This window comes from Amycolatopsis sp. NPDC005961, from assembly GCF_040629235.1.
In the GTDB taxonomy this organism is placed as follows: domain Bacteria; phylum Actinomycetota; class Actinomycetes; order Mycobacteriales; family Pseudonocardiaceae; genus Amycolatopsis; species Amycolatopsis camponoti.
Genome location: NZ_JBEXVF010000064.1, coordinates 1 through 56,231, shown reverse-complemented (window position 1 = coordinate 56,231; position 56,231 = coordinate 1). Strand labels below are relative to the sequence as shown.

52 protein-coding genes, 2 tRNA genes, 1 rRNA gene and 1 other RNA gene are annotated in these 56,231 nt (G+C 70.9%); 37 read left to right on the top strand and 19 right to left on the bottom strand.

Annotated elements, in window-relative coordinates; all coding sequences use genetic code 11:
- Positions 1-91: ribosomal RNA gene (rrf, locus tag ABZ342_RS38570) — 5S ribosomal RNA — on the top strand; the annotation flags it as partial.
- Positions 92-349: 258 nt separating this feature from the next.
- On the opposite strand, the gene ABZ342_RS38565 is transcribed toward rrf, so the two are convergent.
- Entirely contained in the window at positions 350-799 is a 450-nt protein-coding gene (locus ABZ342_RS38565; protein WP_360483960.1) for an Lrp/AsnC family transcriptional regulator, read from the bottom strand.
- 111 nt (positions 800-910) lie between these two features.
- Between ABZ342_RS38565 and ABZ342_RS38560 the strand changes: the two genes are divergently transcribed.
- The 6 genes from ABZ342_RS38560 (at position 911) to ABZ342_RS38535 (ending at position 7,338) form a co-directional block, all read left to right on the top strand.
- Entirely contained in the window at positions 911-1,360 is a 450-nt protein-coding gene (locus ABZ342_RS38560; RefSeq protein ID WP_360483957.1) for a rhodanese-like domain-containing protein, read from the top strand.
- Positions 1,361-1,379: 19 nt separating this feature from the next.
- A complete protein-coding gene (locus ABZ342_RS38555) occupies positions 1,380-2,129 on the top strand; it encodes a type 1 glutamine amidotransferase (RefSeq protein WP_360483954.1) in 750 nt (249 codons plus the stop codon).
- 95 nt (positions 2,130-2,224) lie between these two features.
- Positions 2,225-3,358 carry an inorganic phosphate transporter gene (locus ABZ342_RS38550; protein ID WP_360483951.1) on the top strand — a complete coding sequence of 378 codons (1,134 nt, stop codon included), beginning with the start codon at positions 2,225-2,227 and terminating at the stop codon, positions 3,356-3,358.
- Between the two features lie 30 nt (positions 3,359-3,388).
- On the top strand, positions 3,389-6,364 hold the full coding sequence (locus ABZ342_RS38545; protein WP_360483948.1) for a bifunctional [glutamine synthetase] adenylyltransferase/[glutamine synthetase]-adenylyl-L-tyrosine phosphorylase: 2,976 nt from the start codon (positions 3,389-3,391) through the stop codon (positions 6,362-6,364).
- Between the two features lie 29 nt (positions 6,365-6,393).
- Entirely contained in the window at positions 6,394-6,819 is a 426-nt protein-coding gene (locus ABZ342_RS38540; protein ID WP_155544566.1) for an acyl-CoA thioesterase, read from the top strand.
- Between the two features lie 156 nt (positions 6,820-6,975).
- Positions 6,976-7,338 carry a hypothetical protein gene (locus ABZ342_RS38535; RefSeq protein WP_360483945.1) on the top strand — a complete coding sequence of 121 codons (363 nt, stop codon included), beginning with the start codon at positions 6,976-6,978 and terminating at the stop codon, positions 7,336-7,338.
- 150 nt (positions 7,339-7,488) lie between these two features.
- On the opposite strand, the gene glnA is transcribed toward ABZ342_RS38535, so the two are convergent.
- Entirely contained in the window at positions 7,489-8,913 is a 1,425-nt protein-coding gene (gene glnA / locus ABZ342_RS38530) for a type I glutamate--ammonia ligase (protein WP_155544568.1), read from the bottom strand.
- Positions 8,914-9,182: 269 nt separating this feature from the next.
- Here glnA and ABZ342_RS38525 point away from each other — a divergent pair, with 269 nt between their 5' ends.
- Positions 9,183-9,572, top strand: a complete 390-nt coding sequence (locus ABZ342_RS38525; RefSeq protein ID WP_360483963.1) for an RDD family protein — start codon at positions 9,183-9,185, stop codon at positions 9,570-9,572.
- 59 nt (positions 9,573-9,631) lie between these two features.
- Here the strand turns inward: ABZ342_RS38525 and ABZ342_RS38520 are convergent, their stop codons facing one another.
- Entirely contained in the window at positions 9,632-10,360 is a 729-nt protein-coding gene (locus tag ABZ342_RS38520; protein WP_155544569.1) for a DUF4191 domain-containing protein, read from the bottom strand.
- 56 nt (positions 10,361-10,416) lie between these two features.
- On the opposite strand from ABZ342_RS38520, the gene ABZ342_RS38515 reads away from it, so the two are divergent.
- From ABZ342_RS38515 to ABZ342_RS38490, 6 genes are all read left to right on the top strand, one after another.
- Positions 10,417-12,507 (top strand): ATP-dependent DNA helicase UvrD2, encoded by a 2,091-nt coding sequence (locus ABZ342_RS38515; RefSeq protein WP_360483941.1) that lies wholly within the window; start codon positions 10,417-10,419, stop codon positions 12,505-12,507.
- 394 nt (positions 12,508-12,901) lie between these two features.
- Complete coding sequence (locus tag ABZ342_RS38510) at positions 12,902-13,159, top strand: hypothetical protein (RefSeq protein ID WP_155544571.1); 258 nt, start codon at positions 12,902-12,904, stop codon at positions 13,157-13,159.
- Positions 13,160-13,310: 151 nt separating this feature from the next.
- Positions 13,311-13,667 carry a WhiB family transcriptional regulator gene (locus tag ABZ342_RS38505; RefSeq protein ID WP_155544572.1) on the top strand — a complete coding sequence of 119 codons (357 nt, stop codon included), beginning with the start codon at positions 13,311-13,313 and terminating at the stop codon, positions 13,665-13,667.
- Positions 13,664-13,921: a hypothetical protein gene (locus ABZ342_RS38500; protein WP_155544573.1), complete on the top strand. Its 258-nt coding sequence runs from the start codon at positions 13,664-13,666 to the stop codon at positions 13,919-13,921. Before ABZ342_RS38505 ends, ABZ342_RS38500 begins: the two co-directional genes overlap by 4 nt.
- A gap of 256 nt (positions 13,922-14,177) precedes the next feature.
- Complete coding sequence (locus ABZ342_RS38495; RefSeq protein ID WP_360483937.1) at positions 14,178-15,050, top strand: class I SAM-dependent methyltransferase; 873 nt, start codon at positions 14,178-14,180, stop codon at positions 15,048-15,050.
- Positions 15,047-15,232, top strand: a complete 186-nt coding sequence (locus tag ABZ342_RS38490) for a hypothetical protein (protein WP_360483934.1) — start codon at positions 15,047-15,049, stop codon at positions 15,230-15,232. The genes ABZ342_RS38495 and ABZ342_RS38490 overlap by 4 nt, the downstream gene beginning before the upstream one ends.
- Positions 15,233-15,382: 150 nt before the next feature.
- Here ABZ342_RS38490 and ABZ342_RS38485 read toward each other — a convergent pair whose 3' ends face one another.
- The 3 genes from ABZ342_RS38485 to ABZ342_RS38475 all read right to left on the bottom strand — a co-directional run bounded on the left by ABZ342_RS38485 (position 15,383) and on the right by ABZ342_RS38475 (position 18,877).
- Positions 15,383-16,267: a hypothetical protein gene (locus tag ABZ342_RS38485; RefSeq protein WP_360483931.1), complete on the bottom strand. Its 885-nt coding sequence runs from the start codon at positions 16,265-16,267 to the stop codon at positions 15,383-15,385.
- Between the two features lie 162 nt (positions 16,268-16,429).
- Positions 16,430-17,770 (bottom strand): AarF/ABC1/UbiB kinase family protein, encoded by a 1,341-nt coding sequence (locus ABZ342_RS38480; protein ID WP_360483928.1) that lies wholly within the window; start codon positions 17,768-17,770, stop codon positions 16,430-16,432.
- A 60-nt stretch (positions 17,771-17,830) separates the two neighbouring features.
- Positions 17,831-18,877, bottom strand: coding sequence for a hypothetical protein (locus tag ABZ342_RS38475; protein ID WP_360483926.1), 1,047 nt, complete (start codon positions 18,875-18,877; stop codon positions 17,831-17,833).
- Positions 18,878-19,107: 230 nt separating this feature from the next.
- On the opposite strand from ABZ342_RS38475, the gene ABZ342_RS38470 reads away from it, so the two are divergent.
- Complete coding sequence (locus ABZ342_RS38470) at positions 19,108-19,617, top strand: M48 family metallopeptidase (protein WP_155544578.1); 510 nt, start codon at positions 19,108-19,110, stop codon at positions 19,615-19,617.
- 296 nt (positions 19,618-19,913) lie between these two features.
- On the opposite strand, the gene ABZ342_RS38465 is transcribed toward ABZ342_RS38470, so the two are convergent.
- Positions 19,914-21,296, bottom strand: a complete 1,383-nt coding sequence (locus ABZ342_RS38465) for a zinc-dependent metalloprotease (protein ID WP_360483922.1) — start codon at positions 21,294-21,296, stop codon at positions 19,914-19,916.
- A gap of 91 nt (positions 21,297-21,387) precedes the next feature.
- Here ABZ342_RS38465 and ABZ342_RS38460 point away from each other — a divergent pair, with 91 nt between their 5' ends.
- Positions 21,388-22,494: a S16 family serine protease gene (locus tag ABZ342_RS38460; protein ID WP_155544580.1), complete on the top strand. Its 1,107-nt coding sequence runs from the start codon at positions 21,388-21,390 to the stop codon at positions 22,492-22,494.
- On the opposite strand, the gene ABZ342_RS38455 is transcribed toward ABZ342_RS38460, so the two are convergent.
- Positions 22,491-23,036, bottom strand: coding sequence for a PPA1309 family protein (locus ABZ342_RS38455; RefSeq protein ID WP_360483918.1), 546 nt, complete (start codon positions 23,034-23,036; stop codon positions 22,491-22,493). The two genes, ABZ342_RS38460 and ABZ342_RS38455, sit on opposite strands and share 4 nt — an antisense overlap.
- Positions 23,037-23,279: 243 nt before the next feature.
- On the opposite strand from ABZ342_RS38455, the gene ABZ342_RS38450 reads away from it, so the two are divergent.
- Together ABZ342_RS38450 and ABZ342_RS38445 are read left to right on the top strand one after the other, a co-directional pair.
- Positions 23,280-26,285, top strand: a complete 3,006-nt coding sequence (locus ABZ342_RS38450; RefSeq protein ID WP_360483916.1) for a UPF0182 family protein — start codon at positions 23,280-23,282, stop codon at positions 26,283-26,285.
- Positions 26,286-26,352: 67 nt separating this feature from the next.
- Positions 26,353-26,426, top strand: a tRNA-Met gene (locus ABZ342_RS38445).
- A gap of 127 nt (positions 26,427-26,553) precedes the next feature.
- Here ABZ342_RS38445 and ABZ342_RS38440 read toward each other — a convergent pair.
- Positions 26,554-27,975: an FAD-dependent monooxygenase gene (locus ABZ342_RS38440; RefSeq protein ID WP_360483913.1), complete on the bottom strand. Its 1,422-nt coding sequence runs from the start codon at positions 27,973-27,975 to the stop codon at positions 26,554-26,556.
- 94 nt (positions 27,976-28,069) lie between these two features.
- On the opposite strand from ABZ342_RS38440, the gene ABZ342_RS38435 reads away from it, so the two are divergent.
- From ABZ342_RS38435 to ABZ342_RS38400, 8 genes are all read left to right on the top strand, one after another.
- Complete coding sequence (locus tag ABZ342_RS38435; protein WP_360483910.1) at positions 28,070-28,654, top strand: TetR/AcrR family transcriptional regulator C-terminal domain-containing protein; 585 nt, start codon at positions 28,070-28,072, stop codon at positions 28,652-28,654.
- 77 nt (positions 28,655-28,731) lie between these two features.
- Positions 28,732-28,805 (top strand) — tRNA-Met (locus tag ABZ342_RS38430).
- Positions 28,806-29,220: 415 nt separating this feature from the next.
- Positions 29,221-29,721, top strand: a complete 501-nt coding sequence (locus ABZ342_RS38425; RefSeq protein ID WP_155544585.1) for a helix-turn-helix transcriptional regulator — start codon at positions 29,221-29,223, stop codon at positions 29,719-29,721.
- A gap of 63 nt (positions 29,722-29,784) precedes the next feature.
- Complete coding sequence (gene prfB / locus ABZ342_RS38420) at positions 29,785-30,888, top strand: peptide chain release factor 2 (protein WP_155544586.1); 1,104 nt, start codon at positions 29,785-29,787, stop codon at positions 30,886-30,888.
- Between the two features lie 112 nt (positions 30,889-31,000).
- The gene (ftsE, locus tag ABZ342_RS38415) at positions 31,001-31,690 is read left to right on the top strand and encodes a cell division ATP-binding protein FtsE (protein WP_155544587.1); all 690 of its coding nucleotides are present in this window, start codon (positions 31,001-31,003) and stop codon (positions 31,688-31,690) included.
- 54 nt (positions 31,691-31,744) lie between these two features.
- A complete protein-coding gene (gene ftsX / locus ABZ342_RS38410) occupies positions 31,745-32,638 on the top strand; it encodes a permease-like cell division protein FtsX (RefSeq protein ID WP_360483905.1) in 894 nt (297 codons plus the stop codon).
- 48 nt (positions 32,639-32,686) lie between these two features.
- Complete coding sequence (smpB, locus tag ABZ342_RS38405; RefSeq protein WP_155544589.1) at positions 32,687-33,169, top strand: SsrA-binding protein SmpB; 483 nt, start codon at positions 32,687-32,689, stop codon at positions 33,167-33,169.
- Positions 33,166-34,062 carry an amidohydrolase family protein gene (locus tag ABZ342_RS38400; RefSeq protein WP_360483901.1) on the top strand — a complete coding sequence of 299 codons (897 nt, stop codon included), beginning with the start codon at positions 33,166-33,168 and terminating at the stop codon, positions 34,060-34,062. Before smpB ends, ABZ342_RS38400 begins: the two co-directional genes overlap by 4 nt.
- 21 nt (positions 34,063-34,083) lie before the next feature.
- Here ABZ342_RS38400 and ABZ342_RS38395 read toward each other — a convergent pair whose 3' ends face one another.
- The 5 genes from ABZ342_RS38395 to ABZ342_RS38375 form a co-directional block, all read right to left on the bottom strand.
- Entirely contained in the window at positions 34,084-35,406 is a 1,323-nt protein-coding gene (locus ABZ342_RS38395; protein WP_360483898.1) for an acyltransferase, read from the bottom strand.
- A 93-nt stretch (positions 35,407-35,499) separates the two neighbouring features.
- Positions 35,500-35,724, bottom strand: coding sequence for a hypothetical protein (locus ABZ342_RS38390; protein WP_155544592.1), 225 nt, complete (start codon positions 35,722-35,724; stop codon positions 35,500-35,502).
- A gap of 119 nt (positions 35,725-35,843) precedes the next feature.
- Entirely contained in the window at positions 35,844-36,485 is a 642-nt protein-coding gene (locus ABZ342_RS38385) for a response regulator transcription factor (protein ID WP_155544593.1), read from the bottom strand.
- A 39-nt stretch (positions 36,486-36,524) separates the two neighbouring features.
- Entirely contained in the window at positions 36,525-37,655 is a 1,131-nt protein-coding gene (locus ABZ342_RS38380) for a sensor histidine kinase (protein WP_360483893.1), read from the bottom strand.
- On the bottom strand, positions 37,652-38,326 hold the full coding sequence (locus ABZ342_RS38375; protein WP_360483890.1) for a sensor domain-containing protein: 675 nt from the start codon (positions 38,324-38,326) through the stop codon (positions 37,652-37,654). The genes ABZ342_RS38380 and ABZ342_RS38375 overlap by 4 nt, the downstream gene beginning before the upstream one ends.
- A 153-nt stretch (positions 38,327-38,479) precedes the next feature.
- On the opposite strand from ABZ342_RS38375, the gene ssrA reads away from it, so the two are divergent.
- Positions 38,480-38,848: a transfer-messenger RNA gene (ssrA, locus tag ABZ342_RS38370) on the top strand.
- 992 nt (positions 38,849-39,840) lie between these two features.
- Positions 39,841-40,050, top strand: a complete 210-nt coding sequence (locus ABZ342_RS38365) for a hypothetical protein (protein WP_155544596.1) — start codon at positions 39,841-39,843, stop codon at positions 40,048-40,050.
- Here the strand turns inward: ABZ342_RS38365 and ABZ342_RS38360 are convergent, their stop codons facing one another.
- The gene (locus tag ABZ342_RS38360) at positions 40,051-41,349 is read right to left on the bottom strand and encodes a GGDEF domain-containing protein (RefSeq protein ID WP_360483887.1); all 1,299 of its coding nucleotides are present in this window, start codon (positions 41,347-41,349) and stop codon (positions 40,051-40,053) included.
- 79 nt (positions 41,350-41,428) lie between these two features.
- Complete coding sequence (locus ABZ342_RS38355; protein WP_360483884.1) at positions 41,429-42,646, bottom strand: MFS transporter; 1,218 nt, start codon at positions 42,644-42,646, stop codon at positions 41,429-41,431.
- A 379-nt stretch (positions 42,647-43,025) separates the two neighbouring features.
- Here ABZ342_RS38355 and ABZ342_RS38350 point away from each other — a divergent pair, with 379 nt between their 5' ends.
- Positions 43,026-43,214 carry a hypothetical protein gene (locus tag ABZ342_RS38350; RefSeq protein WP_360483881.1) on the top strand — a complete coding sequence of 63 codons (189 nt, stop codon included), beginning with the start codon at positions 43,026-43,028 and terminating at the stop codon, positions 43,212-43,214.
- A gap of 3 nt (positions 43,215-43,217) precedes the next feature.
- Here ABZ342_RS38350 and ABZ342_RS38345 read toward each other — a convergent pair whose 3' ends face one another.
- Positions 43,218-44,000 (bottom strand): IclR family transcriptional regulator, encoded by a 783-nt coding sequence (locus ABZ342_RS38345; RefSeq protein WP_360483878.1) that lies wholly within the window; start codon positions 43,998-44,000, stop codon positions 43,218-43,220.
- Positions 44,001-44,084: 84 nt separating this feature from the next.
- Here ABZ342_RS38345 and hutH point away from each other — a divergent pair, with 84 nt between their 5' ends.
- The 6 genes from hutH (at position 44,085) to ABZ342_RS38315 (ending at position 52,157) form a co-directional block, all read left to right on the top strand.
- Positions 44,085-45,611, top strand: coding sequence for a histidine ammonia-lyase (hutH, locus tag ABZ342_RS38340; protein WP_360483875.1), 1,527 nt, complete (start codon positions 44,085-44,087; stop codon positions 45,609-45,611).
- 2 nt (positions 45,612-45,613) lie between these two features.
- Entirely contained in the window at positions 45,614-47,266 is a 1,653-nt protein-coding gene (hutU, locus tag ABZ342_RS38335) for a urocanate hydratase (protein ID WP_360483872.1), read from the top strand.
- Positions 47,263-48,459: an allantoate amidohydrolase gene (locus ABZ342_RS38330; protein WP_360483869.1), complete on the top strand. Its 1,197-nt coding sequence runs from the start codon at positions 47,263-47,265 to the stop codon at positions 48,457-48,459. Before hutU ends, ABZ342_RS38330 begins: the two co-directional genes overlap by 4 nt.
- Positions 48,456-49,745, top strand: coding sequence for a formimidoylglutamate deiminase (locus tag ABZ342_RS38325; RefSeq protein ID WP_360483866.1), 1,290 nt, complete (start codon positions 48,456-48,458; stop codon positions 49,743-49,745). Before ABZ342_RS38330 ends, ABZ342_RS38325 begins: the two co-directional genes overlap by 4 nt.
- Positions 49,733-50,878, top strand: a complete 1,146-nt coding sequence (hutI, locus tag ABZ342_RS38320; protein WP_360483863.1) for an imidazolonepropionase — start codon at positions 49,733-49,735, stop codon at positions 50,876-50,878. The genes ABZ342_RS38325 and hutI overlap by 13 nt, the downstream gene beginning before the upstream one ends.
- A gap of 121 nt (positions 50,879-50,999) precedes the next feature.
- Positions 51,000-52,157: an NAD(P)/FAD-dependent oxidoreductase gene (locus tag ABZ342_RS38315; protein WP_360483860.1), complete on the top strand. Its 1,158-nt coding sequence runs from the start codon at positions 51,000-51,002 to the stop codon at positions 52,155-52,157.
- Here the strand turns inward: ABZ342_RS38315 and ABZ342_RS38310 are convergent.
- Both ABZ342_RS38310 and ABZ342_RS38305 read right to left on the bottom strand, forming a co-directional pair.
- Positions 52,141-53,007, bottom strand: coding sequence for a lipase (locus ABZ342_RS38310; RefSeq protein ID WP_360483857.1), 867 nt, complete (start codon positions 53,005-53,007; stop codon positions 52,141-52,143). The two genes, ABZ342_RS38315 and ABZ342_RS38310, sit on opposite strands and share 17 nt — an antisense overlap.
- A gap of 81 nt (positions 53,008-53,088) precedes the next feature.
- On the bottom strand, positions 53,089-54,507 hold the full coding sequence (locus ABZ342_RS38305; RefSeq protein ID WP_360483854.1) for an acyltransferase: 1,419 nt from the start codon (positions 54,505-54,507) through the stop codon (positions 53,089-53,091).
- A 232-nt stretch (positions 54,508-54,739) separates the two neighbouring features.
- Here ABZ342_RS38305 and ABZ342_RS38300 point away from each other — a divergent pair, with 232 nt between their 5' ends.
- Entirely contained in the window at positions 54,740-55,864 is a 1,125-nt protein-coding gene (locus ABZ342_RS38300) for an inorganic phosphate transporter (RefSeq protein ID WP_155544606.1), read from the top strand.
- An 8-nt stretch (positions 55,865-55,872) separates the two neighbouring features.
- Positions 55,873-56,094 carry a hypothetical protein gene (locus tag ABZ342_RS38295; protein WP_086676319.1) on the top strand — a complete coding sequence of 74 codons (222 nt, stop codon included), beginning with the start codon at positions 55,873-55,875 and terminating at the stop codon, positions 56,092-56,094.
- Positions 56,095-56,231 lie beyond the last annotated feature (137 nt).

Here is a 56,231-nt window from a genome sequence, read left to right as displayed (position 1 = left end):
GCCCGGTCCCATTCCGAACCCGGAAGCTAAGCCTGATAGCGCCGATGGTACTGCAACCGAAGGGTTGTGGGAGAGTAGGACACCGCCGAACTTACGTTGGGAGAGGGCCTGGGCCCGGTTGAGAACTTCGGTTCTCCCGGTCCAGGCCCTTTTTCATGCCCAGGGCATGACCGTGTCGTCCGCCCAGGCACGCGTGTCGTCTGGCTGGGTACGCGTGTCGTCCGTCCAATCACGCGAGTCGGCTCCCCAATCACGCGAGTTGACCCTCCAGACACGCGAGTCACGCGTCGGCCGCTGCGCTGATGCCCGCCCAATCACGCGTGATGCCTCCCCAATCACGCCCGATGCCTCAAACCGAGTGCGGACGAGGCGCCGGCCGGCTCCGCAGGGGACTCGACAACACCAACGACGTCGTCGTCTCCCCGTACCGCTGGACCGTCTCGACCACTGCCTCCAGCTCCGCGGTGTCCCGGCACAGCACCCGCAGGATCCAGCACTCCTCACCGGTGACGTGATCCGCGGAAACGACCTGCGGCAGCGGCAACACCGCCGTCCGGAAGCGCGGCGTGTCCAGGCTCCGCACCCGGGCCCGCACCAACGCCTCGATCGGCAGCCCCAGCTTCGACGTGTCGACGCGAGCCGCGTAGCCGGTGATCACCCCGCGTTCCTCGAGACGGCGCACTCGCTCCGTCACCGCCGAGCCCGACAGCGACACCCGGCGGCCGAGCTCCGAGAAGCTGAGCCGGCCGTCCTCCTGAAGGAGCTCCAGCAGGTGCCAGTCGACGTCGTCGAGGTCCACCGTGATTCTCCAAGCCGCGCGGGGACAGAACCCGGAAATCCCCGGCCGTCCCGGGCTTCCACGCCGATTCTGCCCTGTGTCCGGACTCCCGCGACGAGCAGGATTCAAGGCATGACGACCGCACGCACGCTCACCGTCCCGGCCCCCGCGCCCGAAGCCGCCATGACCTACTTCGGCGCCGAACTCGCCTTCGAAGTCGACCCCGACGATCTCGTCCGGGACCTCGAAGCCGGCCACACCGACGGTTACGTGATCGTCGAGACGCGCGCCGAAGAGGCCTTCGCTTCCGCTCGCATCCCCGGAGCGGTCAACCTCCCCTACCGCGACATGACCGACGAGACCACCGCTCACCTCGACAAGCAGCTCGTCTACGTCTGCTACTGCGAGAGCGTCAACTGCAACGCCGCCACGAAGGGCGCCCTCAAGCTCGCCGAGCTCGGGTTCAAGGTGAAACGGCTCTCCGGCGGCATCACCGCCTGGATCGCCGCCGGCTACCCCGTCGAAGGCGAAACCACCGCAGGCGAAGCGACCGCACCAGCCGGGATCCGCTGCGCCTGCTGAGCCACCTACCCTGAAAAGCGTGACACGACTGCTCATCATCCAGCCGGACGCGTCGGACCCGCTCGGCGCGCTCGGCGACTGGCTCACCGGCGCCGGCGCGGTGCTCGACGTCCGGCTGCTGCCGAAGGACGACCTGCCCGACGACCTCGACGGCTACCGGGGCGTCGTCTGCCTCGGCGGCGGCATGGCCGCGGAAGACGACGCGGAGCACCCGTGGCTCGCCGGTGTGCGGCGCCTGCTCGCGAAAGCGGCGACGAAGCGGATCCCGACCCTGGGCATCTGCCTCGGCGCCCAGCTGCTGGCCGTCGCGACTGGCGGCCGCGTCGAGGTCGGGCGGGACGGGCCCGAGGTCGGTCCGCACCTCGTCGCGAAGAAGGACGCGGCGTGGACCGACCCGCTCTTCGCCGAGCTGCCGCTCATGCAGGACGTCCTGCAGTTCCACAACGACGCGATCACCCGGCTCCCGCCCGGCGCCGAGCTGCTCGCTTCCGCGCCGCTCTACCAGAACCAGGCTTTCCGGTTCAACCGTTGTGTCTACGGTGTCCAGTTCCACATCGAGACGACGCCCGCCGTCGTCGAGAGCTGGGCCGCCGACGAGCCCGGAATGGCGGAATTCGCCCGTCCGGGCTCACTCGAGCACGACGCGTTGATCGCCGTGCACGCGGACATCGAGGAAACCTGGCGCCCGTTCGCGCAGCGGTTCGTCCGGTTGGCCGCCGGGGAGCTCGAACCCGCCGCCGACAGTCAACGCTCGTTACCACTGGCTTAACGGCAAGGGTCACAGTAAGCAACAGCCTGTTAACGCCAGGCGTCACCCTTCAGGTACCTTGCGGAAGGAGTCCCCACAAGGGTTCGGAGGTCGGGGTGGAGCCCTCGTTGCTGGTCGTGCTCGTCGTCGTCACGGCCTTGGTTTTCGATTTCACGAACGGGTTCCACGACACCGCGAACTCGATGGCGACGTCGATCGCCACCGGGGCGCTCAAGCCCCGCGTGGCCGTCGCGATCTCGGCGGTGCTGAACCTGGTCGGCGCGTTCCTGTCGGTGGAGGTCGCCAAGACGATCTCCAGCGGCCTGGTGGACGACACGAAGATCGGCCCGTCGATCGTGTTCGGCGGGCTGATCGGCGCGATCGTCTGGAACCTCGTGACGTGGTTCGTCGGCCTGCCGTCGAGCTCGTCGCACGCTCTGTTCGGCGGCCTGATCGGCGCCACCTGGGTTTCGGCGGGCAGCGACTCGGTCCACTTCGGAAAGATCGTCGAGAAGGTCCTGGTCCCGGCCGCCGCGAGCCCGGTGATCGCCGGGCTCGTCGCGATGATCGCGACCTACCTCGTCTACCGCTTCCTCGTCCGCGGCCGCCCGGCCACGCGCGGGTTCAAGGTCGGCCAGGTCGTCTCGGCGTCGCTCGTCTCGCTCGCGCACGGCACCAACGACGCGCAGAAGACCATGGGCGTCATCACGCTCACGCTCGTCAGCGCCGGCAGCCTGCCGGCGGGCGCGGCACCACCCGTCTGGGTGATCATCAGCGCCGCCTGCGCCCTCGCGCTCGGCACCTACCTCGGCGGCTGGCGCATCACGCACACCCTCGGCAAGGGCCTCACGGACATCGAGGGCCCGCAGGGCTTCGCCGCCCAGACGAGCTCGGCGCTGGTCATCCTGATCTCGTCCCGGCTGGGTTTCCCGCTGTCGACGACGCACGTGTGCTCCGGCGGGATCGTCGGCTCCGGCGTCGGCCGCCGTGAGGCGCCGGTGCGCTGGCGGATGGCGGGCCGGATGGTCGTCGCGTGGCTGTTCACGCTGCCCGCCGCCGCGATCGTCGGCGCGGTGTCCGGCAAGATCGCCTCGCTCGGCGCCGCGGGCACCATCGCCGTCGGCGTCGTCGGCATCGCCGTGGGCGTCGGGATCTGGCTGCTTTCCCGTCGTCACCCCGTCACCGCGCACAGCTTCCAGGTCCCCGAGCCGACACCCGCCGGAACCGAACCGGGCCGGCTCGCCGCCTGAGCGCACCCTCCCGGGATACGGTGGTCCGTGATGGCAGACCGCGCGCGATCGACCGCTTCGGCGGCGAGGTACGGCTTCACCGATCCCCGTGCCGAGGGTCAGTTGCGCGCGGCCGGCTGGTGGGACGACGCCGGCCCGGTCGAAGCCGCCGCCGACGTGCTCGCGGCGTTGTCCCGCACCGCGGACCCGGACCTCGCGCTGCGGGGGATCGACTGGATCCGCGAGGCCGACGAGGGCGGGTGGCCGCGGCTCGACGAACAGCTGCGCGCCCACCGGACCTTCCGCGGCCGTCTCCTCAGTGTGCTCGGGACGTCGAGCGCGCTCGCCGACTTCATCGCCGCGAACCCGGGGCAGTGGCAGACCCTCATCGGCGACAAGTGCACCGACTCCGAGTGCTACCGCGAAAACCTGCGCACGTCGCTCGTGCGCGACGACGGTTCGGTGCTCACCGGGCTCGAAGCCGAGCAGGCCCTCAAGGTCGCCTACCGCGGTCAGCTGCTCGGCATCGCCGCCGCGGACCTGGGCCACCTCGTCGAGGCCGGGCTCGAGCACCCGAACTACGCCGAGGTCGCGGCGCAGCTGACCGAGCTGGCCGAAGCCGCGCTCGCCGCCGGGCTCGTCGTCGCCGAAGCCGAGGTCGGCGCGCCCGCCGAGGGCAACCTGTCGATCATCGCCATGGGCAAGTGCGGCGGCCGGGAGCTCAACTACGTCAGCGATGTCGACGTCATCTTCGTCGGCGCCGACGACCTCGGCGTCGCCACGCGGCTGGCCAGCACGACGATGCGCGTCGTCGGCAAGGCCTGCTTCGAGGTCGACGCCGCGCTGCGCCCCGAAGGCAAGGCCGGCGCGCTCGTCCGCACGCTCGAGAGTCACCAGGGCTACTACCAGAAGTGGGCCAAGACCTGGGAGTTCCAGGCGCTGCTCAAGGCGCGTCCGGTGGCGGGCGACGCCGAGCTCGGCCGGCAGTACGCCGAGATGGTCGCGCCGCTGGTGTGGTCGGCGGCCGACCGCGAGAACTTCGTCGGCGAGGTGCAGCAGATGCGCCGCCGCGTCGAGGGGCACGTGCCGTCCGAGCACGCCGAACGCGAGCTCAAGCTGGGCCGCGGCGGGCTGCGGGACGTCGAGTTCGCGGTGCAGCTGTTGCAGCTGGTGCACGGCCGCGTCGACGCCGACCTGCGCTCACCGTCCACGATGGACGCGCTCGCCGCGCTCGGCGAAGGCGGCTACGTGGGTCGCCAGGACGCGGCCGAGCTGGGGGCGTCGTACGAGTTCCTGCGGATGATCGAGCACCGGCTGCAGCTGCGGCGGCTGCGCCGGACGCACCTGTTCCCGGCGACGTCGGACACCGTCGAGCTGCGGATCCTGGCGCGGGCCAGCGGGATCAAGGCGAGTGGTGGCAAGAGCCAGGGCGAGACGCTGCTGGCGGAGTTCCGGAAGCACGCGAAGGGCATCCGGCGGCTGCACGAGAAGATCTTCTACCGGCCGCTGCTGCAGTCCGTCGCGAACGTGCCGACCGAGGCGCTGCGCCTGACCACCGAACAGGCCGCGAGCCGGCTGGCCGCGCTCGGTTACACCGCCCCTGACGGCGCGCTCCAGCACATCAAGGCCCTCACCTCCGGCGTCTCGCGGCGCGCCGCGATCCAGCAGGCGCTGCTGCCGGTGCTGCTCGACCTCCTGGCCGACACACCCGACCCCGACGGTGGCCTGCTGTCGTACCGGAAGGTGTCCGAGGCACTCGAAGACACCCCGTGGTACCTGCGGGTCCTGCGTGACGAGGGCACGGTCGTCGAGAACCTGGCCGCCCTGCTCGGCACGTCCCGGCTGGTCCCGGACCTGCTCGTGCGCGCGCCGGAAGTACTGCGGCTGCTGGGCGATCCGGCCCGGCTGCTGGGCCGCACGCCCGCCGAGGTGGCGAAGTCGCTGCGGGCCGCCGTCCGGCGTCAGCCAGGGTTGAACGCCGCCGTCGCCGCCGCGCGTTCGCTGCGGCGGCACGAACTGCTGCGGATCGCGTGCGCCGACCTGCTCGGACTGCTCGACGTGCCCGCGGTGTGCGAAGCGCTGTCCAGCGTCTGGGTCGCGGTGCTGCAGGGCGCGCTGGCCGCGGCGTTCCGCCAGCGCCAGGCGGAGCTGGGACGCACGCCGGCGCGCATCGCGGTGATCGGGATGGGCCGGCTCGGCGGCGCCGAACTCGGCTACGGCTCCGACGCCGACGTCCTCTTCGTGTGCGAGCCGTCCGAAGGGGTCTCGGACGCCGACGCGGTGAAGTTCGCTTCGTCGGTCGCGGAGACGGTCCGGAAGATGCTGGGCGCGCCGAGCTCGGACCCGGCCCTGGAAGTCGACACCGACCTGCGGCCGGAGGGGCGGAGCGGGCCGCTGGTGCGGACGCTGGAGTCGTACCGCGCGTACTACGCGCGCTGGGGCGAGGTGTGGGAGGCGCAGGCGCTGCTGCGCGCCCGGTTCGTCGCGGGCGACGACGACCTCGGCGAGCGCTTCATCGCGATGATCGACCCGATCCGCTACCCCGAGGGCGGCCTGGACGCGACGAAAGCGCGCGAGATCCGCCGCATCAAGGCACGCGTGGAGACCGAGCGGATGCCCCGCGGCGCCGACCCGACGCGCCACACGAAACTCGGCCGCGGCGGTCTCGCCGACGTCGAGTGGACGGTCCAGCTGCTGCAGCTCCAGCACGCGGGTTCGGTCCCGGGGCTGCGGACGACGTCGACCCTGGACGCGCTGGCCCGCCTGCCGGAAGCGGGCCTGGCCACGCAGTCCGAAGCGGACTCGCTGCGCGAGGCGTGGCTGCTGGCGACCCGGGTGCGCAACGCGGGGATGCTGGTGCGCGGCAAGGCGGTCGACGAGGTCCCGGGGTCGGGCCGCGACCTGGTGGCGGTGGCCCGGGTCCTGGGCCAGACGGCCGCCGACGACCCGGGCGAGTTCCTGGACACGTACCGCCGCATCACCCGCCGGGCGCACACCGTGGTGGAGCACCTGTTCTACGAGGCCTGACCTACAGTGCCTGACCTACAGTGGGGCTCGTGACTGAACGCGAGCCGTTCCGGACCAGGATCAAGGTCCGGCACTACGAACTGGACACCCTGGGCCACCTCAACCACGCCGTCTACCACTCGTACGGCGAGGTTTCGAGACTGGAGCTGCTCGAGCGGGCGGGCGCGATGAAGGGGCTGGGCAACGTCGCGTCGGTGCTGCTCGAGACGCACGTGGTGTTCCGCCGCGAGTTGCGCGCCGGCGACGAGGTCGACGTGACGTGCGACGTCAAGTTCGGCAGCGGCAAGACGTTCTCGATGGACTCGAACATCTACAAGGCCGACGGGACGCTGGCCGCGGAGATCACCTGCACGCTGGGATTGATGGACCTCGAGATCCGCAAGCTGGTGGCGGACCCGCGGGGGCGCTTCGAAGCCGCAGGAGCGGATATGAAGCTGCTGTCCACGGCAGAATAAGGCCAATTTCGGCCATGCGCTTCCGTTGCCGCCCGCGCCGGGCGTATGGTTTTTTGCGGATCGCACGGGGCGGTCCTTCCGGGGGAGATCATTTTATCGGGTCGTCGTGTGACGTTTATTTCGCGCGCCCCCGGAAAATGAGGGAGGGACGATTTCATGAAGATGGGGAAGATCGCGGCCACCGGTGCCGTCGCGGCCGGTTTCGCGGTGCTCGGGTTCGCCGCGCCCGCGCAGGCCGCCGAACCGGCCGCGGCCGTGGTGGCCGCGGACAACCCGGCGTACCTGCTGCTGGCGCCCGCACCGAGCTGCGTCGGCCTGGCGCAGGGCCGCAACGGCAGCACGGCATGGGCGGAGGCGACCAACAACAATTGCGGTTACACCGTGCGAGTGCGCATGATCTGGGCGTGGGCCGGCGACGGTCCGTGCGTGTCACTGCCGAACAATTATTACTACCGGGAGACGCGCGGAGCGGCGAACATCCCGCCGCGTCCCTACGTGAGTGAACTGCGCTCCTGCTGATCGAAAAAGGAAAGGCCGGTTCCGTCCGCGGCGGAACCGGCCTTTTCGCAGCCGAACAAGGAACGGGACGGCGGTCGGGGTTTCCCCTCGACCGCCGTCCCGTGTCTGGTGGGGACTCCGACCAGCGACCTGGTCAAAGCCCCGCGTCGATCACACGTCGTAGTACAGGGCGAACTCGTACGGGTGCGGGCGCAGGCGCAGCGGGTCGATCTCGTTCTCGCGCTTGTACGACACCCACGTCTCGATCACGTCCGGCGTGAACACGCCGCCCTCGAGGAGGTAGTCGTGGTCGGCTTCGAGGGTGTCCAGCACCGTGCCCAGGTCGCCCGGGACGAGCTTGACGTTCTTGGCCTCCTCCGGCGGGAGCTCGTAGAGGTCCTTGTCGATCGGTTCGGCCGGCTCGATCTTGTTCTTGATGCCGTCGAGGCCGGCCATCATCATCGCCGAGAACGCCAGGTACGGGTTGCCCGACGAGTCCGGGCAGCGGAACTCGGCGCGCTTGGCCTTCGGGTTGTTGCCCGTGATCGGGATGCGGACGCAGGCCGAGCGGTTGCGCTGCGAGTAGACCAGCGAAACCGGCGCCTCGAAGCCCGGCACCAGGCGGTGGTAGGAGTTCACCGTCGGGTTCGTGAAGGCCAGCAGGCTCGGCGCGTGCTTGAGCAGCCCGCCGATGTAGTGGCGCGCGGTGTCCGAGAGACCGGCGTAGCCCGACTCGTCGTGGAACAGCGGCTGGCCGTCCTTCCACAGCGACTGGTGGCAGTGCATGCCCGAGCCGTTGTCGCCGGCGAGCGGCTTCGGCATGAACGTCGCCGTCTTGCCCGCGCCGAACACCGTGTTCTTCACGATGTACTTGAACAGCTGCAGGTCGTCGGCCGCGTGCAGCAGCGTGTTGAACTTGTAGTTGATCTCGGTCTGGCCGGCGGTGCCCACCTCGTGGTGCGCGCGCTCGATCTCGAAACCGGTGTTCGTCAGGTTGCGGACGATCTCGTCGCGCAGGTCGGCGAAGTGGTCGACCGGCGGGACGGGGAAGTAGCCGCCCTTGAACTTCGTCTTGTAGCCCTGGTTGCCGCCGACCTCGTCGGCGCCGGTGTTCCACCAGCCCTCGATCGAGTCGATCTCGTGGAACGAGGCGTGCTCGGCGGAGTCGAAGCGGACCGAGTCGAAGATGTAGAACTCGGCCTCGGGGCCGAAGTACACGTTGTCGGCGACGCCGTACTCGGAGATGTACTGCTCGGCCTTGCGCGCGATGTTGCGCGGGTCGCGGCTGTACGCCTCACGCGTGAACGGGTCGTGCACGAAGAAGTTGAGCGCCAGCGTCTTCGCCTTGCGGAACGGGTCGATCCGCGCGGTCTCCGGGTCCGGCAGCAGCAGCATGTCGGACTCGTGAATGGACTGGAAGCCGCGTACCGAGGAGCCGTCGAACGCGAGACCCTCTTCGTAGGCCTCTTCGGTGAAGGCCTTCGCGGGGACCGTGAAGTGCTGCATCACGCCGGGCAGGTCGCAGAACTGGACGTCGATGACTTCGACGTCCTCGTCGGCGATGAGGCGCTGGATGTCGTCTGGAGTAGTGGGCACCCTCGGTGACTCCTTCTCGTTCGAGCTCGTACGGCAGTGCTCTCTTCGGCTCACGCTAAAAGTGCGGTGTTGCCCGACCGTCACCCGTATGTTTCGCCGGTGTTAACGGGTGGTCGATATCGGGTATCCGACCAGGTCGGATGTGTTCCACGCCACCGGCATACCCTAGACGGGTGGCGAGATGGACCGGTGAATGGCTCCCCGGCACCGGCGAGGGCCGGCAGGACGTTGATCAGCACGAGTCGCGCTGGCCGGGCGAGAAGTTCGGTTTGCCCGAATCGGGCGTGGGCTCGGCGGCGAGCGGGGGTGCACGGCTGCTCGCGCTGGTCGTCGACCTCGTCGTCGCCGCCCTGGTCACGGCGATCTTCCTGCACCCCAGCCTGCAGGACCCGGTCGCGATGCAGAACTTCAACCTCTGGTCCGGCGGGGTGTGGGCGGTCATCTCCGTCGTGTCCGCCGGCTTCTTCGGGTTCACGCCCGGGATGGCCGCCGTCGGCGTCCGCGTCGCCCGGCTCGACGGCGCCGCGCTGGTCGGCCCGCCGCGCGCGCTGGTCCGGGCGGTCCTGACGTTCGTGATCATCCCGGCGGCGGTCCGCAACGCCGACGGCCGCAGCTGGCTCGACCGGCTGACCGGCACCGTCGTCGTCCGGATGCGCTGACCCGTCCACGAGAAAGGCCCCGTCCGGTTCGGACGGGGCCTTCGTCGTCGGTACGGGGGTCAGCGACGGCGGATCGTGCGCTGGACGTTGCGCATCTTCGCGCCGGCCGGCATCGGGCCCTTCGGCATCGCCGCGCCGCGGTTGCCGAGCGCCGCGAGCTTCGCTTCCAGCGCGTCGACCTGGGCCGGCTTGAGGTTGCGCGGCAGCTTCATGAGGAAGCCCTGGAGCTTCTTCAGCGGGATCTGGCCCTCTTCGTGGCCGATCGTCACGTCGTAGATCGGGGTGTCACCGACCAGGCGGGACACGCGCTTCTTCTCCTGCGCGAGCAGCGTCTTGACGCGATGCTGCGCGCCCTCGGCGACGAGCACCACGCCCGGGCCGCCCAGCACGCGGTGCACGGCGTCGAGCTGGGTCGTCGCCGCGACGGTCGGCGTCACCTTCCACTTGCCGCGGAGGTTCTCCAGCGCCCACGCCGCGGCGCCGGGCTGGCCGTCGGCCTTCGAGTAGACCGTCTTCTGGACGCGCCGGCCGAAGATGATCATGGCGAGCAGACCGCCGAGGATCAGCCCCAAGGGCAGCAGCACCCACTGCGAGCCGAAGAAGGACCCGATGCCGAACGCCACGCCGGCGACGACGACGATCGACCCGACCATCCACGGGATGAGCCACGGGTCTTCCTTGCGCTGCATCTTGAAGGCCTCGAAGAGCTGGCCACGGCGGGCCTTGCTCGCCGCGCGCTTCTCCTTCTTGGCCTGCTTGGCCGCTTCCTTGTCCTGCTGTCCCGCCATCTGACCAGGATACGGCCGCGTGCCCCTGCCCCGATTCCCCGTCCCCCTCTGCGAGGATGCCGGACGTGACCGGCGTACTTTCCCCCAAGAGCCAGAACCGTCTGCTCGATGGTCTCGACCCTGAGCAGCGCGCCGCCGCCGGTGCCCCGCGAGGGCCGGTCTGCGTGCTCGCCGGGGCCGGCACGGGCAAGACCCGCACGATCACCCACCGGATCGCCCACCTCGTCCGATCCGGACATGTTTCCGCTGGTCAGGTGCTCGCCGTGACGTTCACGACGCGAGCCGCGGGGGAGATGCGGACCCGGTTGCGGGGCCTCGGCGTCGAGGCTGCGCAGGCCTTGACGTTCCACGCCGCCGCCCGCCGTCAGCTGCGGTACTTCTGGCCGCGCGTGGTCGGCGACCGGCCCTGGGACCTGCTGGAGAACAAGTTCCGCTACGTCGGCCAGGCCGCGACCCGGGCCAAGCTCGGTACCGAAACCGAGATCCTGCGCGACCTGTCGAGCGAGATCGAGTGGGCGAAGGCGTCGCTGATCGGCCCGGACGACTACCCGGCCGTCGCGGCGCGCACCCAGCGCGACATCCCGGCGCCGGCGGCGCAGATCGCCCAGGTCTACCGCATGTACGAAGAGCTGAAGAACGCCGCGCAGGTGCTCGACTTCGACGACCTCCTGCTGCACACGACGGCGGTGCTCGAGGAGCACGGCGTCGTCGCCGAGGAGTTCCGCGACCGCTACCGGTGCTTCGTCGTCGACGAGTACCAGGACGTCACGCCGCTGCAGCAGCGCCTGCTCGACGCGTGGCTCGGCGGCCGCGACGACCTGACCGTCGTCGGCGACGCCAACCAGACCATCTACTCCTTCGGCGGCGCGTCGCCGAAGTCGCTGCTGGAGTTCACGCGGCGCTACCCGGACGCGACGGTCGTCCGGCTCGAGCGCGACTACCGGTCGACCCCCGAGGTCGTCTCGCTGGCGAACCGGGTCATCGGCGCCGCGCGCGGGCGGCCGGCGGGGTCGCGGCTGAAGCTGATCGGCCAGCGGCCGTCGGGTCCGGAGCCGCGCTTCGCCGAGTTCGACGACGAGGCGGTCGAGGCCGAGGCCGTCGCCGGTCGGGTGCGCGAGCTGCTGGACGGCGGCGTCGCGGCGAGCGAGATCGCGGTGCTGTACCGCGTGAACGCGCAGTCGGAGGCGTACGAGTCGGCACTGACCGCGGCCGGCATCCCGTACCTCGTCCGCGGTGGCGAGCGGTTCTTCAACCGGACCGAGGTCCGGCAGGCGATGTCGGCGCTGCGGGCCGCGAGCGGCGACGGCAGCTCCGACCTGGTCACGACGGTGCGGTCGGTGCTCGCCCGCGTCGGGCTGACCGAGTCGCCGCCGGCGGGTGGCGCGGCCAAGGAGCGCTGGGACGCGCTCCTGGCGATCGTCGAGCTGGCCGAAGAGCTGGCCTCGACGGTCGAGGACGCCGACCTGCCGCGCTTCAACACCGAACTGGAGCAGCGCGCCGCGGCCCAGCACCCGCCGACGGTGGAGGGCGTGACGCTGGCGTCGCTGCACGCGGCGAAGGGCCTGGAGTGGGACGCGGTGTTCCTCGTCGGCCTGGCCGAGGGCACGATGCCGATCCTGCACGCCGGCGACGACGAGGCGGCGATCGAGGAAGAGCGGCGGCTGTTCTACGTCGGCGTGACGCGCGCCCGCGAGCACCTGTGGCTGTCGTGGGCGCTGGCCCGCACGCCGGGAGGGCGGCGCAACCGCCGTCGCAGCCGGTTCCTGTACGGCCTGATCCCGGAGGATCACCCGGCCGCCCGCGCGGCCCGCACCCAGCAGAAGCCGGCGACGCCGATCAAGACGCGCTGCCGCGTCTGCGGCGGGCCGCTGCTGGAGACCCTCGAGGTCAAGCTGGGCCGCTGCGGCAAGTGCCCGTCGACGGTGGACGAGGGACTGCTGGAGCGCCTGAAGTCCTGGCGCGCCGACCGGGCCCGCGAGCTGAAGGTGCCGGCGTTCGTGGTGTTCACCGACGCGACGCTGATGGCCATCGCCGAGCAACGCCCGATCGACGAGGCGGCGCTGGTGTCGATCTCGGGAATCGGCGCGACCAAGCTGGAGCGGTTCGGCACGGAGATCCTCGGCGTGGTCCGGGCATCGGCGGAGTAGCGACGGGTCGGGGGCGCCGGGGCCGTCTCGTCGCGTTCGAGGCGGTGTTGGTCCGGTCGGCTTCGGCACGCGGCCGGGGCGCGCGGCTCGCGCGGACCGGCCTTCGAGGCCGTCCCGACCGAGGGCCGGACCGGTGTGGTCGCGCCCGGTTCACTCGGGCGGCGGTATCGCGGCGATGGGGTGTTGACCGCGTCCGGGCCATGATCGACGCGGCGAACCCGCTGCTCAGGGGCGATCTTCGTAACTTCGAGGATTTTCCCGTTAATTGAGTTGCCTCGGTGTGGTGGGGCACAATAACCTGCCAGTACCGAGCCCGAAGGGCTCGGCTGGGGATCCACGTGACAGCGCCGCTCGGCGGCCGTGTGTGCAGAGTACAGAAGGAGGTGCCGGTGAAATGATCAACACCATGACGCTCACGAATCCGGGCACCCGTCTGTCCTGCGCCGCGGAAGTTGCGGCTGCTCAGCGCCCGGGCACCGGTGTGTCCGTGAGCGCGCACGAGATTCAGGTCATGCGTCGCGTCGAGCGGCGCTGGGCCACCGGTGATGTCGTGTTCGGGACGCAGGGCGTTCTCGCCGCGTACCCGCAGGCTGATCTGTCGACCATCAAGCAGTTCCGTGTTCCGTTGTCGTTACGGGAGCGAAGTTCCTGACCTAGTCAGGACTAGAGGCTCACGAAGGCCGCGGAACCGGAAAACCCGGATCCGCGGCCTTCGTGTTTTTGGCTGCACAACCCCAAGAGGACCAGCATTGCCCAGCTCCATCTCCCAACCGAAAACCCGTACGACACAAGGAGGAACTGCCATGTCTTCGGCCATCGCCTACACCTCGGGTGAGGCAATATTCGCCGACCTGCTCGACCCCATCGCGGTACCGGACGCGGCTCTGCCCTGCCGTTCGGGCGACGCGGACCTCTGGTTCGCCGAGTCCCCGGCCGAGCTCGAGCGCGCGAAGGCGCAGTGCGCCGACTGCCCGGTGCGCGAGGCCTGCCTGGCGGGCGCACTGGCTCGCCGCGAGCCGTGGGGCGTCTGGGGCGGCGAGATCTTCGAGCGCGGCGTCGTGATCGCGCGCAAGCGGCCCCGTGGCCGTCCGCGCAAGAACGCTGCCGTCGAGCCCGCCGCGGCCAAGGCCGTCGGCGCTCACCGGAGCGCCGCCGCATGAGCGTCGAACCGGTCACCACGAAAGACCACGAAGCGCGGATGTGCCGTCCGCAACTGCAGTTGACGAAGACCGAGATCGAGGAGATCAGCGAGATGTTGCTTTACGAAGAACTGTCCAGGGCCCGAATACGGGATCTGGAAGAGGGGGTCCGCGCCCAGCGGGCCCGAGGTAGCGCGCGTGCCGTACGCCGCTGGACGCGAGTAGCCCGATGGGCGTCTCGCCGCGCGGAGCGGTACGAGCTGGACCAGAACTGAGCGCAGGCCCCTGCCGCCCCCGGGCGGCGGGGGCCGTCGTGCTCCCCGAAAGGTTGCGGGCCTGCGGGGATGCTGGGCTGGTTCGCTCGGTGGCGAGCCCGGTCGGATGTGGTTACCCCGCGGCTGCGGCTTGGGCGGCGCTGGATGCCGCGGCGCCTCAGTGTTGGCGCGGCTGGGTAAGTCCTGCGGGGGGCTTGCGGGTCGGGGGGCACCTTCGGGTGGTGTTCGGGCGGTTGCGCTGGTGTTGAATGGGGTGATGGCCGGACACAGCCACGACGACATCGACTGGGCCGATCGGCTCGCTCAGCTGCGCATGGCCGACTCGCTCGATGCCGGGGCGCTCGCGCCCGTTGCGCGGCGGTTGCTTGGCCGGCTGTCCGGGCGGCCCACCCTGCTCGACGTCGGGTGTGGGGCCGGTGGGATGAGCGTGCTCTTCGCGCGGGAGCTCGCTCGTGGGGGTGGGGGCACCGTCGTGCTCCTTGATGCCACGCCCGCGCTGCTGGCCGAGGCGCGGCGGGCCGTCACCGACGCCGCCGGTGGGGATGTCGAGGTTGTCGGTGTGCACGGGGATCTCGCCGATCCGCGGTTGGGCGAGCGGGTGCCCGCCGCCGATCTCGTGTGGGCCTCCGGTGTGGTGCACCACGTCGGCGACCAGCAGGCCGCTTTGCGCTCCCTCGCCCGGCTGGTGCGGCCCGGTGGGGTGCTCGCCATCAGCGAGGGCGGGCTCGAGATGCGGTGCCTCCCTTGGGATGTCGGGGTGGGCCGGCCCGGGCTGGAGCAGCGGCTGCTCGCCGCGCGGGGCGAGTGGTTCGCCGGAATGCGGGCCGGGCTTCCGGGCAGCGTCGCCATGCCCTACGGCTGGCCGCGCGCCCTTCGCGAGGCCGGGCTCGAGGATGTCGAGTCGTTCGGTGCGCTCATCGATCACCCCATGCCGGGTTCGGAGCTGTTGCGCGAGTACGTCGTGCAGCGCGTCGGATGGCTTGCCGAGTCCGCCGGGGACCTGCTCGACGCCGATGATCGCGCCACGGTCGCCGCGCTGACCGATCCGGACGGCCCGGACTTCCTCGCCCGTCGGGACGACCTGTTCCTGTTGGGCGCCAAGGCGATCCACTGTGGACGGTTGCCGTGAGCGCGCCGGAGGCGGTCGCATGCGTGCGGTGCGGGCGCACCCGCGGCGCCGACGAGGACCCGGCTACGGCGCTCGCCTGGGTGTCCAGCCGCGAGCGGGGCGGACTGCGGTGGCTGTGCCCGGACTGCGCGCGTCGGCACGTGCGCGACATCGAGGGCAAGCTGCCCGACGAGTACTGGTGACCGAGCCGCGCACCTGACGAGTGTGTGGCAGCTCCCGACGGCGTGGAGGAGCGCCTGGCTCGGTGGACACAGACGATGCGTGCGGGCCGTGGGTCGAGCGATGCGCGGGCCCGGACGGAGTGCGCGGCACGGCGCGGCCACCGATGGTGGTCATGCCGCGTCGCCGATCGGGGTCATCGGGACCGCGCGGACCTTCGGACGCGGCGTGCGGGACGCCTCGCCGAAGGCCAAGGCCAGCTCTCGCGCCACCTCGCGCGAGACCTGGCGCAGCTGGCGGATCGTGCAGCGGACCAGGACGATCCCTGTCGCCGCCAGCGCCAGGTGCGAGAAGCCGCCGGTGCCGGGGCCGCAGCGGTACTGCCAGGCCAGGCCGATCTCGTCCCACCACGCGTCCGCCTCGCCGATGCGGCGGCCACGACGGTCGCAGATCGTCACGTCCCAGATCGGCGGCGGGAGACGCGCCGTCTCCAGCGCCTGCACCGCCAGGCCGTGGGCCTGGATCGGGCCCTCGTCCAGCTCGCGGAGCACCTTCCGGACCGCCGCCGTGCCGCGCTGGGGTCCTTCGGCCAGCTCGGTCAGCAGCTCCTGCCGATCGCACATGCCCCAGTAGAGCGGGAGCGTCAGCAGGTGGCGGATCCGCGCCGGGTCGGGCTCGGACCTCGCCAGGTCGAGCGCGGCCCGGGACGGCGGGGCGAACGGCAGCCCGTCGACCACCGCCGACGCCGGCATCCGGGCCGTGCGCGCCGCACTGACCCCGTCGCACGCCGCCACTCGGCAGTGGTCGGGCACCAGCAACCGGATCTCGTCGTCCGCCGGGCATTTCACGCCGTGGGCCCGCAGCGCGTCGGCGCCCGTGACCACCGTCCGCGGTCCGTAGCGCGCCAGCGCGGCGTGCAGCAGCTGCTGCCGCGTGGGTGAGTCGTTGCGCAGCAGGACGACACCGGGGTACAGGCGGCGCCACGGCCCACCGGGGCCGCAGAGCCGCCGGGTTCTTCGGTCCGACACTCCGGCCCTGCGTAACTGTTCGAGGTTCATCACCTCGCATGAGCCGGGGTTACTGAGGGCCAGTGGGTCAGTGCATTGAGTAGCGGTCATGTATCGAGAATGACGGCTCGGCCAACCGGGTGGAACCCCATTCCCCGCAGCTGTGGACAACTCGCCGGAATCCGCCCGTTCGCGGCCCGGCCTGTGGACAACTCAGCCGGCGAAACCGGGCTGCCAGCGCTCCACGATGCCGCGCGCCGGGATCTCCGCGTCCAGCTGGCAGAGGATGCCCGTCGACCCGGCCGTCACCCGGTGGATCATCAGGTACTCGGGCGGCAGGTTGAGCGACCGCCCGACCCGGAAGTCGTTGCCGCGGCTGTCGCCGACCCGCCCCGCCTGCTTCTGCATCCACTTGCGGGTGAAGTGGAACGTCGGCTCCGCCAGCGGCTCGGTGAACGGCGCCAGGTACGCGAGCACCTCGTCCGCGGTCAGGTCGCTGTCGGGCCGGATGAACCGGTTCTCGCGCAGTAGCCGCATCAGCCCGGCGGACTCGCCGTCGAGGGCCAGCCGCGTCATCTCGCCCAGGTGGCGGGGGATGCCGTCGGGCAGCCGGGCCACGCCGCCGAAGTCGATGACGCACAGCCGGTCGTCGCCGGTGATCATGAAGTTGCCCGGGTGCGGATCCGAGTGCAGCAGGTGGACGCGCTCGGGGGACGAGTAGTGGAACTCCGCCAGCAGCCGGCCCGCCAGGTTGCGAGTCTCGCGGTCGCCGTCCGCGATGACCTTCGACAACGGTGTGCCGGTCACCCACTCCGTCACGACGACCTTGGGTGCGCTGGCCACCACGCGCGGCACCAGGATGCCGGGATCACCCTCGAACGCCTTCGCGAAGGCGCGCTGGTGCTGGGCCTCGGCCTGGTAGTCGAGCTCCTCGTTCATGCGCTCGGCGAGCTCGGCCAGCAGCGGCTTGACCTCCGTGCCGGGCACGAACGCCTGGAACAGCCTGCTGAACCGCTGCAGCTGCCGCAGGTCGCTGCGCAACGCCTCGTCGGCGCCCGGGTACTGCACCTTGACGGCCACCTCGCGGCCGTCGTGCCAGACCGCGCGGTGCACCTGGCCGATGCTCGCGGCCGCCGCCGGCACGTCGTCGAACGAGGCGAATCGGCTGCTCCAGGTGCGGCCCAGCTGCTCGGCGAGCACACGGTGGGTCTGGCGGGCCGCCATCGGCGGCGCCGCGGCCTGCAGCTTCGTCAGCGCCTCGCGGTACGGCTTCGCCATGTCGTCCGGCACCGCCGCCTCGAACACGCTCAGCGCCTGGCCGAACTTCATCGCCCCGCCCTTGAGCGTGCCGAGCACCTCGAACAGCTGCTCGGCGGCCTTCGCCGAGAGCGTGGCGTTGACCTGCTCCGCGCTCTGACCGGCCAGCCGCTTGCCCCACCCGCCGACCGCCCGTCCGGCGATCCCGAGCGGCAGACTGGCGAGCTTGGCAGTACGGGCGGCACCCTTGCGCGGCATCGCGGGGTCACGATCGCCTGGGTCGCGGAAGTCGGTCACCCCCGCGATTCTGCCTTGCGACCTCGGCGGCGCGCAGCCCGCTCGCGACGTCTTAGTGGTCTACGTCTCCTGTCGCAGCACCAAGGCGCCGCAACCACACCGCGGGTGCGGGGGCCAGCCGCGGTGGCGGATGCGGCCGTCGAAGGCGTCGATCTCCAGGGTCGCGTTCCACGCGGGCGGCGCCGGCTCGGCGGGGGAGAGCAGGCGCATGGCCTGCGCGACGGCCAGCGAGGCGCAGGCGTGGACCGCGCCGAGGTCGGGCCGCTGGTGCCGGCCCGTCAGCTGTCCGGCGACGCGGGGCCAGCACGGGTCGAGGTCGGTCCGGTGCAGGTCGGCGCAGCGCAGGCACGAACTGCGGCCCGGGACGACCAGCGGCCCGACGATGCCCGTTCCGTCGCGGATGCGGGCGGCCATGTGCGGGACGCCGTCCTCCATCAGCTCGGCGACGACCTCCGGCGCGGGGACGACGGCGTCGGTGAGCAGCGCCAAGTCCGGGTGGCGGTCGTGCAGGCGGGTGACGCGGACTTCGGGGTCGACGCGACGCAGCAGGTCGCCGAGGGCGTGGCGCCGCGATCGGCCCAGGTCGGCTTCGGTGAACCCGCTGCCCAGGTCGTGCTCGGTCACCGTGCCGGGCAGCTCCAGCTCGACGTGCCCGATCCCGGCGTTGGCCAGCAGCACGGCGACGGCGACCGCCACCCGGCCGTCGCCGTGCACGGTGACCGCGCTGGCGCGCCGCCGCTCACTGAGGGCGCTCTGGTGGTGGCGCGCCCGCAGCGACCAGAAGCCGGTTTCGCCGCGGAGACCCGGGCCGTCCGGGCGTCCGGCGTCGGTGACCAGGCCGAGCGCGGCCAATTGCCGCAGCAGCGTCCGCAGCTGGTCGCGGTGTTCGCTCTCGGCGAGCAAGAGCCGCTCGACGGGCTTGCTGCCGTCGAGTTTTCGCAGCCGCGCGACGAGGCGGGGTGGCAGGCCTTCGACGATCACGCCGTGGCGCGGATCGAGCCCGAGCTGGATCTCGCGCGGGCCGCGTTCCAGCACCGTGATGCCCGGGAGCAGGGCGGGATGGGCCGGCAGGAGCACCGGAGGCATGTCCGCGGTGGAGAAGATCATGTCCGCAGGATGGCATCCGGAGGCGGCGGCCGAGCCCGGGAAGGCGCCGGATCGGCCGAGTTGTCCACAAGTGAAGTGGGCTGTGGACAACTCGGCTCTGTGACCTCAATGCGCTCGGAGTTGTCGGTGCCTGGCCTTACCGTTGTCGGGTGGTCGAAGCACAGACGCCCTCGCTGAGAGGCAGGGGGGAAACGAACCCCTCGTCGGACACACCGGAACACAAGGTCGAAGTGCGGCGCAGCCAGCGCCGGCACCGGACGGTCACCGCGTATTGGAAGGATGACACGCTCATCGTGCTCATCCCCGCGCGGATGACCAGGGCGGAGGAGAAACACTGGGTCGCCGAGATGGAGCGCAAGCTGCAGCGCTCGGAACCACGCCGGCCGGCACCCCCGAAGACGTCGGACGACGCCCTGCTGGCGCGCTGCGCGCTGCTGTCGGGCAAGTACCTGGATGGCAACGCGGTGCCGGCGAGCGTCCGCTGGGTGCCGCCGATGCGCACGCGGTGGGCGTCCTGCACGCCGGTCGACGCGACCATCCGGGTCAGCGACCGGCTGCGGAAGGTCCCGCCGTGGGTGCTGGACTACGTGCTGGTGCACGAGCTGGCGCACCTGCGCGAGCCCGGGCACGACGCGGCGTTCTGGGCCCTGGTGCGGAAGTATCCGAAGACCGATCGGGCGATGGGATATCTCGAGGGGTTGGCGGCCGCCGCCGGGTGGGGGATCGACACCGAGTGCTGAGCGGGTGACGTGACCGGGGCGGTCCGCTGCGGCGGGCCGCCCCGGCTGCGTGGACGGGCGGTCCGAGAGGCTGCACGCCTGGTGGGTCGGCGTACCGGGACGGTCGGCTTGCGTGCGTGAGGGGCATCACGCGTGATCAGAGGGGCATCACGCGTGTCTGGAAGGGCATCACGCGTGTCTGGGCGGACGACACGCGTGCCTGGATGGACGACACGCGTACTTGGATGGACGACACAGTCGGCGGGGACGGGAACGGGCGCCTCGCGGAGCGGGGCGCCCGTTCCGCCGAACTGGGTTCAGCTCTGGCCTTCGCCGTCGCTTTCCTCCGAGGCCGGAGGGGTCTCCTTGGCCTTCTCGTCGCGCTTCGAACGCTCGGACTGCTCCGTGCGCTCCAGCTCCGCGATCGGGTCGAGGTCGTCGATCGAACCCGCCGAACCGACGTGGTCCGCGAAGTCGATCGGCTCGTCCAGGTCCTCCGCCGTCGGCATCAGGTCCGGGTGGGACCACAGGCCGTCGCGCTTCTCCAGGCCGTGGCGGTCGCCCACCAGCTTCCACAGGTTCGATGCGTCCCTCATGCGGCGGGGGCGCAGCTCCAGGCCGACCAGCGTGGCGAACGTCTGCTCCGCCGGGCCGCCCGTCGCGCGGCGGCGGCGCAGCGTCTCGCGCAGTGCGTCCGCTCCCGGGAGGCGGTCGCCGACCGCTTCCGCCACCACCACGTCGACCCAGCCCTCGACCAGGGCCAGCAGCGTCTCGAGGCGCCGCAGCGCGCCCTTCTGCTCCTCCGTCGTCTGGGGCTCCAGCAGGCCGGACGACATCGCTTCCTCGATGCTCGCCGGGTTGGCCGGGTCGATCCGGCCGGCCAGCGACTCCAGGGCCGACGTGTCCACCGAGATGCCGTGCGCGAACTCCTCGACCGTCGCCAGCAGGCGCTGGCGCAGCCACGGCACGTGCGTGAACAGCCGCTGGTGCGCGGCCTCGCGCGCGGCCAGGAACACCAGGATCTCGCTCGTCGGCAGCTCCAGGCCCTCGGCGAACTTCTCGATGTTCGCCGGCAGCAGCGCGGACGTCCCGGCCGGGGCCAGGGGCAGCCCGATCTCGGACGAAGTCAGCATCTCCGACGCCAGCTGGGCCAGCGCCTGGCCGAGCTGGGACCCGAAGGCCATCCCGCCCATCTGCCCCATCATCTGCAGCAGCGGGCCGGCGGCTTCCTTGGCCTCCGCGGGGAGCGCCTCCATCCAGGCACCCGACACCTGGCGGGCGACCGGGTCGCACAGCCGCTGCCACGTCGGCAGGGTCTTCTCGACCCAGGTGCGCGGCGACCATGCGACCGTCGACGTCGCGCCCGCGGGGAACTGCGTCGCCGCGTCGAGCCAGAGCTCGGCGAGGTGGGCGGCGTCGCGGACGGCGGCGTTCGAGTCGTCTCCGCCGGAGAAGCCGAGGCGGCTTTCGCCGGTGTTGCCGGCGCTGCCCAGGGTCTGGAGGGCGATCTGCTTGGCGAGGTCGTAGTTCACCGGCCCGCTGGAAGTACCGGCCTGGCTGAGCATCTGGCCCAGCTGGCTCAGCATCTGCCCGAGCTGGTTGAAGGCCTCGGCGCCGGACTGCTGTCCGCCTTCCGAGGGGTCGTTCTCACCTCGTTTGTCGGGATCGGAAGGTCCGAAGCCGAACGGGGGTTTGCTCATGCGTCCACCGTACGCGGGTCGGGAAGGCTCCAGCGCGTCATGTGCGTGGCCTTCACCGGGAAGCGAACGCGGTCACCGTACGCTGTCGGGCGTGACCAAGTCCTCCGAGCAGACCGCGCCCGCGAAGAGCAGCCCGGACCCCGGCACCGAGGCCGGCGGCGAGGCCCGGCGGATGACCCGCCGCGGCTGGACGCTCGTGGTCAGCGGCTCGCTGTTCCTGATCTTCGTGGTGCTCGGCCTGGTCGTGCCGGTGCCGTTCGTGGCGATCAGCCCGGGCCCGACCTACGACACGCTGGGTCGCGACGCCGCGGGCAACCCGGTCATCCAGGTCACCGGGCACGAGACCCACCCGACGACCGGCGAGCTGCGGATGACGACCGTCTCGCTGCACGACGGCGTCACGCTCTTCCAGGGTCTCGGCTTCTGGGCCAGCGGCCGCTACGCGCTCGCGCCGCGCGAGGAGTACTTCAAGCCGGGCGAAACCAACGAACAGGTCAAGCAGGAGAACATCCAGCAGCTGCAGGACTCGCAGTCGAACGCCCAGGTCGCCGCCCTGCGCAAGCTCGGCTACCCGATCAAGGTGCTGGCGAAGCAGATCGTCTCCGGCAGCCCGGCCGACCACGTGCTCGCCCCCGGCGACAAGCTGATCACGGTGAACGGCAAGAAGATCGTCGAAGCCGCGGACGTCCGGGCCGCGCTGGCCGGCACCCTGCCCGGCCAGACCGTCCAGATCACCTTCCAGTCGGACGGCCAGCCGGAGCGCACCGTGCCGCTCACGCTCGCTTCGCGCCCCGACCGCAAGGAGGGCTTCATCGGCCTAACCGCGGTCGACCGGGCCGAGGCGCCGTTCAACGTCAACATCTCCCTGCAGGACGTCGGCGGGCCCTCGGCCGGGCTGATGTTCACCCTCGCGATCATCGACCGGGTCAAGGGCGACGACATCGCGGGCGGCCGGCACATCGCCGGCACCGGCGAGATCACCGAGACGGGCGAGGTCGACCCGATCGGCGGGATCTCGTTCAAGGTCGTCGGCGCGCGCGAGGCGGGCGCCACCGACTTCCTGGTGCCCGAGCACAACTGCGCCGAGGCCAAGACCACCGCGCCCGACGGCCTCAACCTCATCAAGGTGTCCACACTGGACGACGCGCTCGCGCAGCTGGCCAACCTGAAGGCGGGCCGCCCGACGGCCTCCTGCTAGGGGAGGAGCGTCGCCTTGAGGGCCTCGAGGAGGTTCGGGGCGAGGTCGGGGCTCTCGACGATCTCGTCGATCGACTCGTCGGAACCCTCGGCCGTCCCGATGCCGCGCAGCCGCATGACGCACGCGCCGTTGCCCTCGCGCAGGACCGCGGCCACCAGCCGGGCCTCCGTCCGCTGCGGGTGGTCGGCGGCCGCGCGGCGCAGGCTCTCCGCGTCGGCCTCCGCGACGTCCGGCAGCTCCGACTCCGAGCCCGGCGGCAGCACGATGATCTCCTGGGCGAGCGCGCACCCGATCACCAGATCGGGCCACGCGATCCGGGCCAGCGCGTCGGCGAGGTCGCCATCGGGCAGCGCTTCCTGCGCCACCGGCGTCAGCGGGTTCGCCCGGTCGAGCTGCCCGGCCAGCTCCGGCTGCTCGTCCAGCAGCGCCGCCGTCGGCACCAGCGCGAACAGCTGCGGCGGCTGGTCCCAGCCGTTCGCGGCCATGAAGTCTTCGATCTCGCGCGCGAGAGCGGCCACGCCGGCCTGCTGCTGCTGTTCCATGCGCATATGGTGGCAGAGCCTTGTCCTGGTCAGCCCGCCACGCCCCGCACACCGGCCGCGGGTTCGCGCCGACGCCATGTGGCGGGCGACGGCTGGACAAGGCTCTCCAGCCGGTCCGCGAGACCACGCCGGGAGTCCGATTCGGGCGGGTCCCGGGAACTTCCCACGGCATCCGTAGAGTTAGGGAATCAGGGGGCGCGAGCGCCCCTGTTCAAGTGCTGACGAATGACAGGAGCGTGCACCGTGGCGACTCGGCCCCCGGTGAGCCTGCCGAAGCTGTCCCGGCGGAGCCGGATCCTCCTCATCATCGCCGCGGTGATCGTGCTGGTGCTCCTGCTCGGGGCCCGCTTGCTCGACACGTACGTCGACTGGCTGTGGTTCGGAGAGGTCGGCGCGCGGTCGGTGTTCACCACCCAGGTGGTCACCCGCGTCATCCTTTTCTTCGCCGTCGGGGTGCTCGTCGGCGGGGCGCTCGCGATCAGCCTGATGATCGCCTACCGCACCCGCCCGGTGTTCGTGCCGATCTCCGGCGCCGACGATCCGCTGGCCCGCTACCGGTCCGCGATCGTCGCGCGCATCCGCCTCTTCGGCATCGGGATCCCGGTGCTCACCGGCCTCATCGCCGGGTTGTCCGCCCAGGGCGACTGGCAGGTCGTGCAGCTGTTCCTCAACGGCACCTCGTTCGGCCAGACCGATCCCGAGTTCGGCAACGACGTCGGCTTCTACGCCTTCGACCTGCCGTTCTACAACTGGCTGCTCGGCTGGCTGTTCATCGCCGTCGTCATCTCCTTCTTCGGCGCGCTCATCTCGCACTACGTCTTCGGCGGCATCCGGCTGGCCGGCAAGGGCGGCCAGCTCGCCGGCCCGACCCGCGCGCAGCTCGCGATCACCGTCGGCCTCTTCGTGCTGCTGAAGGCGGCCGAGTACTTCTTCGACCGGTACAACCTGCTGCTGTCCGATCGCGGCGCGCCGCTGTTCATCGGCGCCACCTACACCGACCTGAACGCGGTCCTGCCGGCCAAGCTGATCCTGCTGTGCATCTCGGTGATCTGCGCGATCGCGTTCTTCGCGGGTGCCTTCCTGCGCAACCTGCAGCTGCCGGCGATCGCCCTCGTGCTGCTGATCCTGTCGAGCATCCTGGTCGGCGTCGCGTGGCCCGCGATCCTCGACCAGTTCTCGGTGAAGCCCAACGCGAACGAGAAGGAAGCGACGTCCATCCAGCGGAACATGGACGCCACCCGCCGCGCCTTCGGCCTCACCGACGTCCAGTACCAGCCCTACACGGGCAGCTCGTCGGCCACGCCGGACCAGCTCAAGGCCGACACCGGGACGATGTCGAACATCCGGCTGCTCGACCCGAACATCCTCTCCGACACCTTCACCCAGCGCGTCGGCCGCGAGAACTTCTACGGCTTCCCGGCCAAGCTCGACATCGACCGCTACACCGTCGGCGGCACCACGCAGGACTACATCGTCGCCGCCAAGGAGATCAAGACCGAGGGCCTGACCGGCAACCAGACCAGCTGGATCAACAAGCACCTCGTCTACACCCACGGCAACGGCTTCGTCGCCGCGCCCGCCAACACGATCGACCGCGCGGTCAAGGACGCCAACTCCGACGGCGGCTACCCGATCGCCACCACCAGCGACACCCAGAACCCGTCCGGCGCCGGCTCGTCCGGCACGGGACAGCCCGGCATCGAGGTCAAGGAACCCCGGATCTACTACGGGGAGCTGTCCGCCGCGGACTCCGACTACGCGATCGTCGGCGGCACCACCGGCAACGCGCCCGGCGAGTACGACACCGCCACCGACCGCTACACCTACAAGGGCACCGGCGGCGTCTCGGTCGACAACTGGTTCAACCGCCTGGCCTTCGCGGCCGAGTACGGCGAACGCAACATCCTGTTCTCCGACGCCATCGGCGACAACTCGAAGATCATGTACAACCGCGACCCGCGTGAGCGCGTCAGCAAGGTCGCGCCGTGGCTGACCCTCGACGGCGACCCGTACCCCGCGGTCGTCGACGGCAAGATCCAGTGGATCATCGACGGCTACACCACGATCAACAACTTCCCGTACTCGCAGCAGACCCAGCTCGGCGCGGCCACCAACGACTCGCTCAACGGTGTCGCCCGCCAGGCCAACAGCTCGATCAACTACATCCGCAACTCGGTCAAGGCCACCGTCGACGCCTTCAACGGCACGGTGAACCTGTACTCGATCGACGACAAGGAACCGGTCCTCAACGCCTGGGAGAAGGTCTTCCCCGGGCTCGTGAAGCCGAGTTCCGAGATCTCCCCGGACCTGCGGTCCCACTTCCGCTACCCCGAGGACCTCTTCAAGATCCAGCGTGAGCTGCTGTCGCGCTACCACGTCAGCAACCCGCAGGAGTTCTATTCGCAGCAGGCGTTCTGGAGCGTCCCGCAGGACCCGACGGCCGAAGGCGGCTCCAACCCGGCGGCGGCCGGCGCGGCCAACCAGCCCGGCTACTACGTCCTCGCCGACACCCCGGGCCAGAGCAAGCCGACGTTCCAGCTGACCAGCTCGCTCACCGGTCTGCAGCGGCAGTACCTCGCGTCCTGGATGTCGGTGTCCTCGGACGCGAACGACTACGGGAAGATCCGCGTCCTCCAGTTGCCCAGCGCGGCCACCGGAGCCACGCAGGTCGACGGTCCGGTCCAGGTCCAGAACCGGTTCCAGAGCGATCCACGGGTGGCGCAGGACCGGACGCTCTTCAACAACCCCAACGTCATCCCGATCTACGGCAACCTGATCACGCTGCCGGTCGCCCAGGGCTTCCTCTACGTGGAGCCCGTGTACATCCGGCAGCGCAACCAGAACAGCTATCCACAGCTGGCACGGGTGCTCGTCTCGTACGGGCCGAAGGTCGGCTACGGCGCGACGCTGCAGGAAGCCCTAGACCAGATCTTCGGCGCCGGCACGGGCGAAGCGACGACCACGCCACCCCAGGCGGGCCAGCCCACGACGACGCCGCCGACGACCACGCCGAACCAGCCGACCACGACGCCACCCAACTCCGGTGGCGGCAACGCGGCGCTCGACAAGGCCGTGACGGACATCCAGTCCGCCCTCGCGAAGCTCCGGGCCGCTCAGCAGTCGGGCAACTTCACGGACCAGGGCGCGGCCCTGGCGGCTCTGGACGCCGCGGCGAAGGAGTACGAGGCGGCCAAGACGGCGGCGCCCGGGACCAGCACTCCGCCGCCGAGTTCGCAGCCGGGAGGGTGACGTCGCTTACCTAAGGGGTACCTGCTTTGCACCCATTCGCAACCAGGGCGTAAAGTAGGTACCACGACGCGGGGTGGAGCAGCTCGGTAGCTCGCTGGGCTCATAACCCAGAGGTCGCAGGTTCAAATCCTGTCCCCGCTACGGATGCAGGAGGCGTGTGTCGGCGTAAAGCGCCGACCGCGCCTCCTTCGCATTTCCCCTGGGGGTCGAACCCCCAGACCCCCGCCAGGGCGGGCTTCGCCCCCTGGACCCCCCGCGCGTGGTCGGGTCAGTTCTTCAGCCAGGCTCCTGCTGATCCGTCTGTTGTTGCCACGTAACCGTCCGGGCGGACCAAGATGCTCGTCAGGTCGGGCCAGGGGAGTTCCGGTACCTCCGCTACGACTACCTCCGGGTGGGGCGCCTCCGCCGGGGTTTTCGTCAGCAGGACGAACTTTCCACTGTGGAACAAGTCGCTCGCGAAGCCTTTGCCCACAGGGAAGTCCGGGAGACGGGCGCCTGTCGCCGGGTGGCCTTCCGCTGGTGCGTAGCGGATGTCCAGACCCGACACCATTCCCGACAGCTTGCGCTGGACCTCCGGGATCTCCGTCAGGTCGCGGAACAGTGCGCGCAGGGCCAGCTGGTCCGGCGTCAGGGGGATCAGCGCGTTCTGGGCGGCCACGTTCTGCAGCACCCCGTTCGCCACCGCGCGACGCTCCGCTTCGTACGTGTCGAGCAGACCTGCCGGGGCCCGGCCGCGGAGTTCGGCCGCCAGCTTCCAGCCCAGGTTCATCGCGTCCTGGACGCCCAGGTTCAGACCCTGGCCGCCCGCCGGGAAGTGGACGTGTGCCGCGTCGCCCGCCAAGAGCACCCGGCCCACCCGGTACTTCGCCGCCAGCCGGCTGTCGTCCGAGAACCGCGATGTCCAGCGGATCTCCTCGATCTCCGCTTCCGCGCCGAAGCGTTCACGGACCGCCGCGCGGACGTCCTCCTCAGGCACCTCGGCGCGGAGGTCGTCCGGGCGGTGCAGCCGGTCGCCGTAGCTCAGGCGGTACAGATTGGGCTCGCCCAGCGGGATCAGGCCGACGAACTTGCCCGGGCTGAGCGACGTCACCATGTTCCCCATCGACCGCCACTGCGTCGGCGCGCCCGGCGGGGTCGTCCGGAACAGGACGTCCGCCGAGACGCCGTGACCCCGGCCTTCGATTCCTTCGAACGGCAGGTTCAAGGCTTTGCGCACCGCGCTGCGGCCACCGTCGCAGCCCACCAGGTACGCCGCGCGGACCCGGAGGTCGCCCGCCGTGACCGTCACGCCGGCGTCGTCCTGCTCGAAGCCGGTCAGCTCGTGGCCACGCAGCACCTTGACGCCCTGCTCGGCCAGCCGCTCCTCCAGCGTCGCCTCGACCTGCGCCTGCGGGATGCCCACCTGGTACGGGTGCCGCGTGTCCCAGCCGGCGTAGCTCAACGGGATCACCGCGAAGTGTCCGTCCGCGACAGTCGCGAACGACCGCTGCTCCGCCCGGCCGAGCAGGCCGCGCAGGTCCAGCACCTCCGCCGTCCGCGGCTGCAGGTTCAACGCCTTCGACAACCCGGTCCGGACGGGCAGGCGCTCCAGGACCACGACGTCCACTCCGGCCAGCGCCAGCTCGTTCGCCAGCATCAGCCCGGTCGGTCCCGCCCCGGCGACGACCACCTCGGCGTTCAGCTCGTTCATCCCCAGCTCCTTAACAACGTTAAATTGACCTGATCCGAGGATGCCCTTAACATCGTTAAATTGTCAAGCGAGCACCACGAGGAGAACCGGAAATATGGCCCTGACCAGGCAGGACATCGCGCGTTCCGGGCTCAGGCTGCTCAACGAGGTCGGCCTCAACGGGCTCACGCTGCGCCTGATCGCCGCCGACTTGGGGGTCAAGGCGCCGGCGCTGTACTGGCACATGAAGAACAAACAGGAGCTGCTCGACGAAATGGCGACGCAGATGTATGCCGATTCGGCCGAGGACCGCCGGCCGCCGGACTCGCTGGGGGAGTGGGAAGCGGTCGCGCACGGCGCGCGGACGCTGCGGCGGATGATGCTGTCCTACCGCGACGGCGGGAAGGTCTTCGCCGGCACCTATATCGGGGACATCGGCCTGGTCGGGCGCAGCCCGCTGTGGCGGAGCATCGAGGCCGGGCTGGACGAGCGCCGGGCGGGTCAGGCGCTGTTCACCGTCTACAGCTACGTCGTCGGCTTCACCATCGAAGAGCAGGCCGTCTACCCGAAGCCGGGCGAGCTGGACGAGCGCTACCGCAGCGAGGCGGCGGGCGACCTCCTCGCCGACGTCGGCGAGCGGTTCGAGGACGGGCTTTCGATGGTCCTCAGTGGAGCCCGTCAGTGGCTCGAAGCGAAGTAACGCCTGGTCAGCCGCTTTGTGCACCCCGGTGCAAACCCGGTAGCCACCCCGTGTAATCTATTCAAGTACCACAACGGCGCGGGGTGGAGCAGCTCGGTAGCTCGCTGGGCTCATAACCCAGAGGTCGCAGGTTCAAATCCTGTCCCCGCTACAGAGGCAGAGGCCCCTGTTCGCAGAACACGCGAACAGGGGCCTCTTTCGCATTGATTTGGGGGTCGGACCCCCAAACCCCCGCCAAGAGGGCTTCGCCCCCTTGGATCCCCCGTCTTGGTCGCCTTTTGCTACGAATCTCGCGATCTGGGCATTGTTTTCGAGCGGTTGCGGTGCGTGTTCGGAATGCGCCAGCCGGGGAAAGCCACTTGCCGAACTCACCTGCCTGGCCGTGTCGGGCTGGCTCGCGTGCGGCTGGTTGGACCAAAGTGGTGTCCCAGGTGGTTGCACAGCGTGTCCGGGGTCCACAGTGGACCTGGTCGCATTGGGCCGAACGAGGGGATCTGACTAGCCACAATGGACAGATCTGCTGACCACTGTGGACACAGCGGCCGATAAGTGGGAATCTAGGGGACGTGTCCGAATTGAATGCAACAGCCGCCGCCCTGCTCGGTCTGCTCCACGACGGTCCCGCCACCGGCGGGCAGCTCGTCGCGGGAGCGGGTGAGCGATTCGGCGCCTTCTTCAGCGTCACCCGCAGCCAGGTGTACCGGGAGCTCCCGGCGCTGTCCAAGGAAGGTCTCGTCCGGCTCGGCAAGCAGGGCCCGCGCTCCAGCCAGCAGTACCTGATCACCGCCGCCGGCAAGAAGGCCTTCAAGGCCTGGCTGACGTCCGAGGCCGGTCCCGACCACCTGCGCAGCCCGCTCATCCTGCGGCTCGTGCACGCGGCGTCGCTGACCGCGAAGCAGCGCCAGGTGCTGCTCGACTCGGCCCGGACGAGCTACAGCCAGCAGCTGGACGACGCGAAGGCGGCCACCAAGGCCGCCGACGGGCCGTACGAGAAGGCCGTCGCCGAGTTCGCCCAGGCTCAGGCCAAGGCCGCGCTGAAGCTGCTCGACGCCATCCCCGCGGCCTGAGGTTCACGCGCCCACGACCGGTCCTCGCAACCGGTCGTGGGTTTTGCCGTAACCTCGACAAACGTGAGTGATGAGTTCGACGCGGCACTGAAGGACCTGACCGGCAAGCTGACGCAGATCGAGTCGGTGATGGACCTGGACACGCTGCGTGCCCAGGTGGCCGACCTGGAGGAGCAGGCCTCGAGCCCGACGCTCTGGGACGACCCGGAGGCGGCGCAGAAGGTCACCAGCCAGCTGTCCCACCGGCAGGGCGAGCTGCGCCGGGTCAGCGACCTGCGCCAGCGGGTCGACGACCTCGGCGTGCTGTACGAGCTCTCCGAGGCCGAGGGTGACGCCGCCAGCATGGGCGAGGCCGAGAGCGAGCTGGCCGACCTGGGCAAGGCCATCGACGGCCTCGAGGTCCGCACGCTGCTTTCGGGCGAGTACGACGACCGCAACGCCGTCGTCACCATCCGCTCCGAGGCTGGCGGCGTCGACGCGGCCGACTTCGCCGAGATGCTGCTCCGCATGTACCTGCGCTGGGCGGAACGCCACGGCTACCCGACCGACGTCTACGACATCTCCTACGCCGAAGAGGCGGGCATCAAGTCGGCGACGTTCAAGGTGACCGCTCCCTACGTCTACGGCACCCTCTCGGTCGAGCAGGGCACCCACCGGCTCGTCCGGATCTCGCCGTTCGACAACCAGAGCCGCCGCCAGACGTCGTTCGCGCACGTCGAGGTGCTGCCGGAGGTCGAAGAGGTCGACCACGTCGACATCCCGGAGAAGGACATCCGGGTCGACGTCTACCGCTCGTCCGGCCCCGGTGGACAGAGCGTGAACACGACCGACTCCGCCGTGCGCATCACGCACATCCCGACCAACATCGTCGTCTCGTGCCAGAACGAGAAGTCGCAGCTGCAGAACAAGGCGGCCGCGATGAAGGTGCTCCAGTCGCGGCTGCTCCAGCGCAAGAAGGAAGAAGAGCGCAAGGAGATGGACGCGCTCAAGGACGGCGGCTCCAGCTGGGGCAACCAGATGCGCTCCTACGTGCTGCACCCGTACCAGATGGTCAAGGACCTGCGGACCGAGTTCGAGGTCGGCAACCCGAGCGCGGTGCTCGACGGCGACATCGACGGCTTCCTCGACGCCGGCATCCGCTGGCGGAAGCAGACGGCGACCGTCTGATCGGCGCAGGGGGTGTTTGCGCGACCGCTCACCGTGCGCAAACACCCGTTGCTCCACCCGGGTGGACCGGGCAACCGGGGCTTCACGAGACCGGTGGGTAGTATGCCGAATCGTGATCCGGCTCGAAGAGGTTTCCAAGGTCTACAAGACCTCGACGCGGCCCGCGCTCGAGCGGGTGTCCGTCGACATCGAAAAGGGTGAGTTCGTCTTCCTCATCGGTCCCTCGGGATCGGGGAAGTCGACCTTCCTCAGGCTGCTGCTGCGCGAAGAGACGCCGAGCAAGGGCCGCGTGATGGTGTCCAACTTCGACGTCGCCAAGCTGGCCCGCCGCCGGGTCCCCCGCCTGCGGCAGACCATCGGCTGCGTCTTCCAGGACTTCCGCCTGCTGGCCAACAAGACGGTCGCCGAGAACGTCGCGTTCGCCCTCGAGGTCATCGGCAAGCCCGGCCCGACCATCAAGAAGGTCGTGCCCGAGGTGCTGGAGCTCGTCGGCCTCGACGGCAAGGCCGACCGGCTGCCCAACGAGCTCTCCGGTGGTGAGCAGCAGCGCGTGGCGATCGCGCGCGCGTTCGTCAACCGGCCGCTGGTGCTGCTCGCCGACGAACCGACCGGGAACCTGGACCCCGACACCAGCCAGGACATCATGCTGCTGCTGGAGCGGATCAACCGCACCGGCACGACCGTCCTGATGGCGACCCACGACCACGGCATCGTGGACTCCATGCGGCGCCGCGTCGTCGAGCTGCAGCTCGGCCGGGTGATCCGTGACGACGCCCGCGGCGTCTACGGCATCGGTCGCTGACTCCGGCATTCCCCGCCCCGCCAACGCCCCCGACATCAAGGACCAGACCCCGACATGCGTGCCAGTTTCGTCTTCAGTGAGGTAATCACCGGCCTGCGCCGGAACATCACGATGACCATCGCGATGATGCTGACCACGGCCGTGTCGCTCGCCATGCTCGGCGGCGGCCTCCTGGCCGTGCGCACGATCGACAAGATGAAGTCCAACTTCCTCGCCGACGTCGAGGTTTCGGTCTACCTCACCGACGACATCAGTGCGGGCGACAAGAACTGCACGCAGTCGCTGTGCCAGTCGCTGCGCTCGTCCTTGCAGAGCAACGACGGCGTCGAGTCGGTCGTGTTCGAGAACCGCGACCAGGCCTTCGAGCGGTTCAAGAAGATCTTCGAGAGCCAGCCGGAGCTGATCCAGCTGACCGGGCCGGAGTCGCTGCCCGCGTCACTGCACGTGAAGCTGAAGGACCCGGACCGCAGCGAGTCGATCGTGCAGGAGTACAGCACCAAGCCGGGCGTCCGGAAGGTCGACGACCAGAAGAAGTTCCTCGACCGCGTGTTCAACGCCTTCAACGGGGTCCGGAACATGGCGTTCGGTGCCGCGCTCATCATGGCCATCGCCGCGCTGCTGCTGATCGCCAACACGATCCAGGTGTCCGCGTTCACCCGGCGCACCGAGGTCGGCATCATGCGGCTCGTCGGCGCGACGCGGTGGTACACGCAGCTGCCGTTCCTGCTGGAGGCGGTGGTCGCCGGCGCGGTCGGTGCGATCCTCGGGATCATCATGCTGGTCATCACCAAGGTCGGTTTCCTCGACGCGGTGTTCACCGGCGACGTGTTCCCGAAGATCACCACGCTGGAGCTGCTGTTCCCGGTCGCGCCGATCCTGCTGGGCGTCTCCATGGTGATCTCCGCCATCACCGGGTACGTCACGCTGCGGCTGTACGTCCGGCACTAGGTTTTTAACCGGCTGCTTGCGGCCCCGGACATCACGTAGAGTGGTCGTATGCCCAAGGAACGTGGCCAGAAGGTGATCGTGTCGAACCGCAAGGCGCGGCACGATTACTCCATCCTCGACACCTACGAGTGCGGTCTCGTGCTCGTCGGCACCGAGGTGAAGAGCCTGCGCGAGGGCAAGGCGTCCCTGGCGGACGCGTTCGCGACGGTCGACGACGGCGAAGTGTGGCTGCGCAACGTGCACATCCCGGAGTACACGCAGGGCACGTGGACCAACCACATGCCGCGGCGGACCCGGAAGCTGCTGCTGCACCGGCGTGAGATCGAGAAGCTCATCGGCAAGACCAAGGAGAGCGGGCTCTCCTTGGTCCCGCTGTCGATGTACTTCAAGGACGGCAAGGTCAAGGTCGAGATCGCGCTGGCCCAGGGCAAGAAGGCCTACGACAAGCGGCAGACGCTCGCCAAGCGCGACGCGGACCGCGACATCAGGAGGGCCATGGGCCGCGCGCTGAAGGGCCGGTTCACGGAGTGACGGCGGGCCCGGCTTCCGATGCCGACGTCGCTCGGTGGACGGCGTCACTGGGCCTGCCGGGCCTGGTCGACCTGCACGTCCACTTCCTGCCGAAACCGGTGATGGACAAGGTCTGGGCGTACTTCGACCAGGCCTCGACGCACTACGGCACCGACTGGCCGGTGCACTACCGGACGTCCGAGCAGGAGCGGCTGGAAACCCTGCGCTCGCTGGGTGTCCGGCAGTTCGCGCCGCTGGTCTACCCGCACAAGCCGGGCATGGCGGAGTGGCTGACGTCGTGGGCGTTGGAGTTCGCTTCCCAGGTCCCGGAGGCGGTGCCGACCGGGACGTTCTACCCCGAGCCCGGCGCCGGGTCCGCTGTGGACGGTGCGCTGCGCGCCGGCGCCCGGGTGTTCAAGGCGCACGTGCAGGTGGGCGCGTACGACCCGCGTGACGAGCTGCTGAAGCCGGTGTGGGGTGCGCTGGCCGACGCGGGCGTCCCCGTCGTCGTCCACTGTGGACACGGACCGTTGCGGGGCGACTTCACCGGGTTGTCGGTCTTCGAAGAGGTGCTGGCGCGGTACCCGGACCTGACGGCGGTGCTCGCGCACGCGGCGATGCCCGAGTTCGGGACGGCGTTCGACCTGCTGGCGAAGTACCCGCGCGTGCACCTGGACACGACGATGGTCGGGGTGCCGTTCGCCGAGGCGATGTCGCCATTGCCGCCGGACTGGACCGCGCGGCTGGCCGAGTTCGCCGACCGTGTCGTGCTGGGCACGGACTTCCCGAACATCCCGTACTCCTACGCGACGCAGCTGCAGGCGATCGCCGGCTGGGCGGCCGACGATCGCCTGGGGGAGCCGTTCCTGCGGGCCGTCCTGCACGACACCCCGCTGCGGCTGCTCAGCGCCTGACGCTTTGTCGACGACCGCTTTTCACCGACGCAGCGCTGCCCGTTCGGAAACGTGCACCGCACGGCCCAGCAGGTCGATCACCGGAACCTGCTTGCCCGCCAGGAGGAACCCGGCCGTCGCGAGGACGATCCACGGCACCGGGCCGTGCGCGATGCCGTCCGACAGCGGCGCGAACCCGTGCGCGGCGAGGCCGAGCAGGCCACCCGAGATCATCAGCCCGGCGACGACCAGCTGCGGGACCCTCGCGGTGACCGCGACGGTGTCGCGCTGCAGCTCGAAGTGCGCGAACAGCCGCAGCAGGCCCAGCAGCACCAGGCCGCACACCGCGAACCACGCGGGCGCCATGACGAGCCAGAGCAGCGTGCCCGGCTCGGGCGTCTCGTAGCCGAGGCCGTAGACCGTCACGCCCGCCACCACGATCAGCGCCGGCATGTGCCAGAGGTAGACGCTCATGAACCGCGCGCCGAGCCAGCCGAGCGCGCTGCCGACGCCGGGACGTTCGGCGAGCGCGTTGAGCTGCGGGCGGAAGGCGAGCAGCAGGCCGATCTGGCCGACGGCGAGGAAGGCGAGCAGCACGGTCGGCGGGCTCATGTTCGACACCGGCGCGCCCGGCATGCCGATCATGCTGGCCGGGTAGGGGCCGAACGCGACCATCAGCGCGGTGATGCCGAAGCCGGCGGCGGACAGGCTGAGCGCGGCGCGGCGGGTGAGCGTGCCGAGGCGGCCTTCGACGTAGTGGAAGCCGAGCTGGTGGACGGCGACCCAGACGAAGATCGCGTTGGCGTAACCGAGGTAACCGAGGTCGTTGAAGCGCGCGACGTCGACGAGGACGCCGGCGGCTCCCATGACGAGCGGCACCTTGAGGCCCCAGCGCCGGTGCGCGGCGACCATCAGCGGCGTGAGGAGCACGACCAGGACGTAGACCGCGAGGAACCACAGCAGCTGCGCGGCGATCGCACTGGCGACCTGCAGCGGCTGCGGCGGGATGCCGAGCCCGCGGAGGAAGTCCGGCATGACGAGCCAGACGGCCACCAGCGGCAGGACCGGCACCATGAGGCGTTTGAGCCGCGCACCGAGCCACTCGCGCGTCGACTTCGCGCGGCTCAGTGAAATGAGGTTGGCCGCGCCGCCGGCGAAGAACACCAGGGGCATGACCTGGGACAGCCAGGTGACGACCCACCAGCCCGGCGTCGCGAGCGCGTTGCCCGTGGCGAGCCGGCCGTCGGAGTAGGAGAGCACCGGCATGACCCAGTGCTGGGCGATGACGGCGAGGATGGCCCCCGCCCGGACGACGTCGAGAAACCTGTCCCGGCCGCCTCGTGCGACCCCCTGGCTTGTCTGCATGCGCTAAGCCTGGCCGGTTCGACCTGCGGGAACAGCGGTGCTGACCGGCGTCTTCGAGGTCCTGTTCACCCCCGGCCGATACGGGGGTTCTCCCTACCTCAGGCCGTCGGGCTCGGGTTCGTGCTGCGTCGCGGTGACGCGGTACTCCCAGCCGCGCTCGGTGAGGCCGAGCTCGTAGCGGGTCTCGATCTTCGGGCCGCCGTGCAGGTGGATGTGCCGGATGACGGTGCCGGGCACGGGTTCGGCGTCCCCGAGCTCCTGGACGCGGCCGTCGAGCGGGCCGCCGAAGAAGCGGACGCAGGGGGTCTCGTCGGACATCTGCGGGCTCCTCTCCGCTGGGTCCGCTCATGGTAGGTGAGCGGTGTGGAGGGTGCCGCCCGCGGAACGGGTGACCCTATGTCCACTTTACGGGACTTCCGGTCACTGTCCGTCGGAGCTCAGCGGCCCAGGTAGGTCAGGACCGCACGAACGCGGCGGTGTTCCTCCGCGCTCGCCTCGAGGCCGAGCTTCGAGAAGATGTTGCCGATGTGCTTCTCCACCGCGCCGTGCGACACCACCAGCGAGTTCGCGATCGCCGTGTTCGACAGGCCCTGGGCCATCAGCCCCAGGACCTCGGACTCGCGGGCGGTCAGCGCGTCGAGGGGGTTGCGGCGGCCGCGGGCCATCAGCTGGGCGATCACGTCCGGGTCGATCGCCGTGCCGCCGTTGGCCACCCGGCGGACCGCGTCCAGGAACTCGTCGACGTCCGCCACCCGCTCCTTCAGCAGGTAGCCGACCCCGCCCGCGCCGCCGGACAGCAGTTCCACCGCGTACGACTCCTCGACGTACTGCGAGAGCACCAGCACCGGCAGCCCCGGGATCTCCTTGCGCGCCGCCAGCGCGGCGCGCAAGCCCTCGTCGGTGAACGTCGGGGGCATCCGGACGTCGACGATCGCCAGGTCAGGACGATGTTCCTTGATCGCGCCGAGCAGGTCGTCGCCGTTGTCGACGGCCGCGGCCGTCTCGATGCCCTCGTCGGCGAGCAGGCGGGTCACCCCGGCCCGCAGCAGCACGGCGTCTTCGGCGATGACTACCCGCATCCGGCCCCCAAGCTCGTGGATGAACGGGGTCCAGCCTATTCACCACTGGCAGGGGAGGTCAGCCCGGATTACCGTCGGCCCGCCGACCGGGCTGACCACCGTGATCACGCCGTCGATCGTCGCGGCGCGGTCGGCCAGCCCGGCCAGCCCGCCGCCCGGGCGCACCTCGGCGCCACCGTGGCCGTTGTCGGTGATCTCGACGACCACGTGGTCGTCGGTCCGCCACACCTTCACGACCGCTTCGGACGCTCCGGAGTGCTTCGCGATGTTCGTCAGCGTCTCGCCGACGATGAAGTAGGCCGTCGTCTCCACCGCGGCCGGCGGCCGCGGCTCCACGGTCACCGTCACGTCCACCGGGATCGGCGACTTCGCCGCCTGCGCCGACAGCGCCGCGTCCAGCCCGCGGTCGCCGAGGACGGCCGGGTAGATGCCGCGCGCCAGGTCCCGCAACTCCGACACGGCGAGCTTCGCGTCCGAGTGCGCCTCGTCGATCAGCTCCCGCACCAGGTCCGGGTCCTGGTCGAACTTCGACTTCGCCCGCCCGAGGCTCATGGCGACCGCGACCAGCCGCTGCTGCGCGCCGTCGTGCAGGTCACGCTCGATGCGGCGCCGCTCGGCCTCGGCCGCGTCGACTCCCCGCGCCCGCGAAGCCTGCAGCCGCTCGGCCTTCTCCTCCAGCCGCGTCGTGCGGTTCGGCCCCAGCAGCGCGATGCCCAGCTCACCGTGCAGCCAGCCCAGCCACGGCGTCACCCAGATCGCCATCGGCAGCAGCACGATCGACGCGATCGCGATCCCGAGCTCCGCGCACGCCAGCGGGAACGCCACCATCAGGTACGCGAGGTCACGCCACGTCGTCGGGTCGCTCAGCCGCACCATCCACCGCCGCAGCAGGGGCAGGCCCTCCTGCGAGCGCCGCTCCACCGGCGGCAGCGGCACCTTCAGCATCGCGCCCATCCACGCCCGCTCGCGGTCCGCCGACCAGCGGATGAAGCTCGTCGTCGCCAGCAGGATCGGGAACCCGACCCACACCACCGCCGTGCCGACCCCCACCGCGATCCCCGTCACGATCAGCACGAACTGCAGGATCCGGAAGATGAAGCTCACGATCATGTACACGATCGTGCGAGCCGGGTCCGGCCGCGGATGCTCAAGCTGCTGCGCCTCGGTCATCCCGCCACCAGGTTCTTCTCTTCCGCGTCTTCCCACCAGCGCTCCATCCGACGGCGCTGGGCCACGGTCGTCCCCAGCAGCGCGTTCGCCACCCGGGCGTGCAGCCCCGCCAGCGCCTTCGTCAGCGCCACCGACAACGCGATGAACAGCACCCCCAGTGCTGCCCACGGTAGCGCTTCCACCGTCGAATCCACGGTCAGCCACCGCAGCTCGTCGGACGGGAAGTAGTACGCGCCGCCCGGCAGCCACCGGAAGTAGATCGGCAGTCCGGCCAGCGCCAGGCTCGTCGACCAGAACGTCGTCACCAGCACGAACTCGACGACGCCGAGCGGGAACAGCAGGAAGAAGTACGTCAGGTCCCGCCACGTCGACGGGTCTTTCAGCCGCCCCTTCCACCGGTTCTTCTGCCCACCGGCGGGCAACGGCAGGTAAGGAAGGTCGATGTACCGGTCGAGCAGGGCGTAGACCCGCGCACGCTCCAGGCGGGCGGCCCCCCGGACACCCAGCACCAGCAGCGCGAGCAGGCCCACGCCCACCCACACGACCGCGGTCCCCAGCCCGGCCGCCGCGAACGACGTCAGCACGACGAACGCCGCAATCCCCAGCGGCAGGTTCATCAGCAGGAACACCACCGACCCACCGAACGGCGGATCCCGCCTCTCGCTACCCATGACCGGGCTCCTTTCTGTCGGAGTCCAGGGTGGTCGTTCAGGGCCGCCGGAGACATGGTGCGCGCGGGCATCCTCGCGGTAGGGCTGGCCCTACCCGCCGGGAGTAAAGAGCTGGCGGCACGCGTTATGATGTACAGGTTGTGTTCCCACCAAGGGGGTGAACGGTTTCGACTTTGGACGTTGATTCAGGAGAAGCGTGCCGGTGCAGGCGAGAGACCACCGTTAAGCGTCATCGCAACCAAATAAGCGCCGACTCCAGTCAGCGCGAGTACGCCCTCGCCGCCTGAGCGAGTGCGTCTCTGTCGGCCCGGGTTCGCCTCCGGCCCGGGTACCGGCATCAGCTAGGAGGCTCAGCGACTGTCCCGGCCACGGGGAACAGTCGTGAAGCAAACAGTGGCTGGGCTCGTCACCTCGGCTTGTTCGCGTGACCGAGGGAGCCAAGCAGAGACGTAGCGGACTGCGCACGGAGAAGCCCTGTTGATACGCCAGAGGACCCGGGTTCAATTCCCGGCACCTCCACTCGACACGAGAAGGCCCTCGCCCCTTCGGGGCTGGGGGCCTTCTCTTTGTCTCACTCATTGCTTCTGGGGGTCGAACCCCCAGACCCCCGCCAGGCGGGCTTCGCCCCCTGGACCCCCTCCCCGGGGCTTCGCCCCTGGCCCCCGCTTTGTCGGGGCTTTGCCCCTTCTCTCCGGGGCTTCGCCCCTGGACCCCTCCTGCGCTGCGCGCACCTTGCGCTGCGCAGGCCCTTGCTCTGCGCGCCTCCCGGCGCCGCGAGCCTGTACCCCCTCGGGCCCATTGCACGCCTTCAGCCGCGTTGCGGCGCCGGCTCGCGCCGCGCCGAAGCCTGCGCCGCAACCGACTCGGCTGACGCCTGGCGGCAGCGCTCAGCGCGCTGTCTCCGCCAGCGAGCCGACACGGGACCAGCACCGACGAGGACCCAGTCCCCCCCCGCACCCCGATCCGAAGCCAGAACACGGCCGGCAGCGCCGGGTCAAGGCATCTTTCCCGCCTTGACGCGGTGTTGTCGGCCGTAGTCACAATGACAGCTTCGGGGTGCCGGAAGGCCTAGGCGACAGCCCACTCCCGCGACCCTGCGGGCGACCCAGTCCAGCGCGGCCCAGCCGCTCGGCCTGGCCAGCCCAGCCGCTCGGCCTGGCCAGCCCAGCCGCCCGGCCTGGCCGACCCGCCAGTCCAGCCGACCCAGCCGACCCAACTGGCCCGCCTGCGCGGCCCTCCGGCGCGGCCCTCCGGCCCGCCCGGCCTCCGCCCGGCTCGGCCCGCCCAGCCCTCCAACCCACCCACTCACCTCACCCCAGCCCACTCCCGATCAACTGCGCGTTGACCTGCCAACTCCGCCCCCTACCCCACTCGGGCGACCCTCCACCTCACCCCCCACAGACCGTGTCTACTGACCTTGTGATGGGGCCCACTTGTGGGTGAAATTTTTGTGAGTGTCATGCTTGAGGCCCGACCATGGCTCTGCACCCGCGGAGTCGGAAGTAGGTGGCCAGATGACCTGGGCCCGTTCCAACGGCAGCTCGACCGCCAACGATGAAGACAGCCGGATGGGCGTTATCCGGGCTGAGGAGGCCGTTCGGCTTGCCGAACAGAACGACCGGGCCGTCATCACCGTGGCCGGGCACTCCTCCAACGTCGGGGAGTGTGCCGAACTGCTCGCAATGCTCGGGTTGGATGTCGGGCGGCGGCACAAGATCGCCTGATCAGGCCAGGTCCGCTACGTGGACCACCTTGTTTCGACCAGTGGCTTTGGCGTGGTACAGCGCGGTATCCGCTGCGTCCAGCAGTCGCTGGAGCGAAGTGCCTGCCTCCGGGTAGACCGCCATGCCTATCGAGGTCGACAGCCCGGTGATCGTCAGCTGTCCCACCGGGACCTTGAGGGTTGTTATTGCCCGGCGGATGCGCTCTGCGACCGCCCCGATGTCCGGGTGGGCGATGCCCGGTAACAGCACCACGAACTCTTCGCCGCCGAAGCGTCCTACCGCGTCGCCTCGGCCGCGGACCGCCGAGATGATCGCCTCCGCCACCGCGCGTAGTACCGCGTCGCCTGCCAGGTGGCCGTAGGTGTCGTTCACCTGCTTGAAGTGGTCCAAGTCCAGCATCAGCAAGCCGAACGTCGTGTTCTGACGGGCGGCCGCTGCCAGGGTCCGCTCCGCCAGGCTGTGCCAGCCGCTCGAGTTGTACAGGCCCGTCTTCTCGTCTCGGTGGGCCGCCACCTCCAGCTGCCGCACCAGCACCGTCCGGTGCAACAGCAGCAACGGCGGGAGCGCCAGCACCACCAGGCCCGGCAACATCGCCAGCGCCACCGCGTTCAACGCGCCCAGGCAGAGCGTGGCCACCTCGAGGCCGTTGTCCGACCACGTGCCGAACAGCGCCTCCGGCGTCCGGCCGATCTCGCGGCGGGCCGGGAGCACCAGCAGGGCGTTCACCACGAAGAACGTCGCCCCCGCCGCCGCGATCGCGAACGTGCCGGCCCAGCCGCGCGTGAAGGCGGAGCGCACGTCGGCGAAACCCGAGAGCCGCATGACCGCCTGGGCCGCGTAGCACGAGAGCAGGATGATGGCCGCGTTGCTGACCGTCCTCGACACCGGCACCCGCTGCAGGCGGTACCAGCTGCGGACCGCCAGGTGCGCGTACAAACCGCAGACCAGCACCGCCAGCAGCGACGGCGGCAGCAACAGGACGCCGGCGAACGTCCACACCGACGTCATGTTGATGTGCGGCGTCCCCGAGACCCGGCGGCGGATGCGCTCGACCCGGCGGCCCGTCTCCGACTGCACCACGCCGAGGACCAGCAGCACCGCCAGGATCAGCAGCGTCCGGCGGTCCACCGCGACCGGGAACGGGCGCAGCGTCAGGACCACCGCCGCGGCCTCGCTCAGCAGGCAGTAGACGACCACCCGCGGACCCTGGCGCCACAGCGCCCAGTTCCGGGGAGCCACGAGGACGTCACGAAAGCGCGGTACGCCGCGCGGGGCTCCGGCGCCGGTCTGCATACTCATGGTGTCCGGCCCGTGACGGAGCCGGTCCGGCCCGAGGTGGCGGAGGGAGGCGCGCCATGTGCGGACGCGACAACTGAGGTCATGGTCCCGCCAGTCCGACCCGGCGCCACGCCCTCGCGATCGGCACGGCCACCGCGGCACCCGCCGCCCCGGCCGCGGCGATGGTGTGCGCCGGGCCCAGCACGTCGGCCAGCGCGCCCGCCGCGGCCGCGCCGACGCCCTGCACGGTGATCAGTCCCGTGGAGTTCACGCCGGCGCACTGCGCGCGGTGCTCGTCCGGCACCCGCCGCATGAACGACACCGTGCCCTGGATGTTGTAGCCCGTGGCCAGCAGCCCGGACGCCGCGAGCAGCACCACCGACAGCACCAGCCCCGGCCGGAAGACGAACACGATCAGCGGTAACCCCGCCGCGATCCCCAGCCACCCGAGCACGCGGACCTGCACGCGCTCGGGGACCCACTTGCCGAACATGACGCCGCCGAGCACGCTGCCCGCCGGGTCCGCCGCCATGAGCAGTCCCACCAGCGCCGCGCCCGCGCCGATCCCGGCCGCGTACGGCGCGGCCAGCGCCTCCGGCACGACGTAGAACCCCGCCAGCCAGTTCAGCGCCACCAGCGTCCGCAACGCCGGGTCGCGCCAGATCAGCCGGATCCCCGCGGACGTCGTCGACAGCCAGGCCGGCCGGACCGCCTGCGCCACCGGCGCGCGCCGCCGGACGCCGGTGACCAGGAACAGCGCCGATAGCAAGAACGTCACCGCGTCGAGCGCCAAGGCCGCGGACGGCGCGAGCGCGGCGATCAGCAGCCCGCCGCCGGCGAACCCGGCCAGCTGCGCGCCCTGGATCGTCACGTTCCGCAGGGCCATCCCGACCAGGTAGCGCTCGCCTTCGAGCACCGAGGGCAGCAGCGCCTGCTGCGCCGCCTTGAACGGCCCGCCGAGCGCTGTCATCACCGCGACCAGCACGCACAGCACCCACAGCGGGACGCCGGGGATCGCGATGACGCCGACCAGCGCGGCCCGGGCCAGGTCGGCCACGACCATGACGTCCCGGCGCGGCCACCGGTCACCCGCGCCGGCCAGCAGGATCCCGCCGAGCAGCGAGGGCACGTACGTCAGGGCGTAGGTCAGGCCGGTGAGAGCGGCGGAGCTGGTGCGCTGGTAGACGAGGACCGCGAGCGCGACGCGGGCGAGCTGGTCACCGCAGACGGAAAGCAGCTCGGCGACCCACATCGCGCGGAACTCGGCGACGGCCAGGACCGCGCCGAACCCCACCCTCGTCACCCGTGCGTCATCCATCGCCGGCGCCCCTCAGACCGCTATCCGGTCACGGTAATAACCCAGCGGAGTGGAATCGAGCCGTTCGGTGACAGTTGCCCCGATCGCAGCAGCCGGCTGCGGCCGGGCGGGTCACGCCCGAGCTCGCCACCAGTATCAGCCTGCCCGCGCGGCTTCCCGCGTTGCTGATCACGACCTACGTCAGTGAACCGGTCGCCGAACGGCTGCGCGCCCGGGGGATCGACTACGTGGACACGGCGGGCAATGCCCATCTCGTCTGGGACGACGAACACGGAGACGGATCCGGAGCAGTGATGATCGACTTATCCGACTCGGAAAACCCTGAGATCCTGCGGACTTCGAACGGCTCGCCGGCTGGCTCGAGAAACGTGGCGGCATCGTGCACTCGTTCCTCGTCGAGGGGGTCGAGGTCGATGTGGTGCCGTACGGCGGCATCGAGCGAGTCGAGGTCCGGGTCGCCGAGGACGAGGATGTGCTGGGCCGGCTGGCCGCCGACGCGCGGGCCCTCCGGGCCCCCGAGCCCATGCGAGCCATGGGGAACGGGATACGAGGCGCCGCCAGGTCTTGAGCGTCAGCCCGGGTGGCCGCCGATGCGGCTGGTCAGCTCGGCGGCCGTCGCCGCTACCTCGGCTGCCAGCTCCGGCCACGTCTCCGTGCACGGCTCCGTCGCGCAGTGGTGGCGCAGGGTCACGCTGATCGCCGCCAGGGGGCGGGCGCCGTGGTCGAAGACCGGGGCCGCCACCGACGCGAACCCCTCCGTCACGTGGCCGTCCTCCACCGACCAGCCGAGGCGGCGCTCCGCCGTCAACGTCCGGCGCAGCTCGGCGAGCGTGTGCGGGCCGCGGCCGGTGCGGAGGACGAACGCCGACGCCGACGGGAACAACGCCCGGACGTGCGGGGCCGGAAGGTGGCGCAGGATCGCGCGGCCGGACGCCGTCAGCTGGGCCGGCAGCCGGACGCCGACCTCGGTCACCAGCGTCTCGGGCCGGGCCGGGCGCTCCTTGATCAGGTACAGGGACTCATTGCCGTGCAGCACGCCCAGGTGGGCCGTATGGCCGGCGCGGTCGACGAGCTTGCGCAGCAACGGTCCGGCCAGCCGCTCCAGGGGGTCGTGGCGGAGGTAGGCCGAGCCCAGCTCGAACGCGGCGATGCCCAGGCCGTAGCGGCGTTCCGCGGGCAGGTGGACGACGAACCCGGCCGCCTCCAGCTCGCTGAGCAGGTGATACGTCGTCGACCGGGGGAGGCCCGCTTCGCGCGCGATCGCCGCCGCGGTCACCGGGCCCGGACGCGTCGCCAGCAGGCTCAGCACCGCCAAGCCGCGGCGCAGCGCCGGCACTTCGCTGCTCTCACCCATGGCCCAAGGCTAACGTCTGGGATACCAGACGGAACCACCCGTTGAGGCATCCCACCAGCGGGAAACGCCGTGTCCAATGAGCCCATGCCGGAAAAAGTGCTCCTGGGCCCGGAACCCCTGACCGCCGCCCAGGTCGTCGACGTCGTCCGCGGCCACGCGCCGGTCGGGCTTTCGGACGCGGCCGAGAAGAACCTCGCCGCGACCCGCCAGCACATCGAGAACCTCGCCCACGCCGTCACACCCACGTACGGCGTCTCGACCGGCTTCGGTGCGCTCGCGACCCGTCACATCCCCGTCGAGAGCCGGACCGCGCTGCAGCGCAGCCTGATCCGCTCGCACGCCGCCGGGGCCGGGCCCGCCGTCGAGACCGAGGTTGTCCGCGGGCTCATGCTGCTGCGGCTGCGGACGCTCGCCAGCGGCTACACCGGCGTCCGCCCGGGCACGGCGCAAACGCTTGCGGCCCTGCTCAACGCCGGGATCACGCCGATCGTCCACGAGTACGGCTCGCTCGGCTGCTCCGGCGATCTCGCGCCACTGGCCGCCGTCGCGCTCGCGCTGATGGGCGAAGGCGACGTCGTGCACAACGGCGTGACCAAGCCGGCGGGAGAAGCGCTGAAGGAAGCCGGGATCGAGCCGGTCGTCCTCGCCGAGAAGGAGGGCCTCGCCCTCACCAACGGCACCGACGGCATGCTCGGCATGCTCCTGCTGGCCGCCGCCGACCTGCACAAACTGTTCGACATCGCGGACATCACCGCCGCGATGAGCGTCGAGGCGCTGCTGGGCACCGACCGCGCGTTCGCCGCCGAGCTGCAGGCCCTCCGGCCGCACCCCGGCCAGGCCACGTCCGCCGCGCGGATGTGGACGGCGCTGCAGGGCTCGAAGATCGTCGAGAGCCACCGCGGCCCGGACTGCAACCGCGTCCAGGACGCCTACTCGCTGCGCTGCGCCCCGCAGGTGCACGGCGCCGCGCGCGACAGCCTCGCCCACGCCGAGCTCGTCGGCGAGCGCGAGCTGATGTCCGCTGTGGACAATCCCGTCGTCCTGGCCGACGGCCGCGTCGAGTCCAACGGCAACTTCCACGGCGCGCCCGTCGCGTACGTGCTGGACTTCCTGGCGATCCCGGTCGCCGACGTCGCGAGCATCGCCGAGCGCCGTACCGACCGGATGCTCGACAAGGCGCGCTCACACGGCCTGCCGCCGTTCCTCGCCCACGACCCCGGCGTCGACTCCGGCCACATGATCGCCCAGTACACGCAGGCCGCGATCGTCAGCGAGCTGAAGCGGCTCGCCGTCCCGGCGTCGGTCGACTCCATCCCCAGCAGCGCGATGCAGGAGGACCACGTCTCCATGGGCTGGTCGGCCGCGCGGAAGCTGCGCAAGGCCGTCGACGGCCTGACCACCGTGCTGGCCATCGAGCTGCTCACGGCGGCCCGCGCGCTCGACTTCCGGGCGCCGCTGGAGCCGTCGCCGGTCACCGGCCGCGTCCGGGACCTGCTCCGCACCCGGGTCGCGGGCCCCGGCCCCGACCGGCACCTGGCGCCCGAGATCGCGGCCGCCGAAGAACTCGTCCGCTCCGGCGCCGTCCTCGACGCCGCCCGTCTGGAGGTCTGAGAATGTCCCGCGTAGTCCGTGCCGCCCGCGGCACCCAGCTCACCGCCAAGTCGTGGCAGACCGAAGCCGCGCTGCGGATGTTCCACAACAACCTCGACCCCGAGGTCGCCGAGCGCCCCGAGGACCTGGTCGTCTACGGCGGCACCGGCAAGGCCGCCCGCAACTGGGCCAGCTTCGACGCCATCACCCGCGAACTGACCACTTTGGACGACGACGAGACGCTGCTCGTGCAGTCCGGCAAGCCGGTCGGCGTGTTCCGCACCCACGAGTGGGCGCCGCGGGTGCTCCTCGCCAACTCGAACCTGGTCGGCGACTGGGCGACCTGGCCGGAGTTCCGCCGCCTCGAGCAGCAGGGCCTCACGATGTACGGCCAGATGACCGCGGGCTCGTGGATCTACATCGGCACCCAGGGCATCCTCCAGGGCACGTACGAGACGTTCGCCGCCGTCGCCAAGAAGAAGTTCGGCGGCACGCTGCGCGGGACGTTGACCGTGACCGCCGGCCTCGGCGGCATGGGCGGCGCGCAGCCCCTCGCGGTGACCATGAACGACGGCGTCGCGCTCGTCATCGAGTGCGACCCGCAGCGCGCGCAGCGCCGCGTCGAGCACCGCTACCTGGACGAGGTTTCGGGTGACCTCGACAACGCCATCGAGCGCGTCACCCGCGCGAAGCGGGAGAAGCGGCCGCTGTCGGTCGGCATCGTCGGCAACGCCGCCGAGATCCTGCCGGAGCTGCTGCGCCGCGGCGTCGAGGTCGACATCGTCACCGACCAGACGTCCGCGCACGACCCGCTGTCCTACCTGCCCAAGGGCGTCGGCGTCGAAGACTGGCACGACTACGCGGCCAAGAAGCCCGACGAGTTCACCGACCGCGCGCGCGAGTCGATGGCCGAGCACGTCGAAGCGATGCTCGGGTTCATGGACAAGGGCGCCGAGGTCTTCGACTACGGCAACTCGCTGCGCGGCGAAGCCAAGCTCGGCGGCTGCGAGCGCGCGTTCGACTTCCCCGGCTTCGTGCCCGCCTACATCCGCCCGCTGTTCTGCGAGGGCAACGGCCCGTTCCGCTGGGCCGCGCTTTCCGGCGACCCCGAGGACATCGCGGCCACCGACCGCGCGATGCTGGAACTGTTCCCGGAGAACGAATCCCTCGCCCGCTGGATCAAGCTGGCCGGCGAGCGCGTGGCCTTCCAGGGGCTCCCGGCCCGGATCTGCTGGCTCGGCTACGGCGAGCGGCACCTGGCCGGCCTGCGGTTCAACGAGATGGTCGCCAGCGGCGAGCTGAAGGCGCCCGTCGTCATCGGCCGCGACCACCTCGACTCCGGCAGCGTCGCCTCGCCGTACCGCGAGACCGAGGCCATGGCCGACGGCTCCGACGCGATCGCCGACTGGCCGCTGCTCAACGCCCTGGTCAACACCTCCTCCGGGGCGAGCTGGGTGTCGATCCACCACGGCGGCGGCGTCGGCATGGGCCGGTCCATCCACGCCGGCCAGGTCAGCGTGGCCGACGGGACGGAGCTGGCCGCGCGGAAGCTGGAGCGCGTGCTCACCAACGACCCGGGCATGGGCGTCATCCGCCACGTCGACGCCGGCTACGACCGCGCGAACGACGTCGCCGACGAGCGTGGCGTGCGGATCCCGATGCGGGAGCGGGCGTGACGGCTTCCGGTTTCCTGGAAGAGATCGGGGACGTCGGGCGCGACGCGAAGCGCGGCGGGTACTCGCGCCACGCGTTCGACTCGCCCGAGCAGGACCTGCGCGCGTGGTTCGGCGAGCGGGCGCTGGGCCTCGGACTCGACGTCGACACCGACCACAACGGCAACATCTGGGCCTGGTGGGGACCGCCGGGCCCGGACGCCGTCGTCACCGGCAGCCACCTCGACTCGGTGCCCGGCGGCGGTGCCTTCGACGGCCCGCTGGGCGTCGTCAGCGCACTGGCCGCGGTGGAAAGCCTGCGGGACAAGGGGTTCCGTCCCGGCAAGCCGCTCGCCGTCGTCGTGTTCGCCGAGGAGGAAGGCGGCCGGTTCGGCGTCCCGTGCCTCGGTTCGCGGCTGCTCACCGGCACGATCGACGCGGACAAGGCGCGCGGGCTGCGTGACGCCGACGGCGTGACGTTCGCCGAGGCGGCCGGGAACTCCGGCTTCGACCCGGCGCTGATCGGCCCCGACCCCGGGCGGCTCGGGCTGATCGGGAAGTTCCTGGAGCTGCACGTCGAGCAGGGGCGCGGGCTCATCGACCTCGGCGCGCCGGTCGCCGTCGGCAGCACGGTGATCGCGCACGGGCGGTGGCGGTTCTCCTTCGAGGGCCAGGGGAACCACGCCGGCGCGACGCTCATCGACGACCGGGCCGACCCGATGCTGCCCGCCGCCGCGACGGTCACCGCCGTCCGCCGGCTGGCCCGGGCGGTGCCGGACGCGCGCGCGACCGTCGGCCGGCTGGTCCCGACGCCGGGTGGCACCAACGTCATCGCGTCCACTGTGGACCTCTGGCTGGACGCGCGGGTGCCCGGCACGGCGACTCCCGCGCTGGTCGAGGACATCAAGCAGGCCGCGGAAGCCGCCGCGAAGGAGGAAGGCTGCCGGGTCACGGTGACCCGGGAGTCCTATTCGGACGACGTCGTGTTCGACGACGCCCTCCGGCGTGACCTCGCCGATCGCCTCGGCGCGCCGCCGGAGCTGCCGACCGGCGCCGGGCACGACGCGGCGATCCTCGCCGGGTTCGTCCCGGCCGGCATGCTGTACGTGCGCAACCCGACCGGGATCAGCCACTCGCCCGAGGAGTTCGCCGAGCCCGGCGACGTCGAGGCCGGCGCGACCGCTCTCACCGACGTCCTGGAGCACCTGGCGCGATGACTTTCTGGTGCGAACAGGCCTGGCTGCCCGGCGGGATCGCGTCCGGGGTCCGGATCGACGTCGCCGACGGGCGCATCACGAGCGTGACCGCGGGCGCGCCCCGCGGGGGCGTGGTCCTGAGCGGGCTCACGCTGCCCGGCTTCGCGAACGGGCATTCGCACGCCTTCCACCGCGCCCTGCGGGGCCGGACGCACCACGAGCGCGGCACGTTCTGGACGTGGCGCGAGCGGATGTACTCCCTGGCCGCGCGGCTCGACCCGGACACCTACTACCGGCTGGCGCGCGGGGTCTACGCCGAGATGGTGCTCGGCGGGTACACGAGCGTCGGGGAGTTCCACTACCTGCACCACGCGCCCGGCGGGAAGCCCTACGCCGACCCGAACGCGATGGGGGAGGCGCTGCGGCGGGCCGCGGCGGACGCCGGGATCCGGCTGACGCTCCTGGACACCTGCTACCTCGCAGGCGGCATCGGCGTCGAGCCGGACGAGGTGCAGCGCCGGTTCTCCGACGGCTCGGCCTCGGCGTGGGCGTCGCGCGTCGGAGACCTGAAGGAAGACGAGCTGTTCCGCGTCGGCGCGGCGATCCACTCGGTGCGGGCGGTGCCGGCTGATGAACTGTCACTTGTGGACAGTGCGCGGGTCGTGCACATCCACCTTTCCGAACAGCGCGCCGAGAACGAGCAGTGCCAGGTTGCGTACGGCTGCACCCCGACCGAGCTGCTGCACCGGCGAGGGGTGCTGACCGACCGGCTCGTCGCCGTGCACGCCACCCACCTCACCGGGCAGGACATCGACCGGCTCGGCGCCGCCCGGGCCCGCGCGTGCTTCTGCCCGACGACCGAACGCGACCTCGGCGACGGCATCGGCCCGGCTCGTGCGCTGCGCGACGCCGGTGTCCGGCTCGGCGTCGGCAGTGACAGCAACGCCGTCGTCGACGCCTTCGAAGAGACCCGCGCCCTGGAGCTGGACGAGCGGCTGGCCAGCGAGGAACGCGGCCGGTTCACCGCCGAAGAGCTGCTCGAGGCGGGCACCGACCACACCGCGGTCGGCTGGCCGGAGGTCGGTGCGCTGTCCGAAGGCCGGGGCGCGGACTTCGTCACGATCGGGCTGGACTCGGTGCGGACGGCCGGGATCGAGCCGTCGGGCGTGGTGTTCGCCGCGTCCGGGGCCGACGTCCGGCACGTCGTCGTGGCGGGCCGCGAGGTCGTGCGGGAAGGTGAGCACCAGCTGATCGAGCGACCAGAAACCGTTCTGGCGAAGGAGATCGAGGCACTGTGGCACTCCTAATCACGGGCATCGGCGAGCTCACGACCAACGACGCCGAGCTGGGCAGGCTGACCGATGCCGCCCTCGTCGTGGACGGCTCGCGAGTGGCCTGGGTGGGGGCGGCGAAAGACGCGCCGGACGCCGACGAGCGCGTCGACGTCGAGGGACGCGCGGTGCTGCCAGGCTGGGTCGACAGCCACACGCACCTCGTCTTCGCGGGCGACCGCACCGCCGAGTTCGAGGCGCGGATGGCCGGAAAGCCCTACACGGCAGGCGGAATCGCGATCACGGTCGGCGCGACGCGGGAGGCGTCCGACGAACAGCTGGCGGCGAACCTGCGCCGCCACGTCGGCGAAGCGGCGCGGCAGGGGACGACCTGCCTGGAGACCAAGACGGGCTACGGCCTCACGGTCGCGGACGAGGCCCGCAGCGCCCGGATCGCCGGGGAAGTGGCCGACGAGGTCACGTTCCTCGGCGCGCACCTCGTGCCGCCGGGCGCCGACGCCGAGTCCTATGTGGACCTGGTGTGCGGCGAGATGCTCGACGCGGTGGCCGGTTCCGTGCGCTGGGCGGACGTCTTCTGCGAGACCGGGGCGTTCGACGAGGCCCAGTCGTCACGGGTCCTGAAAGCCGCGGCCGAGCGCGGGCTGGGCCTGCGCGTGCACGGCAACCAGCTCGGCGAAGGTCCCGGCGTGCGGCTCGCGGTGGACCTCGGCGCGGCGAGCGTCGATCACTGCACCTACCTGAGCGACGCCGACGTGGAGGCCCTCGCGGCGTCGGAAACCGTGGCGACCCTGCTGCCCGCGTGCGACTTGTCGACCCGGCAGCCCCTCGCGCCGGCCCGGCGGCTGCTGGACGCGGGCGCGACCGTCGCGCTGGCCAGCAACGCCAACCCGGGCAGCTCGTACACGACGTCGATGGCGTTCTGCGTCGCGACGGCGGTGCTGCAGATGCGCATGACGATCGAGGAAGCCGTCTGGTCGGCCACGGCGGGCGGCGCGAAGGCGTTGCGCCGCGACGACGTCGGGGTGCTGCGGCCTGACGCGCGGGCGGACGTCCACGTGCTCGACGCGCCGTCGGTGACGCACCTGGCGTACCGGCCGGGCGTGCCGCTCACGAAATCGGTGTGGCGCGCCGGAGATCGGGTGCGCTAACGTCGTCGGCGAGGACGCGCGAAGACACAGTCCGGTATGGGTTAGTCCGGGCGGCGTTGTGCTTTTACGGCATGCAGGCTTACCTGTGCGTCCCTTCCTCGGAAGCGACGAAGGGACAACTGTGTCTGTGATCATCGTGGGCGCCGGCCTGGGCGGCTTGAGTCTCGCGCACGGCCTGCGCCGAGCCGGAATCCCGTGTCGGGTATACGAACGTGACGAATCGCCCGGCGCGCGCAAGCAGGGCTACCGGCTGCACATCAGCGGCGTCGGCGATACGGCGTTGCGCGACGTACTGCCTCCCGAGCTGCACGAACTCTTCCGCGCCACGGCGGGCCGGGCGCTGTCGCACACGAACGTCTACGACGATCAGCTGCGGCTGCTCACGCGCCTGGCAGACGAGGGCACCCACCTCAACATCAACCGCTTCACCCTGCGGCAGATCCTGCTGCACGGCCAGGAAGTCCTCTACGGCAAGCGATTCACGCACCACGAGACCGACGAAGACGGCGTGACCGCGCATTTCGCCGACGGCACTTCCGCCCGCGGCAGCCTCCTGGTGGGCGCGGACGGCATCAACTCCGTCGTGCGGCAGCGGTACCTCCCGCACGCCCAGGTCGTCGACGCCGGGCTCGTGCACCTCTACGGCCGGATCCCGCTCACCGCGGAAACCCGGGCGCTGTTCGAGCCCGAGATGTTCGCGGTGTTCTCGATGATGGTCGGCCCGGACCGGACGATGGCCGGGTTCGCGCCGGTCGACTACCCGGAACCGGTCGCCGCCGCGTGCGCCCGGCTGGCGCCGGACCTGCGGCTGCGCGACGACGAGTCGTACATGACGTGTTCGGTCGGCGCCCGCTGGGAAGTCGTCGGCCACGACGAGGCGGAGCTCGCCGCGATGACCCCCGGTGACCTGCAGAAAGTGGCCCTCGGGCTGGTCGGCGGCTGGCACCCGCTGGCCCGCGCGATGGTCGGGCACTGGGACGTCCCGGCGACGTTCCCGCAGCCGATCCGCACCAGCGTGCCGATCGGGCCGTGGGAGCCGTCGCGGGTGACGCTCGTCGGCGACGCGATCCACGCGATGAGCCCGGCCGGCGGCGCGGGCGCCAACACCGCGTTGCGCGACGGTGCGGCGCTGGCGTCCGCGCTGGCCGGGTCTCCGCCGCTCGAAGCCGTGGCGGCTTACGAGCCGGCGATGGTGGGCTACGGGTTCGCCGCGGTCCGGGAGTCCGCGGAGAACGGACGCCGGTACCTCGGGCAGAACCCGCTCACAGCGGAAGCGTGAACGGCGTGCACTTCGGCGTGTAGGACGAATCGAGCGCGTGCAGGATCAATCCGGTGACGTTCGGGTCGACCGCCTGGCTCAGGTGCCCGGACGCGTCGGAGGCGCAGAAGTCCTGCAGCACGATGTCCGTCGCGCCCGGCTCGTTCATGATCCCGCTGGTGTACGGCGTCACGACTTCGTCGTACTTGCTGACGATGTTGGTGTACGCCGGCCCGGCGACGTGCACACCGCCGCGCGCGAGATCGTCCAGGAACGCCGACGGCGCGAGGTACTCCTTGCACGAGCCGCAGGCGGTCTTCAGGACCAGGTCGAGCCCGGGAACGGTGGTGAGCAACGCTTTCGCCAGCTTGTCGAGGCCGCCGAGGGTGGTGCCGCGGTAGTTCGCGCCGAAGCCGACGAAGTGCGCGACCTTCGCCGCGCCGCCGTTGTACTTCAGGTAGTACGCGGGCATGGTGCTGCCTTCGGAGTGGCCGACGATGTCGACCTTCGCCGCGCCCGTGGTGGACCGCACCCGGTCGACGAACCGGCCCAGCTGCGCGGCGCTGTCGCGCATCGACGCGAGCCCGCCGACCGCCGGGCCGAGGATGCCGGTGCCGTAGGTCAGCGAGAAGACGCAGTAGCCCTGGGCGGCGATCTTCGGCGCGTGGAAGAACCAGTTGACGGTGTCGTTCGCGCCGAGGCCGTGCACCAGCACGACGGGCTCCGGATGGGCGGCCGACGGACGGCAGCCCCAGTCGTTCCAGCCGCTGGTGGGTGCCGCTTCGGCGATCGCCGGCGCGACCGCGCCGAAGGTGAGCGCCGCGGCGAGCACGGTCAGGATTCGCTTGACACCGCCGTTGGTGACCCGCATTCCGTTGCCTCCAGTTACCCGTCAGTAGGTGATGCAGATCATGGTCTGTCACATACCACTGGAGGCGAACTGGGAGAACGCTCAGAGATGACGGGTGTTCGTTGTGACGGGTGACAACGACGTCTTGCGGGCCCCGACGACGATCCCGGCCACCGCGACGAGACCGCAGAGCCACGCGAACCAGTCGCCGAAGCGGGCGTACGGGGTCTTGCCCGGGCCGATCGGGACGTCGGCGACCACCACAGTGAACGGGCCGCCGCCGGTGTGCGCGTCGGCCAGGACGTGGCCCTGGGCGTCCGAGAGCATCGGCGTGCCGCGGGCGGCGCTCCACGCCACCGAAAAGCTGTTCTCGACGCCGCGGATCAGCGCCGTGCGGCTGTGCTCCCAGCCGTCGGCGTCCTCGTCGGAGGCCGGGATGAGCACCAGGCCGGTGCCGGCTTCGCCGTATTCGCCGCCGGGGTCGGCGAAGTTGACGTCCATGCACACCATGAGCCCGATCCCGGCGAGGTGCGCGAGCCCGGTGCCGGACGCGATGTTCTTCGAATCCCCGTTGTGCCACTTGCGGTATTCGACCGGCGCGCCGGTCGGCGGAATCGCGAGGGCGGCGTTGAACCGGCCTCCGGGAGTGGTGTCGAGGACGCCGGTGACGACGTCGAGGCCGCGGACCCGGGCGACGTCCGTGAAGGCGTCGACGAGACGCGGACGACTGGCCTCGTCCACCGCGAAGGCGGCTTCCGGGAGCACGACGGCCTGGACGCCGTCCGGCAGCCGGCGGATCTGGTCCACATAGGACTGGATCAGTGCCTGGCCGTCCGGGGTGGCGACGTCCACGGCCCAGCGGCTCTGCCCCGGCGCGACCAGGGCGATCCGCGTCGACGGCCCGGCGGGCGCCGGCACGGTCCAGAAGACGAGCGCGCCCAGTGTGGCGGCCACCGCGACCAGTCCGGTCGTGCGGGACCGGGCCCGCACCCCGGGGGCGAGCGCGGCGGCGACGGCGGCCGGGACGAACAGCACCAGGAACTCGACGCCCCAGCCGCCGGTCACCGCGGCGATCCGCAGGATGTCCGGCCGGTCGGCCTGGGTGGTCATCAGGGTGCCCATCAGCCCGGTCGGGTTGAGCAGCGAAACGACGTAGAGCGCGACGGTCCACAACGCGGGCGCGGCGAGCGCGGCCACCAAGCCGTGGCGGCGCCGGACCAGCAGCCGAAACAGCCCGGCGGACAACGCGAACAGCAGCGCGCTGCCGGCCAGGATCGCGATCGCCGCCGGACGCGGGACCGCCAGCGAATGCCAGAAGTAGCTCCAGGTGCCGGCGCTCCCCGCGAGGTGAGCGAGGAACGCGCAGCCGAGCGCGGCCGCGCCCGGGACGCGGGGTGCGAGCAGCAGGATCGGCAGCGGGGCGAGCCACGCGAGTTCGGGTACCGGGTCCAGGCCCGTGCCGAAGAAGAACAACACCGCCGACGCCACCGTCGCGACGACCGCCCACCCGAGCTTGTTCATCGCTGCCCCTTTCGTCCGATCGACGGTCGCAGCGAACCGGGCCGGACGCACTGGGCCAGACCACCGGATCGGTGGTCGGGCTGGCCCTACCCTGCCTGAATTGCCGGATATGCCGGGAAAGCGCTTACCGGTTCATGGAGAGTTCAGCCAGCCGTCACGCCTTCGGGATCGGGTGCCGGGCACCCGCTGGGTAGCGTTTTTTCGCAGCGACTTCGGGACGGGAGAGTCACCTATGGACTTCTCACTGATCGTGCTGGTGGTGATCGTCGCGGCACTGGCCTTCGACTTCACCAACGGCTTCCACGACACGGCCAACGCGATGGCCACTTCGATCGCGACCGGCGCGCTCAAGCCGAGAGTCGCGGTCGCCGTGTCGGCGGTCCTGAACCTCGTCGGCGCGTTCCTTTCGGTGGAGGTCGCGAAGACGATCTCCGGCGGCATCGTCGACGACACCAAGGTGACGCCGGTGATCATCTTCGCCGGCCTGGTCGGGGCGATCGTGTGGAACCTGGTGACGTGGCTCATCGGGCTGCCGTCGAGCTCGTCGCACGCCCTCTTCGGCGGGCTGATCGGCGCCACCTGGATCGCCTCGGGCTCGGACGCCGTCCACTTCGGGAAGGTCGTCGAGAAGGTGCTGATCCCCGCGCTCGCCTCGCCGATCGTCGCCGGGATCGTCGCGACGCTGGGCACCTTCCTCGTCTACCGGATCACCGCCCGGGCCAAGGACAAGACCGTGGGCAAGACCTTCAAGGCCGGTCAGATCGCGTCGGCTTCACTGGTCTCGCTCGCGCACGGTACGAACGACGCGCAGAAGACCATGGGTGTCATCACGCTGACGCTGATCGCGTCGGGCTCGCTCGCGCCGGGCTCCAACCCGCCGATCTGGGTCATCCTCACCGCGGGTGCCGCGATCGCGCTCGGCACCTACCTCGGTGGCTGGCGGATCATCCAGACGATGGGCAAGAAGCTCACCGAAATCCAGACGCCGCAGGGCTTCGCGGCCGAAACCAGCGCCGCGGCGGTCATCCTCACCTCGGCGCACCTCGGGTTCGCGCTCTCGACCACGCACGTCTGCTCGGGCGGCATCATCGGCTCCGGCCTGGGCCGGCGGCTCGCCGAGGTCCGCTGGGGCGTCGCCGGGAAGATGGTCGTGGCCTGGGCGCTGACGCTGCCCGCCGCCGCGATCGTCGGCGCGGTCGCCGCGGAGGTGTCGACGCTCGGCACCTGGGGCACGGTCCTGATCGGCCTCGCCGGGGTCGTCGTCGCGGTGGGCATCTACCTCGCGTCGAAGCGGAACCCGGTCAACGCCAACTCCATCAACGAGTCCGAGCCGGCTGTGCAGCCGGCCAACGCCTGAGGAGCGCCATGCACATCGATTGGGGTTCCCTCGGTCTCGTCTTCGTCGTCGCGCTCGCTTCGGTGGTCGTGCTGACGAGCCTGTTCTCGTTCGGGGTGGTCGGGCTCTCGCAGCGCGAGTCGGCCCGCGAATCGGGTGCCTCGGGCACCGGTCCGCTGGCCGGGGCGGTCATCTGCTTCGCGCTGTGCGCGGCGATCGTCGGTTACGGGATCTACCTGATCGTCGCCTGAGCGCGTTCCCGGAGCCCGTCCGGGAGCCCGCCGAGCATCGGGGCCAGCGTGCCCCGGCGCTCGGCGCTCAGGTGGTTCAGCATGTCGCCAGCCCGTGCCGGCCGAGTTGCCGCTCAACGACTTCATCGACTCGCTGC

Excerpts from the sequence above, each read along its gene's own strand:
- ABZ342_RS38500 (WP_155544573.1), top strand. The coding sequence starts at position 13,664 with ATGAGCGTCGAACCGGTCACCACGAAAGACCACGAAGCGCGGATGTGC.
- hutH (WP_360483875.1), top strand. The coding sequence starts at position 44,085 with ATGCCGGAAAAAGTGCTCCTGGGCCCGGAACCCCTGACCGCCGCCCAG.
- ABZ342_RS38395 (WP_360483898.1), bottom strand. The coding sequence starts at position 35,406 with ATGCAGACAAGCCAGGGGGTCGCACGAGGCGGCCGGGACAGGTTTCTC.
- ABZ342_RS38475 (WP_360483926.1), bottom strand. The coding sequence starts at position 18,877 with ATGATCTTCTCCACCGCGGACATGCCTCCGGTGCTCCTGCCGGCCCAT.
- ABZ342_RS38385 (WP_155544593.1), bottom strand. The coding sequence starts at position 36,485 with ATGCGGGTAGTCATCGCCGAAGACGCCGTGCTGCTGCGGGCCGGGGTG.
- ABZ342_RS38455 (WP_360483918.1), bottom strand. The coding sequence starts at position 23,036 with ATGGAACAGCAGCAGCAGGCCGGCGTGGCCGCTCTCGCGCGCGAGATC.
- ABZ342_RS38560 (WP_360483957.1), top strand. The coding sequence starts at position 911 with ATGACGACCGCACGCACGCTCACCGTCCCGGCCCCCGCGCCCGAAGCC.
- ABZ342_RS38310 (WP_360483857.1), bottom strand. The coding sequence starts at position 53,007 with ATGCGGGTCACCAACGGCGGTGTCAAGCGAATCCTGACCGTGCTCGCC.
- ABZ342_RS38375 (WP_360483890.1), bottom strand. The coding sequence starts at position 38,326 with ATGGGTAGCGAGAGGCGGGATCCGCCGTTCGGTGGGTCGGTGGTGTTC.
- ABZ342_RS38295 (WP_086676319.1), top strand. The coding sequence starts at position 55,873 with ATGCACATCGATTGGGGTTCCCTCGGTCTCGTCTTCGTCGTCGCGCTC.
- ABZ342_RS38360 (WP_360483887.1), bottom strand. The coding sequence starts at position 41,349 with ATGAGTATGCAGACCGGCGCCGGAGCCCCGCGCGGCGTACCGCGCTTT.
- ftsX (WP_360483905.1), top strand. The coding sequence starts at position 31,745 with ATGCGTGCCAGTTTCGTCTTCAGTGAGGTAATCACCGGCCTGCGCCGG.
- ABZ342_RS38545 (WP_360483948.1), top strand. The coding sequence starts at position 3,389 with ATGGCAGACCGCGCGCGATCGACCGCTTCGGCGGCGAGGTACGGCTTC.
- ABZ342_RS38505 (WP_155544572.1), top strand. The coding sequence starts at position 13,311 with ATGTCTTCGGCCATCGCCTACACCTCGGGTGAGGCAATATTCGCCGAC.
- ABZ342_RS38535 (WP_360483945.1), top strand. The coding sequence starts at position 6,976 with ATGAAGATGGGGAAGATCGCGGCCACCGGTGCCGTCGCGGCCGGTTTC.
- ABZ342_RS38485 (WP_360483931.1), bottom strand. The coding sequence starts at position 16,267 with ATGAACCTCGAACAGTTACGCAGGGCCGGAGTGTCGGACCGAAGAACC.
- ABZ342_RS38380 (WP_360483893.1), bottom strand. The coding sequence starts at position 37,655 with ATGACCGAGGCGCAGCAGCTTGAGCATCCGCGGCCGGACCCGGCTCGC.
- ABZ342_RS38390 (WP_155544592.1), bottom strand. The coding sequence starts at position 35,724 with ATGTCCGACGAGACCCCCTGCGTCCGCTTCTTCGGCGGCCCGCTCGAC.
- hutU (WP_360483872.1), top strand. The coding sequence starts at position 45,614 with ATGTCCCGCGTAGTCCGTGCCGCCCGCGGCACCCAGCTCACCGCCAAG.
- ABZ342_RS38510 (WP_155544571.1), top strand. The coding sequence starts at position 12,902 with ATGATCAACACCATGACGCTCACGAATCCGGGCACCCGTCTGTCCTGC.
- ABZ342_RS38440 (WP_360483913.1), bottom strand. The coding sequence starts at position 27,975 with ATGAACGAGCTGAACGCCGAGGTGGTCGTCGCCGGGGCGGGACCGACC.
- ABZ342_RS38325 (WP_360483866.1), top strand. The coding sequence starts at position 48,456 with ATGACTTTCTGGTGCGAACAGGCCTGGCTGCCCGGCGGGATCGCGTCC.
- ABZ342_RS38495 (WP_360483937.1), top strand. The coding sequence starts at position 14,178 with ATGGCCGGACACAGCCACGACGACATCGACTGGGCCGATCGGCTCGCT.
- ABZ342_RS38365 (WP_155544596.1), top strand. The coding sequence starts at position 39,841 with ATGACCTGGGCCCGTTCCAACGGCAGCTCGACCGCCAACGATGAAGAC.
- ABZ342_RS38435 (WP_360483910.1), top strand. The coding sequence starts at position 28,070 with ATGGCCCTGACCAGGCAGGACATCGCGCGTTCCGGGCTCAGGCTGCTC.
- smpB (WP_155544589.1), top strand. The coding sequence starts at position 32,687 with ATGCCCAAGGAACGTGGCCAGAAGGTGATCGTGTCGAACCGCAAGGCG.
- ABZ342_RS38465 (WP_360483922.1), bottom strand. The coding sequence starts at position 21,296 with ATGAGCAAACCCCCGTTCGGCTTCGGACCTTCCGATCCCGACAAACGA.
- ABZ342_RS38305 (WP_360483854.1), bottom strand. The coding sequence starts at position 54,507 with ATGAACAAGCTCGGGTGGGCGGTCGTCGCGACGGTGGCGTCGGCGGTG.
- ABZ342_RS38300 (WP_155544606.1), top strand. The coding sequence starts at position 54,740 with ATGGACTTCTCACTGATCGTGCTGGTGGTGATCGTCGCGGCACTGGCC.
- ABZ342_RS38515 (WP_360483941.1), top strand. The coding sequence starts at position 10,417 with ATGCCGGACGTGACCGGCGTACTTTCCCCCAAGAGCCAGAACCGTCTG.
- ABZ342_RS38355 (WP_360483884.1), bottom strand. The coding sequence starts at position 42,646 with ATGGATGACGCACGGGTGACGAGGGTGGGGTTCGGCGCGGTCCTGGCC.
- ABZ342_RS38520 (WP_155544569.1), bottom strand. The coding sequence starts at position 10,360 with ATGGCGGGACAGCAGGACAAGGAAGCGGCCAAGCAGGCCAAGAAGGAG.
- ABZ342_RS38345 (WP_360483878.1), bottom strand. The coding sequence starts at position 44,000 with ATGGGTGAGAGCAGCGAAGTGCCGGCGCTGCGCCGCGGCTTGGCGGTG.